This window comes from Qipengyuania sp. JC766 (assembly GCF_040717445.1).
Lineage (GTDB): Bacteria > Pseudomonadota > Alphaproteobacteria > Sphingomonadales > Sphingomonadaceae > JC766.
Window position 1 is genome coordinate 445,112 of sequence record NZ_JBFEFL010000001.1, and the last position, 56,777, is coordinate 501,888.

Sequence of the window (56,777 nt, forward strand, 5' to 3'; positions counted from 1 at the left end):
CTCGACAATCGCGGCAGCGCCAATCGGGGCGTCGCTTTCGAGCAGCCTCTCTATCACGCGATGGGCGGGGTCGAGGTGCGCGACCAGAAGCTGGGCGCGGAATACCTGAAGACGCTCGACTTCGTCGATCCGGACAAGATCGCGCTCTATGGCTGGTCCTATGGCGGGTACATGACCCTGAAGCAGTTGCAGGCCGATCCGGGCCTGTATGCGGCCGGCGTCTCCGGCGCACCGGTGACCAAGTGGGAGCTTTACGACACGCACTATACCGAGCGTTTCATGGGCAATCCGAACGTGGTCCCCGAAGCCTACGAGGCGGCGAGCGCCATCCCGGAAGCGACGAAGATCGCCGATCCGCTGCTGCTGATCCACGGCATGGCGGACGACAACGTGGTGTTCGAGAATTCGAGCGAGCTGATTTCCGTCCTGCAGGAAGGCAACGTGCCGTTCGAGATGATGCTGTATCCTGGCTACACCCACCGGGTGAGCGGCGAGAACATCAGCCCGCATCTGTGGAACACGATCTTCCGCTTCCTAGAAAGCCACGGGGTGACCCCGCCGGAATAAGGCCATGGGCGGGCGGACATCCGGACAGGGCAAAATCGGCTTTGCCGCCGTGTGGGCCATCGCGGTGGGCGGCATGGTCGGCGGTGGGATCTTCTCGACGCTTGGCGTGGTGATTTCCCACGCCGGCAAGTGGGCGGCCGTCAGCTTCGTCATCGGCGGCCTCATCGCCTATGCCACGGGACACAGCCTCGCCGCGCTGACGGTGGACAAGGACGAGCCGGGCGGGATCTACAGCTTTTTGCGCGATACCGGTCGGAAACGGATCGCCCGGACATCGGCCTGGGTGCTGCTGACAGGCTACGTCCTGACCTCCGCCGTCTACGCCTTCACCTTCGGCGCCTATGTCGGAAACGTGCTCGGCGGACCGGCATGGCTTCCGCCCGCCATGGCGAGCGGCGCGATCTTGGCGATGACGGTATTGAACTTGCGCGGCGCGGGGCAGGCGACAGGGGTCGAGATCGGCATCGTGGTCGTGAAACTGCTGATACTCGCCGGGCTCGCCGGGCTCGGCCTCTCGCAGTTCGAAGCCGCGAAGCTGGAAATTTCCGCGCAGCCGGGCCTGCTCGGCATCGTGATCGGCGCGGCGAGCGTCTTCATGGCCTATGAGGGCTTCGAACTGCTAGCCTACGATTACGAGGAGATGGAGGACCGCAAGGCCCTGATGGGGCGGATCATGCCCTGGGCGATCGGCAGCGCCGCGCTGATCTACGTGCTGGTGGCCTTGGCCGTGCCGATGCTGACGGGCACCAAGACGGTCATCGAGGATGGCGAGATCGCGCTGGCCAATGCCGGCCAGGCAGCGCTGGGCACCCCCGGGCTGATCGCGGTGACGCTGGCCGCGGCCCTGTCCACCGTTTCGGCGATCAACGCCACGCTGTTTTCCTCCGCGCGGCTGGCAAAGGAAGTGGCGCAGGACGGGGACCTGCCGGACCGGTTCGCGGCCAGCAATTCGCAGGGCGCGCCGTCAGCGGCGGTCCTGCTGATCGCGGTGCCAGCACTGGTGCTGGCGGTCATCGGCGGGCTGTCGGGCCTCGTCAGTGCGGCCAGCCTCGTCTTCCTGACGGTGTTCGGCGTCCTCAACCTCCTCGCTTGGCGCGAGGGTGTCGGCAAGCGGTGGATTACGCTGCCCGGCGCGCTCGGATCGTTCGCCGCCCTTGGCGTGCTGGCACTGGACCTCGCCGGACTGGTCTAGGCCTTCGCCTTCGAATGCACGCTTGCGGGCATGGCTGCAGTCGCTATCTCGGCCCGCGAAGACGAACAGGAGCGAATGAATGGGCTATCGGGTAGCCGTTGTCGGCGCGACGGGGAATGTCGGGCGCGAAATGATGCAGATCCTGGCGGAGCGCGAGTTCCCCTGCGACGAGGTGGCAGCCGTCGCCAGCAGCCGCTCGCAGGGCGTCGAAGTCGAATTCGGCGACACCGGGCGAATGCTGAAGTGCAAGAACATCGAGCATTTCGACTGGTCCGGCTGGGACATCGCGCTTTTCGCCGCGGGAAGCGGCCCGGCGAAGGAATACGCGCCCAAGGCGGCCGCGGCCGGCTGCGTGGTGATCGACAACAGCTCGCTCTACCGAATGGAGCCTGACGTGCCGCTGATCGTGCCGGAAGTGAACCCGGACGCGATCGACGGATACACCCAGCGCAACATCATCGCCAATCCCAACTGCTCGACCGCGCAGCTGGTCGTCGCGCTCAAGCCGCTGCACGATGCGGCGAAGATCAAGCGCGTCGTCGTCAGCACCTACCAGTCCGTTTCGGGCGCGGGGAAGGCGGGGATGGACGAACTGTTCAACCAGAGCCGCGCGATCTTCGTCGGCGACCCGGTGGAGCCGGTCGCTTTCACCAAGCAGATCGCCTTCAACGTCATCCCGCATATCGACGTGTTCCTGGACGACGGATCGACCAAGGAAGAATGGAAGATGGTGGTCGAGACCAAGAAGATCCTCGACCCCAAGATCAAGCTCAACGCGACCTGCGTGCGCGTGCCGGTGTTCGTCGGCCATTCCGAGGCGGTGAATATCGAGTTCGAGAACGAGATTTCCGCCGATCACGCGCTCGATATCCTGCGCGAGGCGCCCGGCTGCATGGTCGTCGACAAGCGCGAGGACGGCGGATACGTCACGCCGGTGGAAAGCGCCGGGGACGGTGCCACCTATATCAGCCGCGTGCGCGAGGACCCGACGGTCGAGAACGGGCTGACGCTCTGGTGCGTGTCCGACAACCTGCGTAAGGGAGCGGCGCTGAACGCGGTGCAGATCGCCGAACTGCTCGGCCGCCGGCACCTGAAGAAAGGCTGACACGAGGTCACTGATCATGCGCGCCATTGCCCTTGCCATCACCGCGTCGCTCCTCATGCTGGGGGCATGCGACAATGCGGCCGAGCAGCAGGATGCCGATGACCTGCCTGGCACGCCCAAGATGGCGACCGATGCGCCCGGGTCGATCCGCCTGACGGGGCCGGAAATCACGGTCATGGGCCCGATGGGTGCGACGCTGGGCAACAATGCCCCGCGCGATCAGGTCGAAGCGGAACTGGCGAAGAGCCTCGGCCCCGTGGCAGAACGCGGACGCAACGAGGAATGCGGCGCGGGGCCTGTCGAATCGAGCCGGTTCGATGGCGGCCTGACGATCAACTTCCAGGACGGCCGGATGGCCGGATGGGTGCTCGAGCAAGGCGATGCGGACATCGCCACAAAGGACGGCGGCATCACCGTTGGCAGCAGCTTCGCCGAACTCGACGCGGCCTACACCGTCGAACTGGTGGACAGCACGCTGGGTGACGAATTCACGACCGGCGAGGGCATCAACGGCTTCCTGACGGGCGAGGGCGATGCCCGGACGGTCGAGAGCCTGTATGCGGGCACGACCTGCTTCTTCCGGTGAAGACCGAACGTTTCACCAGTTTCGACGGTACCGAACTCGCCCTGCATCGCACGGGCGCGGGTGTCCCGTTCGTCCTGCTCCACGGCCTGTTTTCCAGTGCGCAGATGAACTGGATAAAGTGGGGCCATGCGGAGCGGATTGCCGGGGCCGGATACGAAGTGCTGATGCCCGACTTCCGCGTGCATGGGGAAAGCGAGGCACCGCACGATCCGGACAGATATCCGCGCAACGTGCTGGTGCGCGACGTGGTCGCGCTGGTCGAGCATCTGGGTCTGGAAAGCTACGTGCTGGGCGGGTTCTCGCTGGGTGCGCGCACCTCGCTCCATGCCGTGGGGCAGGGGCTGCTGACCCCGGACCGGCTGGTGATCGGCGGAATGGGTACGGCGGGGCTTGGCGAATGGTCCGACCGCTCCGCCTTCTTCCTGCGCGTCATCGACGAATTCGAGGCCATACCGCGCGGCGATCCGGCCTATTTCTCCATGCAGTTCCTGAAGTCGCAAGGCGTGGACCGCGTCGCCGCGCGCCTGCTGCTGCAGAGCCTGCCCGACATGGACCTGGCCGATCTGGCCAACGTCACCATGCCGACGTTGGTCGTGTGCGGGGACGAGGACCGCGACAACGGATCCGCGGAAGAGCTGGCGAAGCTCCTTCCCGATGCGCGATACGTCGCGGTTCCGGGCACGCACATGTCCAGCGTCACCAAACCCGATCTGGGGCGGGCGATCGCGGACTGGCTCGGCGATCGCGCTTGATTATCGCCGCGTCGCGGTTCAAATCTGTTTTCAGTTGAAACCCGATACCATCCATAGGATTTTCCGCATGAAACTTCTTCGCACTTCGCTCGCCGCGCTGGCCATTTCGCTTGCCACGCCCGCGATCGCACAGGACGGCATGGCGACTGCGGAGGCCACAGCCGACTTCCCGATGACCGCGCAGGGTGCCGCCGACTGGGTCGCGATGGTCGAGCGAGAAATGTTCGATTACTCGATCCGCGCGAGCCGGGTGTACTGGGTCAACAGCACCTACCTTACGCACGATACCGACGCGATGGCGGCGGAAGTCGGCGCGGAAGGAACCGAGATGTCGGTCAACTTCGCGCTGGAGGCGGCAAAATACGCGCAGGTTCCCGGGCTCGACCCGGAAGTCGCCCGCAAGCTCGACATCCTTCGCAACGGCATCGTCCTGCCGGCGCCGACCACGGACGGCGCGGCGACGGAGCTGAACGAGATCGCGACCAGCCTCAACAGCCAGTACGGCAAGGGCAAGGGCACGCTGAACGGCGAGGAGATCAACGGATCGGACATTGAGGCGGAGATGGGCAATCTCGACCACACGCCCGAGGAATATGCCGAGATGTGGGCCAGCTGGCACACCAATGTCGGCGCGCCGATGAAGGAAGACTACGCGCGGATGGTGGAGATCGCCAACGAGGGCGCGGCCGAACTCGGCTTCGACAATGTCGGCACCATGTGGCGCAGCGGATACGACATGCCGCCGGAGGAATTCACCGCCGATCTCGAACGCATGTGGCAGGAGGTGAAGCCGCTCTACATCGCGCTGCACACCTATGTGCGCGGCAAGCTGAACGAGAAGTACGGGGACGCGATCCAGCCCGCGACAGGCCCGATCCGCGCCGACCTGCTGGGCAATATGTGGGCGCAGGAATGGGGCAATATCTACCCGCTCGTCGCGCCCGAGGGATCGGGTGACCTCGGCTACGACCTGACCGACCTGATCGTGGAGAAGGGATACAGCGAAACCGACATGGTGCGCGTGGGCGAGCAGTTCTTCAGCTCGCTCGGCTTCGAGCCGCTGCCCGAGACGTTCTACGAGCGCAGCCAGTTCGTGAAGCCCGCCGACCGCGAAGTGGTCTGCCACGCCAGCGCGTGGGATATCGACAACAAGGACGATATCCGGATCAAGATGTGCATCAAGAAAAATGCCGACGACTTCATCACGATCCACCACGAACTGGGCCACAACTACTACCAGCGCGCCTACAAGGAGCAGGATCCGCTGCACCTGAACGGCGCGAATGACGGCTTCCACGAAGCGATCGGCGACATGATCGCGCTGTCCATCACGCCCGAATACCTCGTCCAGATCGACATGCTGGATCGTGCGGACGTGCCGGGCGCGGACAAGGATATCGGCCTGCTGCTGCGGCAGGCGATGGACAAGATCGCCTTCCTCCCCTTCGGCCTGCTGGTCGACAAGTGGCGCTGGGGCGTGTTCGACGGCTCGATCTCGCCCGCCCAGTACAACACGGCGTGGCACGAGCTGAAGCGCGAGTACCAGGGCATCACCCCGCCGGTCGACCGGCCGGCCGATGCCTTCGACCCGGGCGCGAAGTACCACATCCCGGGCAACACGCCCTACACGCGTTACTTCCTCGCTCGCATCCTGCAGTTCCAGTTCTACAAGGCGGCCTGCGACCAGGCCGGCTGGGAAGGGCCGCTGCACCGCTGTTCCTTCTACGGCAACGAGGAAGTGGGCGAGAACCTCAACGCCATGCTCGAAATGGGCGCCAGCAAACCCTGGCCCGATGCGCTGGAAGCCTTTACCGGCACGCGCGAGATGAGCGGGCAGGCGCTGGTCGAGTATTTCGCACCACTGAAGGCGTGGCTCGACGAGCAGAACGCGGGCATGGAAAGCGGCTGGTAGGCGGCGATATTCCCAAGCCGCGCCGTCTGGTGCTAGGGCAGGGCGCATGATCGCGAAGCTCGTTCCCCTGGTCGTGCCGGCCCTGCTGGCGGCCGCCTGCGCGCCTGTCGGCGAAAGCGCCTCCGTGAGAGGAGAGCGGGGCCCGGGTGGCGCGCTGTTCGTGGCGAACAAGTTCGGCAACTCCCTGTCGAAGGTGGACCTCGCGAGCGGGGAGGAGACGCTGCGCGTCGAGAGCTGCGCGAACCCCCACGAGCTGGCGACGTCTCCGGACGACCGGCACGTGGCGCTTGCCTGCTATGGCGGTACGAGCGTCGATATCTTCCGCACGTCCGACCTCGAACGGATCGGGAGCATCGACCTCGGCGAGAACGCCCGCCCGCACGGTATCGTCTGGCACGCCAATGGCGACCTGTTCGCCACCGCCGAAGGCCAACGACGCGTCTATCGGATCGCGCGGCCACTGGACCCGGATGCGGAAGTCTTTGCCTTCGCCACCGGCAAGGAAGGGACCCACATGCTGGTGGTCTCGCCCGATGCGCGGCAGGCGTGGACGACCGACCTGGGATCGCGGACGGTAACGGCGGTGGACCTGGTCACGCGACGTGCCCCGCGTTCGGTCGAAGTGGGCGAGGAGCCCGAAGGCATCGCGCTTTCGCCCGACGGCAAGACGCTCTGGGTCTCGGCCCGCGGATCGGACAAGGCTTTCGCGCTGGACCCGCAGACGCTCGAAATCCGCAGCGAGATCGCGACGGGCGATTTTCCGCTGCGCATCGCAGTCCGGCCGCAGGGCGATTACGCCGTAACGGCGGACCTGCAGGACGGTGCGCTGACGGTCATCGACACGGCGAGCGCGCGGGCGGTGAGGAGCATTCCGGTATCGGGTCGGGAGGAAGCGGAGACTCGCTTCCAAGTCACCATATTGTGGTCCCCCGACGGCGACCGGATCTATGTCGCCGAAACCGGCACCGACACTATCGCGGAAGTGGACTTCGCCAGCGGGCGGGTCCTGCGCCGCCTGGCGGTGGGCGACGGCGGGGACGGATTGGCCATCATCGAATGACGAAGACACGCAACCAACTCCCCGTGGTCGGCTGGCGCGAGCTGATCCATCTGCCCGAGCTCGGCCTGCACGAGGTTCCGGGCAAGATCGATACCGGCGCGCGCACGTCCTCGCTGCACGCGGACGTGCTCGAGGAATTCGAGCGCGACGGGCAGCGATATGTGCGCTTCTCGGTCGATTTCCGGGAGCAGAAGGTCCGACAGATCTGCGAGGCCGTGCATGTCGACGTGCGCGGGATCACCAGCTCCAATGGCGAGAAGCAGATGCGCTATGTCATCAAGACCCCGATGCGCATCGGCGATGTCGAGTTCCGCGCCGAGATCAGCCTCGCGGACCGGTCCGACATGAAGTTCCCGATGCTGATCGGCCGTTCCTCGCTGCGGCGCAGGTTCGTCGTCGATTCCGGCTATTCGTGGCTGCAGACACCAGAGATAAAGACCGCCAGGGGTCACAAACCGTAAGGATCGCACATGAAAATCGCCATGCTTGCCCGGAATGCGAAGCTGTATTCGCACCGGCGCCTGAAAGAGGCGGCCGAGGAGCGCGGGCACACGCTCGACATCCTCAACACCACCCGTTGCACGGTGAATATCGCCAGCCATCGTCCCACCCTGACCTACCAGGGTGAGACGCTGACCGGGTATGACGCGGTGATCCCGCGCATCGGTGCCTCGGTCACCAATTACGGCCTCGCCGTGCTGCGCCAGTTCGAGATGAGCGGCGTGTGGCCGCTGAACGAGAGCGTCGCCATCGGGCGCAGCCGGGACAAGCTGCGGTCGATGCAGATCCTCGCCAAGCACGGGCTCGGCCTGCCGCTGACCGCCTACGCCAACGATCCCAACCAGGCGGAGGAGATCATCAAGGCGGTCAAGGGTCCGCCGGTGGTCATCAAGCTGCTGGAAGGGACGCAGGGCATCGGCGTCGTCCTTGCCGAGACCATGAGCAGCGCGAAGTCGGTTATCGAGGCGTTCCGCGGCGCGAACGTCAACATCCTGGTGCAGGAGTTCATCAAGGAAGCGGGCGGCACGGATATCCGTGCGCTGGTCATCGGCGGTAAGGTCGTGGCGGCGATGAAGCGCACCGGCGCGCCGGACGATTTCCGCAGCAACCTCCACCGCGGCGGCAGTGCGCAGCTGATCAAGATCACGCCGGAAGAGCGCAGCACGGCGGTGCGCGCGGCCAAGCGAATGGGCCTGAACGTGTGCGGCGTGGACATGCTGCGCAGCAATCACGGGCCGGTGATCATGGAAGTGAACTCTTCCCCCGGACTCGAAGGCATCGAGGCCGCGACCGAGAAGGACATCGCCGGTCAGATCATCGACTTCATCGCAACAAACGCCCGCGCCGGCCGGACCAAGACCAAGGGCGCGGGGTAGGCTTCGCGCCTTACCGGAACGGCGGTTCGTTGAAGGCGCGCAGCTTGCGCGAGTGCAGGCGCGGGCCTTCCTCGCGCAGGCGGCGGCAGGTGGCGAGGCCGATCTGCATGTGCGCGGCGATCGCTTCCTCGTAGAACTTGTTCGCCTGCCCCGGCAGCTTGATCTCGCCATGCAGCGGCTTGTCGCTGACGCATAGCAGCGTGCCGTAGGGGACGCGGAAGCGGTACCCTTGCGCGGCGATGGTCGCGCTTTCCATGTCGATGCCGACCGCGCGGCTGAGCGAGAGGCGCCGTGCCGACTGGGTGTAACGCAGTTCCCAGTTGCGATCGTCCGTGGTCACCACCGTGCCGGTGCGCATGCGTTTCTTCAGGTCGTTGCCGTGTTCGCCGCTGACTTCCTCCGCTGCGGCGGCGAGCGCCTGCTGCACTTCGGCGATGGCGGGCAGCGGGATTTCGGGCGGCAGCACCGGGTCGAGGACGTGGTCGTCGCGCAGATAGGCGTGGGCGAGCACGTAGTCGCCGATCTTCTGGCTCGGCCGCAGACCGCCGCAGTGGCCGATCATCAGCCATGCTTCGGGCCGCAGCACGGCGAGGTGGTCGCAGATGGTCTTCGCGTTGCTGGGACCGACGCCGATATTGACCAGCGTGATGCCGCCGCGCCCTTCGCCGACGAGGTGGTAGGCAGGCATCTGGTGGCGGCGCCAGGCGGTGTCGGAGAGCTGGTCCTGCGCGCTGTCGGTGCGTTCGGAAATGTGCAGGCCCCCTGCGCCGGCCAGTGCGGTGTAGCCGTTGCGCCCCAGCTGCTTTCCGGCCCAGCTCACGAATTCATCGACATAGCGATGATAGTTGGTGAACAGGATGAAGCGCTGGAAATCTTCCGGGCGGGTGCCGGTGTAGTGGGCGAGCCGGGCGAGGCTGAAATCGGTGCGCAGCGCGTCGAACAGCGAGAGCGGGATCGGATCGTCCGGATTGTCCAGCTCGATCCCGTCCGCCAGCTCGTCGCCGATATCGGCCAGCTCGGTGCTGGGGAAATGGCGGGCGATCTGGTTGGGATCGACGCCGACCAGTTCCTTGCCCGCGTCGCCGTCCAGCACGTAGGGGAAGGGTATCTCCTGCGTGGACGTGCCGACCTCGACCTCGACCTCGTAATTGCCGGCGATCAGCTGGAGCTGTTCGGCGAGGTATTCCCGGAACAGGGCGGGGCGGGTTACGGTGGTGGTGTAGAGGCCCGCCGCGTTCAGCCGGCCGAAGGCGCGGCTGCGGTCTTCCGGCTGGTCCCCGCCGCGAAAGCGCAGGCGGATCTCGGGATAGGCGTAGGACCCGTCCGTCCGGCGTTCGGGCGGGGGCAGGGTACGGTCGCGGCCGAAGGCCATGACATCGTCGCGCAAGCGTTCGATCGATGCGTCGTAAAGCGTTTCGAGCTTGTCGAGGAGGGTGGGTATTTCGTCCATGGCGCGCTCTTATCCTGTCATCGGCCGGGAATGGAACCCGGATATGCAAAAGGGGCGCGATCCCTGCCGGACCGCGCCCCTTTCGTTGTCATGTGCGAAAGGCGATCAGTCGTCCGACCGGTTGTCCGGGTCGGTCGCTTCGATCAGCGATTCCGTTTCGGTCTGGCCTTCCGGATTGCTGACGCCGTCTTCCATCAGCTCGGCGGGGATTTCGCCCGGCTCGAGGTTCGGGTCGATGCGGTTCGCTTCGGCGGCTTCCTCGATTTCCTTCTGTTCGTCTTCGAACAGCTGGGCGAGGACGTCGATACCCTGCGACTGCAGCTCGGCTTCGTCTTCGGAACGCGCGACGTTGGCCTTGACGGTCACGTGCACCTCGGGGTGCAGCGCCACGGTCACTTCGTGCATGCCGATCGTCTTGATGGGGCTGCCCATCACGATCTGCTTCTTGTCGATCTCGTGACCCTTGTCCGCGAGGCCGTTCACGATGTCGCGAACGTTGACCGAGCCGTAGAGCTGGCCGGCGTTGGAGGACGCGCGGATCAGGACGATTTCCGTCCCGTCCACCTTGCCACCCGACTTCTCGGCTTCGCTGCGGCGTTCGGCGTTTTCCTTCTCGAGCCGCTCGCGGTTGGCTTCGAAGACCTTCTTGTTGGCTTCGTTGGCGCGCAGGGCCTTCTTCTGCGGGAGCAGGAAGTTGCGGGCGTAGCCGTCCTTCACGGTGACGACGTCACCGATCGAGCCGAGATTGCCGATCCGTTCGAGGAGAATGATATCCATGTAACTTCTCCCTTACTTCACGATGTAGGGCAGCAGGCCGATCTGACGCGCGCGCTTGATCGCCTTGGCGAGTTCGCGCTGCTTCTTGGCCGAAACTGCGGTGATGCGGGACGGGACGATCTTGCCGCGTTCGGACATGAAGCCCTGCAGCAGACGCGTGTCCTTGTAATCGATGACGGGCGCGTTCTTGCCGGAGAACGGGCAGGTCTTGCGGCGGCGGAAAAACGGGCGGGCCATCAGTCTCGGTCCTCACGGTCGCGGCGCTTCTTGGAGTCGCGCTCGTTCTTGCGCATCATCACGCTGGGGCCTTCCTCGTGTTCGTCCACGCGGATGGTCATGTAGCGGATGACGTCTTCGTTGATGCGCGTCTGGCGCTCGAGTTCGGCGACCACGGAGCCCGGGCCTTCGATGTTGAGCAGCACGAAATGCGCCTTGCGGTTGCGGTCGATCTTGTAGGCGAGCGACTTGAGGCCCCAGGTCTCCGTCTTGGTGACCTTGCCTTCGTTCGCTTCCACGATTTCGGTGGCTTGCGCGGCCAGCGCGTCGACTTGCGACTGGCTGAGATCCTGGCGCGCAAGGAACACATGCTCGTAAAGAGCCATTCCATGTCCTTTCAGTTGGTGCCGATCGCTGGCTGATCCGTCCGGATGACGGGGCCCCTCCGGCTTTCTTGGTTTCCCCACCACAGGCCGTCGCCCATGGCAGGGAAGCGGCGCACATAGCGGGATCGCCGGCGAATGCAAGGCATTGTGCAGACCGCGGTTGACACGGACCGGGGTGTTTTGCGCTTTCGCATAAGGCCAGTTTCACCCTGTTTCACAATGGCTTGCGAGGCATTTCGTGTCTCGATGTGTCGCTTTCCGCGCGCGTTTCTCCGGTGCGGAGCTCGCAAGACGAATGAGGGCAGGGCGGCAGCCCCGCTGCCGATGCAGCACGCGGCACCGCTCGAGCAAACGATTCGAAATACGCGATCCATCGCGCCACCAAAGCACGTCTGGTGCATTGTAGGACAGCCTTGCCTACGTGCCGGTTGCGCGTCCGCGCGCAGGCGGGCAAGCACGCGCCGATCGCAACAGGAGGATACGCGACATGCCCGGTGGACTGACAGCCCTGCTCGACGATGTGGCGGCCATCGCGCGGGTCGCCGCCGCAGGCGTGGACGATATCGGGGTGGCGGCCAGCCGCGCCGGGACCAAGACCGCAGGGGTCGTGATCGACGATGCCGCCGTCACCCCGAGCTACGTCACCGGCCTTTCCCCGGCGCGCGAATTGCCGATCATCTGGTCGATCACCAAAGGCAGCCTCAAGAACAAGCTGATCTTCCTGCTGCCGGGCGCGGTGCTGCTGAGCGAGTTCCTGCCGGTCGCGGTGGTCTTCATCCTGATGCTGGGCGGCCTCTACCTCTCCTACGAAGGGGCGGAGAAGGTCATGGAAAAGCTGGGCGGGGAAAAGCACGGCAAGACCGTGGACGACCCGATCGAGGACCCGGCCAAGTTCGAGAAGGAGCGGATTTCGGGCGCGATCCGCACCGACCTGATCCTGTCGGCGGAAATCATGGCGATCACGCTGAACGAGGTCACGGCCGAAACCTTCTGGATCCGGGCCGGCGTGCTGGCGGTGGTCGGCGTGCTCGTGACGGTGTTCGTCTATGGCGCGGTCGCGCTGATCGTGAAGATGGACGATGTCGGTCTCGCGCTGTCGAAGCGCGAATCCTCGTTCTCCCAGACGGTGGGACGCGGACTGGTCAACGGGATGCCGCATTTGCTGACGGTGCTGTCCGTGGTCGGCACGGTGGCCATGCTGTGGGTCGGCGGCGGCATTTTGCTGCACGGGACGCACGAACTCGGCTTCCACGCGCTCTACGATGCCAGCCACGGGCTGGAAATGGCGGTCCAGAACACCACCGGCTCGCTCGGCGGGTTCCTCGGCTGGGCGACCTATGCGGCGGTATCCGCCGTGGTCGGGCTGGTCGTGGGCGCCGTGATCGTGTTCGTGCTGCACAAGGTGCTGAAGGTCGGTCACGGCGCCGAGGCGCACTGACGCTCCGCAGGCTTCGGCGCGCGACCCGGACTAGAGTCTTTCCAGCAGGTCCCGCGCGAACTTCGTCAGCGTGTCGTCGCGCGCGCCCATCACCACGATGCGGTCGCCGGGCCGGGCCAGATTGACCAGCCGGTCCGCCACGGCGTTGCGCGCCGGGATATATTCGGCCGAGCCGCCCGCATGCTCGATCAGCCGTACGATACGCTCGCTGCCCTCGCTCCGGTCGGTCGTGCCGCCGTAATAGACAGGGTCGCACAGCAACACCGTGTCCGCATCGCCCAGTTCGCGGGCGAAGGTTTCCGCCAGCTCGGCGCCCATCTGGCGCAAGGGGCCGTATCCGTGCGGCTGGAAGAAGGCGAGGACGCGGCCTTCGTGCGCTTTCAGCGTGCGCAGCGTGGCGGCGCATTTCTCTGGATTGTGGCCGAAATCGTCGATCACCGTGATGCCGCTGGCGCTGATGCCGGTGATGTCGAACCGGCGGGCAAGGCCGGTAAAGCCGGCCAGCGCGTCCACTGCCGCGCCGACCGGTACCCCGGCCGCCGCCGCGCCCGCGATGGCGGCGAGCGCGTTCGACAGGTTGTGCCGCCCGGGCATCGCGAGGCGCAGCGGATGTTCGGACCCTTCGTGCCGGTCGATCACCAGCGCGGCCTGTTTCGTCGGACCTTCGGCGATGCTGCCCGGCACGATGCCGATCTGGGCGAGCTCCTGCTCGATGCCGAAAGTGATCGCCTCGTTCGCGCGCGGCAGCAGGTGCAGCGCCTCCGCATCGTCGGCATTGATCGCGGCGATCCGACTGCGGCCCAGGAAATCGCCGAACAGCTGGCGCAGTTCCTCCATGCTCTTGTGGTCGAGGCTGACATTGAGCAGCACGCCGACCGCCGGGCGATAGAGCGCGATCGATCCGTCGCTTTCGTCCACTTCGCTGACATAGATGCTGCGGCCGCCCACGATGCTGCTGGCGAAGGGGCGGTCCTCGGTAACGAAGTTCTTCATCACCGCGCCGTTCATCACCGTCGGCTCGCGCCCTGCCGCGTGCATGATCCAGCCCAGCATGCCGGTCACGGTGGACTTGCCGCTGGTGCCCGCGATGCCGATGCCGGCGCCGCTGGTGTTGAACAGGATCGAATTGAGCTCGGCGCGGCTGAGCGTCAGGCAGCCCAGTTCCTTCGCGCGGACGACTTCGGGGATCGTGTCCTCCACCGCGGCGGAGGCGACCAGAATCTGGTCCGCGCCGGTCATCCCGCTGCCGTCCTGCGGGTGCAGTTCGAAGCCCTGCCGTTCCAGCGCGGCGAATTTTTCCGGCGTCAGCCCCTGGTCGAACCCGCGGTCCGATCCGGCGACCTGCGCCCCGCGCGCTTTCAGGATCTGGGCCAGCGGCAACATGCCGGACCCGCCTATGCCGCAGAAAAAGAACGGACGGGCGAGCAGCTCTTCGTAGGAAGGGATATCGGTCTTAGGGCCTTGCGTCATGGCGAGCGGCGGTATGCAGTTGTGCGCCGCGCCGCAAGGCCGCTAGGAGTTTCGACCATGACGAGAATCGCCCTGTGCGCCCCGGGCAAGCGCATAACCCGAGAGCGCGCCGATGCGGTGCTCGACCTCTATGCCGGCACCGATGTCGAACTGGTCTTCCACAAGCAGTGCTTTGCCCGGCGCGGCCATTTCGCGGGGGAGGACGCCGACCGGCTGGCCGCGTTCCTGGAATGCGCGAACGATCCCGATTTCGACGCGGTCTGGTTCGCCAGCGGCGGATACGGCGCGAACCGGATCGTCGGCGACGCGATGCCCCGGCTGGGCGAGGCCGCGCGGGCCAAGCGGTATTGCGGCTATTCCGATACCGGCTTCCTGCTGGCGGCGCTCTATCGCGAAGGCATCGGCACGGTCGCGCACGGCCCCATGGCGACGGACATCCGCCGCGACGGGGGCGATGCCGCGGTGCGCCGCTCGGTCGACTGGCTGTGCGGCGGGAGCGAGGGCGTGGAGGAGACGGTCGGCGAGGGCCCCGTGGTCGCGTTCAACCTGATGACGCTCGCCATGCTGTGCGGGACGCAGTTCATGCCCGACCTCACCGGCCACGTGGTGATGGTGGAGGAAGTGGCGGAGCACCTCTACGCCGTAGACCGGCTGTTCTTCCACGTGACGCAGCACCTGCGCGGTATCGCGGGACTGCGGCTGGGGCGCATCAACGACGTGCCGGAAAACGACCGTCCCTTCGGCTTCAGCGAGGAACAGATCGCGCGACACTGGTGCACCAAAGCCGGGATTCCCTATCTCGGTTTCGCCGATATCGGGCACGATGCCGCCAACAAGGTCGTGCCGTTCGGGGTTGCGGGCGGACGCGCGACAGCATAGCCCGCCCGGCCACAGGAGATTGATCGATGCGAGCATTCGTTTTCCCCGGGCAGGGGAGCCAGAAGGTCGGCATGGGCGCCGAGCTAGCCGACAATAGCGCCATCGCGCGCGCCACTTTCGAGGAAGTGGACGACGCGCTGAGCCAGAACCTTTCCACCATCATGCGCGACGGACCGGAAGGCGAACTGACGCTGACGGAAAACGCGCAGCCCGCGATCATGGCCAATGCCATCGCCACGCTGCGGGTGCTGGAAAGCGAGTTCGGCGTATCGCTGACGGACGCGGGCGACTGCGTGGCCGGGCACAGCCTTGGCGAATACACGGCGCTGTGCGCGGTGGGCGCGTTCTCGCTGGCCGAGACGGCGCTGCTGCTGAAGCTGCGCGGGCAGGCGATGCAGGAAGCGGTGCCGGTGGGCGAGGGCGCGATGTGCGCGCTGCTGGGCGCGGACCTCGAGAAGGCAGAAGAGCTCGCCCGGGCCGCGGCCGAAGGGCAGGTGTGCGAGATCGCCAATGACAACGATCCCTCGCAGGTCGTCCTGTCCGGCCACGCCGCCGCGATCGAGCGCGCGGTCGCGCTGGTGAAGGATCACGGCATCAAGCGCGGCATCCCGCTGCCGGTGTCCGCGCCGTTCCACTGTTCGCTGATGCAGCCCGCCGCCGACCGCATGGCAGAGGCGCTGTCCGACACGCCTCCGCAGGAGCTGGCACTGCCGCTCTATGCCAATGTCACCGCCGCCGCGACCGACGATCCGCGCGAGGAACAGGACCTGCTGGTGCAGCAGGTGACCGGCCGGGTGCGCTGGCGCGAGAGCGTGCTGGCGATGCGGGCCGCAGGCGTCGAACATTTCGTGGAACTGGGCGGCAAGGTGCTCGGCCCGATGATCGGCCGGATCGACAAGGACGCGCAGGCGACGAGCGCGATCACGATGGAAGACCTTGAAGCGCTCGCGAAGGAGATCGGATGATGTTCAGCCTCGAAGGAAAGACCGCGCTGGTAACTGGCGCAAGCGGCGGCATCGGGTCCGCCATCGCCTACGCGCTGGCCCGCCAGGGCGCGCGGCTGGCGCTGTCCGGCTCCAACGGGGAGAAGCTGCGCGTCTTTCGCGAGCAGCTGCAGGACGAGGTCGGCGGCAACCACGTGGAAATCACCTGCAACCTCTCGGACAGCCAGCAGGTCGAGGAACTGGTACCCGCGACGATCGACACGCTGGGCGGCATGGACATCCTCGTCAACAATGCCGGCATCACGCGCGACAACCTCGCCATGCGGATGAAGGACGAGGAATGGGACGATGTAATCCGCATCAATCTGGAAGCGTCGTTCCGCCTGATGCGCGCCGCGGCCCGGCCGATGATGAAGGCCAAGGGCGGCCGGATCATCTCGATCACCAGCGTGGTCGGAACCACCGGCAATCCCGGCCAGATGAACTACGTCGCGGCCAAGGCGGGCCTTGCCGGCATGTCCAAGAGCCTGGCGCAGGAACTGGCGAGCCGCAACATCACGGTGAACTGCGTCGCCCCCGGCTTCATCCGCACCGCGATGACGGAGGCGCTGACGGACGACCAGAGGGCCGGCATCAATTCGCGCATTCCCGCAGGGCGCATGGGCGAGGGCGGCGATATCGGCGCCGCGGTCGCCTATCTCGCGTCGGACGAGGCGGGCTACGTCACGGGCCAGACACTGCATGTTAATGGCGGGATGGCGATGGTCTGAGGATGCTCAGACCTTTCCTTGCCACCTTCGCCGCGCTGGCGGCCATTGCCTTCCATGCCCCTGCCATGGCGCAGGACGGGCTGACCGATGCGGAAGTTTCCGGTGCGATCGAACAGCTCGGCCTCGAAGGCGAGCGGACGCAGGTCGGCGGGGTGAGCCAGTGGAAGGCCACGGTCACCTCGACCGAGGGCCAGCCTTACGAGTTCTACATCCAGCCGAACCTGTGCGACGCGGCGACGGAGCGGTGCAAGGTGTTCTACCTCTACGCCAATTTCGCGCCCGGCAGCACGGTGGACGATGCGCTGGTCCGCCGCGCCATCGCCTATAACGAGCGCAACCTGTTCGGCCGGGTATTCGTCAGGGACGACGTGATCGGCATCGACTACACCGTCGCGGTCGACGGCAATGCGGATGCCGACTATTTCCGCCGGCGGCTGGCGGACTTCCCGACGATCATGGCCAATTTCATCACCATGATGCGCACCGGCGCGGCGGCCCCTGCGGCCCGATAGCGCCGCTTATCCCCAAGGAATCGGACCGGCCCGCACTGCGCACTTGTCGCAAGGGCCATGCGCGTTAAGGGTATTCGGGCTGTTTTCCTGCGTTTGCGGGCGATTCCGGCCATCCGGGCCCTGCCTCGCTGTACGCCCAAGGGGGATTAGATGAAGGCCACTATCGAACGCGCGACCCTGCTGCGCTGTCTCTCCCACGTCCAGTCCGTGGTGGAACGGCGCAACACGATCCCGATCCTTTCCAACGTCCTGATCGAAGCCGATACCGATGGCTCGCTCAAGGTCACCGCGACCGACCTCGACCTGCAGGTGGTGGAGCGGATGGATGCGGCAAAGGTGGAAGATGCAGGCGCAATCACCGTGTCCGCCCACCTCCTGTTCGACATCGCGCGCAAGCTGCCCGAAGGCAGCCAGGTCAGCCTGGAAACCGCCGAGAACCGGATGGACATCAAGGCGGGCCGGGCGCGCTTCAAGCTGCCGACCCTGCCGCGCGACGATTTCCCGGTGATCGTGGAAGGCGACCTGCCGACCAGTTTCGAACTGCCGGCCAAGACGCTGGCCGAACTGATCGACCGGACCCGCTTCGCGATCAGCACGGAAGAAACGCGTTACTACCTGAACGGCATCTTCTTCCACGTCGCCGACGATGACGGCCCGGTCCTGAAGGCCGCCGCGACCGACGGCCACCGGCTGGCGCGCTATACGCTGGCGCAGCCCGAAGGCGCCGAAGGCATGCCCGACGTGATCGTGCCGCGAAAGGCCGTCGCCGAACTGCGCAAGCTCTTGGAAGAATCGATGGACAAGCAGGTCCGCATCGACCTGTCCGCGAGCAAGGTGAAATTCTCCGTCGGCGGGGAGGGCGGCGTGGTCCTCACCAGCAAGCTGATCGACGGGACATTCCCCGACTACAGCCGCGTGATCCCGACCGGCAACGACAAGCTGCTCAAGATCGACCCGCACAGCTTCCACGAAGGCGTCGACCGCGTGGCGACCATCGCCACGGAGAAGACCCGCGCGGTGAAGATGGGGCTGGACAAGGATCGTGTGACGCTGTCCGTCACGAGCCCCGACAACGGCACCGCGACCGAGGAAATCAGCGCCGAATACGGTTCCGAAGGGTTCGAGATCGGCTTCAACGCCAATTACCTGAAGGATATCCTCGGCCAGATCGACAGCGACACGGTGGAATTGCACCTTGCCGATCCGGGCGCGCCGACGCTGATCCGCAAGGACGAAAAGAGCCCGGCGCTCTACGTCCTGATGCCGATGCGCGTCTGACCGGTACCCGCATGCGACTGTCACGTCCGGCGATTGCCGCGGGGCTTCTCGCCTGCGTGCTGCCGCTCGCGGCGCAGGGGCAGGACGATCGGGACGAAGCGGGCGAGGGCGCGTGGTCCATCGCGACGAATGGCAGCCTGTCCGACACGCTCGACTGTTTCGAGCGCGAAGGCCGGACGCTGGTCTCCGCCCATCGCGGCGGGCCGACGCCCGGCCTGCCGGAAAACTCGATCGAGGCGATGGATGCCCTGTTGCACGAAGCCCCGGCGATCATGGAAATCGATGTCGCGGGCAGCAGGGACGGCGTCCTGTTCCTGATGCATGACGACACGCTGGACCGCACCACGACCGGTACGGGCGAAGCGGCCGCGCTGGACTGGCCTGCGCTTTCGGCCCTGCGCTTGCGCGACGCGTCAGGCTGGGTCACGCCCTACGGCATCCCGACGCTGCAGGCCGCTCTCGCCTGGGCGAAGGGTCGGACCGTCCTGCAGATCGATTTCAAGCGCTCCGCCAGCTACGAGGATACGATTGCCGCGATCCGCGAGGCCGGGATGACGCAGGACGTGGTTCTGATCGCCTATTCGGTCGGCTCGGCCGTGCGCCTGCACCAGCTTGCGCCGGACATGACGATCTCGCTGTCCATGGAAGAAGCGGGCGCGCTCGACGAAGCCGTGACGGCCGGCATCCCGGCGGACAGGCTGGTCGCCTTCACCGGCACCCGCACCGTCCGGCCCGACCTTTATGCCGCGCTGGACGCAGCCGATGTGGAAGTGATCTTCGGCACGCTGGGCGGGTCGCGGTCGCTGGACCGGCAATTCGAACGCGACGGCAGCGATGCGCGCTATGCCGAACTGGGCGTATCGGGCGTGGACATCATCGCCACGGACCGCCCGCGCGAAGCGGCCCGCGCGCTTCGCGAGGCCGGCCGGATGGCAGGCACCGGTGTCTGCGGCGTCGGGCGCGAGGCTGGCTAGGCTCAGCCGCGCGCGCCGATCATGGCGGCAATATCGACGAATTTCTCCCGTGGCGCGCCGGCGCGCGCGGCGGCGGCTTCGGCTTCCTCGATCTTCTTCCAGTCCTGGAACGTCACGATGTCGAGCCCGCGTTCGGCGGCCAGCGCATCGAAGCCCTTGCGGCCGTCCTTGCGCCCGCCGGGGCCGATATCCTCGGCGATCTTCTCGACAAGCGCATAGCCGTCCGGCCGGTTGGTGCCGATCGTCCCCGAAGGGCCGCGCCGCGCCCAGCCCACGCAATAGAGGCCGGGAAGGATGCGCCCGGATTCGTTGGCGAAGCGTCCCTGTCGTTCGTCGAACGGGACGCCGGGAATGGGCGAGGTGCGATAGCCGATACAGCTGACCACAAGGTCGGCCGGTACCACGTAGGTCTCGCCCGTACCCACGGCGCGTCCCTTCTCGATCCGGGTCCGTTCGACCTCGACCGCGGCCACCTGTCCGTCGCCGCGAAAGGCCTTGGGGCTGGCGTACATGTCGAAGTCTATCGTCACCGATTTCGCGGCGCGTTCGCTTTCGGGGATGGCGGCGAATGTCCGCAACAGGGCGACCGACTTGCGCAGCCCCGGCTCGAGGATCGCGTCCGCTTCCGGTTCGGGCAGATCGTCCGGGTCGACATGCGGACTCGCCCGCTCCAGCTCGGCGAGTTCTCCCAGTTCTTTGGGCGTCATCATGATCTGGTGCGGGCCCCGGCGTCCCAAAATGGTGATCGTCTCGAGCCCGCTGGTCCGCAGCGCGTCGAGAGCGTGTGCGACGATGTCCGCGCCGGCGAACTCGCCTTCGGTCTTGGCCAGGATGCGCGCGATGTCGAGCGCGACATTGCCCATGCCGATGACGACCGCGTGCTTGCCGGTAAGGTCCGGCGCGAGGTCGGCGAAGCGCGGGTGCCCGTTGTACCACCCGACGAACGCCGCGCTGCCGAAGACGTTGGCGAGATCCTCTCCGGGCAGGCCCAGCGTGCGGTCCTGCGGTGCGCCGGTGGCAAGCACCACGGCATCGTAGAGCGACTGCAGTTCCGCGATCGAAATGTCCTCGCCCACGGTCACATTGCCCACGAAACGGACGTTCTCGGTCAGCGCGGTCTTCTCGTACCGCAGCGCCACTTTCTTGATCGACTGGTGATCGGGTGCGACCCCGGTGCGGATGAGGCCGTAGGGCACGGGCAGCGTGTCGAACACGTCGACCCGTACCTCGTCACCCCATTCCTTCTGCGCGGCTTCCGCCGTGTAATAGCCTGCCGGCCCCGAACCGATGATCGCGATGTGCCGCATCAGGCAGCCTCGGCCATGTCCTCCGCCGGCATGTCGTCGAGGAAGCGGCGGATCGCGGCGACGCATTCGTCCGCATGGCTGAGCAGGAACAGGTGCCCGCCGCCCTCCAGCATCAGCAATTCGCTGTCGGGCAGGAGCGCGTTGATCATCCGGCCGTTCACCGCCGGGACGATCTGGTCGTCATCGCCCATCATCACCAGTGTCGGCTTCTTCAGGAACGGCAGGAACGGTGCGCTGGTCCAGCCGACCATGGCGAGCAGCTGGTAGAAATAGCCACGCCGTGTGGGCGGGGTGAGGCGGGCGATATGGCCCGACTTGCCCGATTGCTGCGCCATCGCGCCGCCGTAGAGGGTCTGGAAGTGCTTCTCCATGAAGGCGGCGTCCACGTAGCGGCGCGGATCGGCCATCTTGGTCAACGCTGCCGGATTGCCCGGCACCATCAACATGCCCATGCTGGTGGCCGCCAGGATCAGCTTGCGCGTGCGGTTGCCGTGCTGGAGCGCGAAGTGCTGCGCCATCGCGCCGCCCCAGCTGACCCCCATGACGTCCACCTGCTCCACGCCGAGATGGTCCAGCAGCTGACTGGCGGTCCAGGCCATGGTGATCGCGTTGTAGGGAACGGTCGGCTCCGGCGATCCGCCGACGCCGGGCATGTCGAACATGATGAAGCCGCGGTCGTCGAGCGCGGTGGCGAGCGGGGCGACGGCCTCGATATTCGCGCCGATACCGTTGAAGAACAGGATCGGCGGATGGTCGGAGGGCTCGTCGAGCCGCCAGCGGGCGACCCGCAATTTGCGGCCCCCGACATTTTCCATCGAAATCAGCGCGCTATCCATCGGATTGACATCCATCGGTTCGGTCAAAAGCAATTCCTAGTTTCGAGCGGCAAGCGCTCAGCGTTCCTCGACAACGTACAGGCCCGGGGCCGGGTCCAGCGGTGCGAATTTCTTTCCCTTGCCGAGCTTCTTCGGCGCCTCGGTCTTGCCGCCGGAGCGGTCCTGCAGCCATTGTGTCCAGTAAGGCCACCAGCTCCCGGCGACTTCGTGCGTGCCCTGCAGCCACTCGTCCGCCGTGGCGGGGAGGGGGCCGTCCTCCTTCTGGACGTAGTACTTGGCCTTGGGATTGCCCGGCGGGTTCAGGATCGCCTGCATGTGGCCCGACTGGCTGAGGACGTAAGTCACCTCGCCCTTCCCGAACAGCTGGGTCGAGCGATAGGTCGCCTTCCACGGCGTGATGTGGTCGGTGACCCCGCCCAGGATGAAGACGTCGCTGTCCACTTTCGACAGGTCGATCTTGTGGTCGACCATCTCGACCTCGCCCTTCTTCGTGAAGGCAAGCGTTTCGAACAGGGTCAGGAAGTCGCCCATGAGGCTGCCGGACAGGTTGGTCGCGTCCGCGTTCCAGAACAGCACGTCGAACGCCGGCGGGTCCTCTCCCAGCAGGTAGTTGTTGATGACGTAGTTCCAGATGAGGTCGTTAGGCCGCAGCCAGGCGAAGCCGCGCGCCAGGTCGGTGCCCGCGATCACCCCGGCCTTCGCCGCGCGGCGCTTGGCGATCTCGATCCCGTGTTCGCTGACGAGCGATCCGGCCTCGATATCGGTCTGCTTGGGATGCAGCACGCACACCATCAGCGTCAGCGCGCCGAGCAGGTCGTCGCCGTCGGCTGCCATCTTGCTGGCCAGCATGGCCGCCGTCTGGCCGCCCGAACAACCGGCGGACACGTTGACCTTCTTCGCGCCGGTAATCTTCGCGACCGCTTCCATCGCCTCGCGGCAGGATGCGACGTAATCGGCCATGTCCCACACGCCCTGGCTCTTGTCCGGGTTGCGCCAGGATATGACGAAGGTCTGGATGCCGTTGTCGACCTGCCACTTCACCACCGACTTCTCCGGCGAGAGGTCGTTGATGTACATCTTGTTGATCTGCGGCGGGATGGTCAGCTGCGGTATCTCGTACACCTCGTCCGTGGTCGGGGCGTACTGGATCAGTTCCATCATGTCGGTCCGCAGGACGACGGAACCCTTCGACGTGGCGATGTTCTCGCCCAGCTTGAACGGCCGCTTGTCCACCTGGCTGACCATGAAGTCGTTCTTGGTGATGTCGTCGTAGGCGTTCTTGAGCCCCTTGATGAGGCTCAGCCCGCCGCTGTCGATGGCCCGCTTCTGCGCGGTCGGATTGCCGGCCAGCGTATTGGTCGGCGCAAGGCTGTCGATGATGATGTTGGAAATGAAATTGGCCCGGTCGCGCTCGATCTCGTCCAGTTCGAGGTCCGCGATCCAGTTGCTCATCCCCTTCTGGACGGCGAGGTAGTACTGCACGCCGGCGCGATAGAACGGGTTGTACTGCCAGGCCGGGTCCATGAAGCGCTTGTCGCGCGGATCGGGCGCGAGGTCGGACTTGCCGGTCATGATCTTGATCATGTCCTGGCCGATAGCCTGCTGGTGCTTGATGAGCCGCTGCGGATCCGAAGCGGTTTCGCGCAGCAGCAGCGCGACCGCACCGACAAAATCTTCCCGGGCGATACCGATGAGAGGGCCGAGCGCGGTGGTCGACTGCGCGGCCTCGTCCTCCAGATGGATGCCGTCTGCCATGTCCTCTCCTGTCGGCTATTGCCTTGTTCTTTCCGGCATAGATGCCTGCGGTCCGGACGATTGGCAAGACGGGCGGAATATTGTCGCGAATCGGGCCGGAATTAACCGGTTTTCAAAACCATCAACTGCATGGTCGGCGCATGGCGGGCCTCCCAACAGAGCAGCGCGTGCACGATCGTGCGCACCGTACGCATTCGCCTGCCCGCGCCAGCCTGCGCGTCGTGGAGGAGGAGCAGGCACCGCCCGAACCGGAACGCAGGGCCCCTGTGAACCGGCGCGGACCGAACCGCGTGGTCGAGACCAAGGACGTCAAGACGATCGTGCCGCGCGACTGGTGGCGGATCGGGATCGTCTATGCGCTGGTCCTGCTCGTCTGCGGTATATCCACCTTCAGCATCCCACCGATCGAATCCTTCGGTTCGGGTATCCTCGCCATCTGGATTTCCGGAGCGGGCTGGTGGGTCGCGCGCGCCAAGGACGGCGTGGTCGGATACCGGCCGCTCGACGTGCTTATCGCATGGAGCGTCATTCTCGCGCCGATGGTCTGCCTCGGCCTTTCCATGGGTCTGTGGGTTTCGCTCGACGGGCTGGACTGGCGCTGGGCCGTCGCGGGAATCGTGTGCACCAACGCGATCGGGGCCAGCCTGCTGACGGGCCGCGTGCCCCAGCAGTTCGCGGCGTGGTTCGCCGGCTGGGTTCCGCTCGCCCTCATCGAAGGCTCGACCATTTCGATCGCCGCGCTGGTGCTCGGCGGCATCTGCGCGCTCGCCGCCGCCCGGCACCAGATCGCCATCGTGCGTGCGCTGCTGGAAGACGACCAGAAGCTGAAGCGGGTGCGCAATCGCGCACTCCACATCCTGACCGATTACGAGGATACAGGCCTCGGCTGGTTCTGGGAAACCGACCGGCGCGGGCAGATCACCTACCTATCGCCGCAGATCATCCGGATCCTCGATCGGGAGCGCGAGGAGATCATGAATCGCCCGTTCCTCGAACTGTTCGATCTCGCCAACGAACGCGAGGACGGGGAACGAACGCTCAGCTTCCACCTTTCCGCGCGCTCCTCGTTCCAGGAGATCGGGGTGCGCGCCGCGGTCGGCAGCGAGGAACGCTGGTGGTCCGTCAGCGGCCGTCCTGCCTATGACGAGTTCGGCAATTACCAGGGATTCCGCGGTTCGGGCACCGACCTGACCGAGAAGCGCCGCAGCGAGAAACAGGCGACGCGCTTGGCCCGTTTCGATTCCCTCACGGGTCTCGCCAACCGCCATCAGATGTCGCAGCTGCTGGGCAAGTTGCTCGCCGCGCCGATGGAGCGGCAGCGCGAATGCAGCGTCATGCTGCTCGACCTAGACCGGTTCAAGCACGTCAACGATACGCTCGGCCATCCGTCGGGCGACGAACTGCTCAAGCAGGTTGCGCAGCGGCTCCAGCGCACGCTGGGCGATCTGGGGGAAGTCGGCCGGCTGGGTGGTGACGAATTCAAGATCCTGATCCCGGGCCGCATGGAGCGCGCCGAGCTCGCCCATGTCGCGAACGAGATCATCCACGCCCTCTCGCAGCCCTATACGATCAGCGGTCACCGGGCGAGCATCGGCACTTCGGTCGGGATCGCGATCGCACCCGACGATGGCAAGACGAGCGAGGACCTGATCCGCAACGCCGACCTCGCGCTCTACGCGGCAAAGGACGGTGGGCGCGGGCGGTACCATTTCTATTCCAGCGAGCTGCATTCGGCCGCCGAAGAGCGCACGAAGCTGGAACAGGACCTGCGCGACGCGATCGCCAAGGGCGAGCTCGACCTGTTCTACCAGCCTTTCGTCGATGCGAAGACGGAGACGATCTCCGGCTTCGAGGCGCTGCTTCGCTGGAACCACCCGAAGGACGGCTGGATGTCGCCCGCCAAGTTCATCCCGGTTGCGGAAGATACCGGGCTGATCATGCAGATCGGCGAGTGGGCCATTCGCAAGGCGTGCGACGATCTGGCGCGCTGGCCAGCCTCCATCCGGTGTGCGGTCAACGTTTCGCCGGTGCAGTTCGCCAATCCGCAGCTGCCGTCGGTCATCACCAACGCGATCGCCTCGTCCCAGATCGATCCCTCGCGTCTCGAACTGGAAATCACCGAAAGCGTATTCCTGTCGGACGACATCAATACCGACGCCATGTTCTCGGCGCTCAAGCGCATCGGCGTGCGGCTGGCGCTGGACGATTTCGGGACGGGCTACTCCTCGCTCGGCTATCTGAAGAAGGCGCCATTCGACAAGATCAAGATCGACCAGAGCTTCGTGCGCGGGGCCACGCAAGCGGGCAGCCGCAACGGCGCGATCATCACGTCGATCACCGGGCTCGCGAACTCGCTCGGCATGGATACCACGGCCGAAGGTGTGGAGACGATGGACGAACTGGTCCTCGTGCGCGACCTCGGCTGCAGCCACGTTCAGGGCTATCTCTATTCGAAGGCGATCGACGGGGAAACCGCGTCGGCCATGCTCGAGGACGGTCTGCGCCTCAATCCGGTCGGGCCGCGCGCGGCGCGCGAACATCGCCAGAAGACCCTGCGCCAGACCATGCTGGAGCATGAAGGCCAGTTCTACTCCGCCCGGATCCGCAACCTTTCGCGCGGGGGCGCCATGGTGGAAGGTCTCTGGAACGTGCCGGTGGGTACGCGATTCAGGATCGCGCTCGACGCGGAGAAGATCGTCGGCGCCACGGCGATGTGGAGCGACGAGAACCGCATGGGGCTGCGTTTTCACGAGCGGATCGATACCAGCCTCCTGGCGCCGGGCGGATGACCGCGATGGTGCGCAATTCGACACTCGCGGACTTCCATCAAGTAATGGCGATGACGCTTGGGGCGGACGTCTGCGCGCAGTTCAAAGGATGGATCCCGCGCTCTGCTTCGCACGATGTCCTTTCACTCTTGGCCAAAGAAAAACACCGTCCCTCTGCCAGCGAAGCTCAATATATTAACGAACGGTCGTTAGCTGGCGTAACAATCGATAGTCTGGGGTTGTCGTAACTTGGGTGCCAACAGCATCTTGTCGAAATTTTCGCGTCAGGACGTGGGTGGCTCCGCGTCCGACGATGCTGCGTCGTGCCCGGTCGTCCCGATTGCGGATCACCAGCGGATCGAGTTGCTCGACAGCCTTGAAAGTCTCGACATCGGCTGGTTCTGGGCCACCGATACGGAAGGCCGGCTGACCTACCTCACCGCAAGCGCCGCGGCCTCGCTCGGCGTCGAGCGGAGCGCCATTATCGGGCGCAAGCTCACCGAAGTGGTCGTCGCGGACCGGTCGGAGGACGACGAGGGCCGCGAGCGGCCGCTCGCATTCCAGCTCGGTGCGCGCAACGCCTTTGTCGACGTGCCGGTGAAGCCGGTCGACGGCAGCACGGGCGTGCCGACCTGGTGGGAGATTTCCGGCAAGCCGTGCTTCGACGCGGAAAACGAGTTCGTCGGCTATCGCGGCCGCGCGCGCGACGTTAGCCATTCGCGCCAGCACTCGATCGACGCATCGCGGCTGGCGAAGTTCGATACGCTGACGGGGCTGGCCAACCGGCACCGCATGGAAAGCCAGCTTCGCAAGACGCTGAAGGCCTATCAGGCGTCCAAGCGCAGTTGCGCGTTGCTGATGCTCGATCTCGACCGGTTCAAGCAGGTCAACGATACGCTTGGCCATCCTGCGGGCGACGAACTCCTCAAGCAGGTCGCGCAGCGCCTCGTGAAGATCGTCGGGAAGCATGCGGAGATCGGCCGCCTGGGCGGGGACGAATTCCAGATCATCCTGCCGGACGTGGACGACCGCGGCCGTTTGGGCGACCTCGGCAAGCGCCTGATCCAGATGATCTCGCAGCCATACTCGATCGACGGCAGCCGCGCGATCATCGGGACGTCGGTGGGCATCGCCATCGCGCCCTATGACGGGATCGACGCGGAAGAGCTGGTCAGCAGCGCCGACCTCGCGCTCTACGCCGCGAAGGGCAACGGGCGTGGGCAGTATCGCTTCTTCTCCAGCGACCTCAAGGACGGTGCCCGGCAGCGCAAGCAGATCGAGGAAGACCTGCGCGATGCGCTCGCCAAGGACGAGCTGCGCCTGCACTACCAGCCGCTGATCAAGGCCGGATCGGACGAGGCCGCCTGTTTCGAAGCGCTGATGCGCTGGGAACACGCGGAAGACGGTTTCATCAGTCCCGGCCAGTTCATCCCGATCGCCGAAGAGACCAGCATCATCACCGATCTGGGCGAGTGGGCCCTGATGCGCGCCTGCCGCGATTGTGCCGAATGGCCGGGCGACATCAAGGTCGCGGTCAACGTGTCCGCGGTCCAGTTCAGCGACGAGAACTTCCTCGGCGTGGTGGAACGCGCGCTCGCCTCCAGCGGACTCGACCCGCAGCGGCTCGAGCTCGAGATCACCGAGAGTGTGTTCATGGGCGATCCGCACGCGACCAGCCGGATGTTCAAGCAGTTGAAGCGCCTCGGCGTGCGACTTGCGCTGGACGATTTCGGGACGGGCTATTCCTCTCTCGGCTACCTGCGCAACGCGCCCTTCGACAAGATCAAGATCGACCAGAGCTTCGTGCGCGGGGCGACGGAGCCGGACAACAACAACGCCGCGATCATCACCGCCATCGTCAGCCTGGCGGACGCGCTGGGCATGGACACGGTCGCGGAAGGCGTTGAATCGGAAGACGAGCTCGCCCTGGTGACGGAGCGCGGCGCGACCCTCATCCAAGGCTTCATCTATTCCGGAGCGCTGGCACAGGACGTGCTGCTCGGGCGGTTCGAGGACGGCACCATCCAGTTCGAGAAGAAGGGCCCGGCCAAGCACCGCTCCGAGCGGCGCACCGTGTTCCGACGCGTCGGCCTGATCCACGAGGACCATCGCTACGAGGTCATGCTGCGCAACCTGTCGCGCACCGGGGCGATGATCGAGGGCTTGCTGGACGTGCCGATCGGCACCGATCTCGTGCTGGACCTGGGGGCGGGGCAGCTCGCAGTCGCCAAGGTACGCCGCTCGCACGAGGCGGTGCAGGGCATCGAGTTCGAAGTGCCGCTCATCAGCGACGGGGCCGACGGCCTGTGCACCCGCCACCGGGTCAGCCCCTACGCGCTGGCCGCCGCCGGGATGCCGCTCGCCGCGCTTCCGCCGGGTAACTACCCGCTGCTGCGCGACGCCCCGGTGTCCGAAGGCGGATCGCGCCCGTCCTTCCTCCAAGTCGATCTCACGCAGCGCTTCAACTGACCCGTCGATCGCTGCTGACAAGGCGGCAGAGCGCCGCTATCTGCGGCGGCGATGACCGACCTTTCCAAGATCCGCAATTTTTCAATAATCGCCCACATCGACCATGGGAAGTCCACTCTGGCGGATCGGTTGATCCAGCTTTGCGGGGGGTTGACCGAGCGGGAGATGCGCGAGCAAGTCCTTGATAACATGGACATCGAGAAGGAACGCGGGATCACCATCAAGGCGCAGACCGTGCGCCTCGACTACACCGCGTCCGATGGCGAGACCTACGAGCTCAACCTCATGGACACGCCCGGCCATGTCGACTTCGCCTACGAGGTCAGCCGTTCCCTCGCCGCGTGCGAGGGCGCGCTGCTGGTGGTGGACGCGGCGCAGGGGGTCGAGGCGCAGACGCTCGCCAACGTCTACCAGTCGGTCGAGCACGACCACGAGATCGTCCCCGTCATCAACAAGATCGACCTGCCCGCCGCCGAGCCCGAAAAGGTCAAGCTCGAGATCGAGGAGATCATCGGCCTGCCCGCGGACGACGCGGTCCTCACCAGCGCCAAGTCCGGCATCGGGGTGGAGGACGTGCTCGAGGCGATCGTCCAGCGCATCCCGCCACCCACCGGCGACCGCGCCGCGCCGCTGAAGGCCAGCCTGGTCGACAGTTGGTACGACCCGTATCTGGGCGTCGTCATCCTGGTCCGCGTCATCGACGGCTGGATCAAGAAGGGGCTGGAAGTGCGCTTCATGCAGGGCGGCACGCAGCACCTGGTCGACCGGGTCGGCTGCTTCACCCCCAAGCGCACCGACCTGGCGGAGCTGGGCCCGGGCGAGATCGGCTTCATCACCGCGCAGATCAAGGAGGTGGAGCAGGCCCGCGTCGGCGACACCATCACCACGGTCAAGGCGGGCGCGGACAAGGCGCTGCCCGGCTACAAGGAAGTGCAGCCGGTGGTGTTCTGCGGCCTGTTCCCGGTGGACGCGGCCGAGTTCGAGAAGCTGCGCGAATCCATCGGCAAGCTGCGCCTCAACGATGCCAGCTTCAGTTACGAGATGGAAAGCTCCGCCGCGCTGGGCTTCGGCTTTCGCGCCGGGTTCCTCGGCCTCCTGCACCTGGAAATCATCCAGGAACGCCTCAGCCGCGAATACGACCTTGATCTCATCACCACCGCGCCCAGCGTCGTCTACCGCGTGCACCTCGGCCATACGAAGAACGAGGATGCCAAGACGATCGAGATCCACAACCCGGCCGACTGGCCGGACGTCAACCGGATCGAGATGGTGGAGGAACCCTGGATCAAGGCCACCATCTACACGCCCGACGAATATCTCGGCGCGATCCTGAAGCTGTGCCAGGACCGGCGCGGCATCCAGACGAACCTGACCTATGTCGGCGGCCGCGCGCAGGTGAGCTACGAACTGCCGCTGAACGAGGTCGTGTTTGACTTCTACGACCGGCTGAAGAGCATCAGCCGCGGCTATGCCAGCTTCGATTACGAGCAGATCGGCCTGCGCGAAGGCGACCTCGTGAAGATGAACATCCTCGTCAACAACGAGCCGGTGGATGCGTTGTCATTGATCGTCCACCGCGGCGTGGCGGAGGAACGCGGCCGCGGCATGTGCGAGCGCCTGAAAGACCTGATCCCGCGCCACCTGTTCAAGATCCCCATCCAGGCCGCGATCGGCGGCAAGATCATCGCCCGCGAAACCATCGCCGCGCTGCGCAAGGACGTGACCGCCAAATGCTACGGCGGCGACATCACTCGGAAGAAGAAGCTGTTGGAAAAGCAGAAGAAGGGCAAGGCCCGGATGCGCGAGTACGGGAACGTGAGCATCCCGCAGGAGGCGTTCATCGCCGCGCTGCGGATGGGGGAGGAGTGAGAGCGACTTTGCGCCTTCATTTCGGCCATTTCAATCCTTCGTTGACGCGCTCGTTAGCGGACAACTGTTCGGACTTCACGCGGCGGCATGGCGGCCAAGGCTCTCGATAATCTGGCACTCGCCGATTTTGTCCGCCTCGCAGGACCGTAACATCTCTCCCAATTCGTCGCGCAGTGCCGTGAGATCGACGATCTTGCGCTCGACTTCGGCCAATTGCTGTTGGACCAACCGGTCGACGTCCTGGCACGGCTTTTCATTGTGATCGGATAGGGCGAGCAATTCGCGGACCTGTGCCATGGTGAACCCGAGCTCGCGTGCGCGACGCACGAATGTCAGCGTCACCAGATGATCGTCGGCGTAATCGCGGTAGTTGCTGTCGGTTCGGTCGGCTGCTGGCAGAATACCCTCGCGCTCGTAATACCGAATAGTCTCCGCCTTCGTGCCGGTCGCCTTTGCCAGTTCTCCGATACGCATCGCTTGACCTTGTAGCTGCTACAAGGTGCATATGCCCCTGCGACTCGAACGTTGCAAGGAGCGCGGCATGGGCAAATCCTGCTGCCAGACACCCGAACCGGACCAAAATGCGCACAACAACCCGCGCTGGCGCTCGATCCTGTGGATCGCGCTGATTGCCAACGCGGCGATGTTCGTCGTCGAGATCGTCGCGGGCGTGGCCGCCGATTCGCGCGCGCTCCAGGCCGACGCGCTCGATTTCTTCGGCGACGCTGCCAATTACGCCATCAGTCTGGGCGTGGCTGGCTTGGCGCTGGCGTGGCGGGCGAAGGCCGCCCTGTTCAAGGCCGCGACGATGCTGGCCTTCGGACTGTGGGTGATCGGCTATGCACTCTATGGCCTCGTCGCCGGATCGAACCCGGAACCGCAGACGATGGGCGTGATCGGCGCGCTGGCGCTAGCCGTGAACGTCATCGTGGCGCTCATGCTGTTCCGTTACCGCGAAGGTGATGCGAACATGCGCTCGGTCTGGATCTGCTCGCGCAATGACGCGATCGGAAACATCGCTGTGCTTGGCGCAGCGCTCAGCGTGTTCGGCACCGGACAGGCCTGGCCCGACCTGCTGGTCGCCAGCATCATGGCTGGCCTCGCCCTGTGGGGCGCCGCCGAAGTTTTCGTTCAGGCCCGCCGCGAACTCGCGCACGGGTAAGCCTCCGAATTCGTTTCAGAGAAAGACCAATCGTGACCAATACCACGCGCTTTGCGCTGCTTCTCGGGGCCACTTCCGCCTTCACTTTTGCCGTACCCGCGACCGCCCAAAACACAGCACCAGACGAGGATAATCACGCCTACGGCGACGAAGGCGGAGAGACCCAGGTCATCATCGTCCAAGGCACGCGCTCGGGTCGCAGGGTGCAGGACGAGCCAATCCGGGTCGAGGTGATCGCAGGCGAGGAGATCGAGGAGAAGGCGATCATGCGGCCGGGCAATATTGCCATGCTGGTCAACGAAACCGGCGGCGTGCGCGTGCAGGTCACGTCGCCTGCCTTGGGTGCCGCCAATATCCGTATACAGGGGCTGGAAGGCCGATATACCCAACTGCTTGCCGACAACCTCCCGCTCTATGGCGGGCAGGCAGCATCGCTGGGCCTGCTGCAGATCCCACCGACCGATCTCGGACAGGTGGAGGTGATCAAGGGCTCGGCCTCGGCGCTCTACGGTGCCTCCGCACTTGGCGGTGTGATCAACCTCATCTCCAAACGACCCGGCGACGAGTTCGAAGCCGAAGTCCTGGGCAACGCCACCACCCGCAACGGGCAGGACCTGACCGCCTATACCGCCGGGCCGCTAAGTTTGAATTCGGGCCTCTCGCTAACTGCGGGTGCTCACCGCCAGAGTGGGCAGGACCTCGATGGCGACGGCTGGCTCGACATGGCCGCCTACGATCGTCTTACAGCGCGCCCGCGCTTCCAGTGGGATGGCGATAACGGGTCATCGGTCTACCTGACCATCGGCGCGATGACCGAAGACCGCGTGGGAGGCACGCTGCCCAGAAGGACGGTGCCTGACGGCACGGCGTTTCCGCAGACGCAGGAAACCGAACGCCTCGATGCAGGTCTGGTCGCGCAGACACCTCTGTCGGACCTCGCCACGCTCAACCTGCGCGCATCGGCCATGCGTCAGGGTCATCTCCACCGCTACGGCGGGGTGGTGGAGGATGACCGTCACACCAGCCTGTTCGGCGAAGCCTCAGTTTCGGGCGGCAGCAGCGCAACCTCGTGGGTCGGGGGCATCGCCTTCCAGTCCGATGGCTTCCGGTCCGAGGCATTCCCGGCCTTCGATTACACCTACGATGTTCCCGGGGTCTTCGCGCAGCTCGAACAGGAAGCAACGCTCGACCTGACGCTGGCTGCGAGCGCGCGCGTCGATTTCCATGACGAATTCGGCACGCAGTTCAGCCCGCGCATTTCCGCGCTCTACCGTCGGGGCAACTGGACCATTCGTGGTTCATACGGCGGAGGATTCTTCGCGCCGACCCCGTTCGTCGACGAGATCGAGGCAGCAGGCCTCTCCCGCCTCGAGCCGCTAGGGGAACTCGAAGCGGAAACTGCGCGAACCGCATCGCTCGATGTTGGTTATGCCGACGGGCCGTGGGAAGCCAATGTGACGCTGTTCGGTGCGGATATCGACAATGCCACACGCCTTCGCGAGATCGCGACCGACAGGGTCGAACTTGTCAATATCGACGGCACGACCCGGGTTCGCGGGACCGAACTTTTGCTCCGCTTCAAGCAGGACGGCTTCACGGTGACAGGCAGCTACGTCTTTGTCGATGCGAGCGAACCCGAACCATTGGGCATTGGCCGCCGCGAAGTCCCGCTGACGCCCAAACACACGGCCGGTCTTGTCGGCATGTGGGAGGAGCATGGCAAGGGCCGCATCGGGATCGAAGCCTATTACACGGGCTCACAGGCGCTCGACGACAATCCCTACCGCACCCGCTCGCGGCCCTACCTGCACCTAGGCATCCTCGGCGAGATCACGCTCGGCAAGGCCAGCCTGTTCGCGAATGCCGAGAACCTGCTCGACGTGCGCCAGACGAAATACGATCCGCTGCTACTTCCCCAGCGGGCGGCGAGCGGACAGTGGACGGTCGATGCATGGGCGCCGCTTGAAGGATTCATCCTAAATGGCGGCATCCGGCTGCGGTTCGGCGGTCACTGAGGTAAGCAACAGGCGCTCGCCAACCAAGATTTAGGGCAGCGGTAGTGTATCGCCATGGTAGGAGCAGACTGACCCCTAACGGCCCAAAAGTCGACGATCGGCTCCACCCCCTCACTCCAGATCCCGCCAGTGGTCCTCGTCCTCGTTGAAGTGCTCCAGTTCTTCTTCCACCTCGTGGAGGCTTTCCAGTTCGCCGATGGGGCGGAATTCCTCGTTGCGCGATAGCATGAAAGCGGGGTCGGTGCGGTGTTCGGCGGGGCCGTCCTCCTCGGCGCGCTTGCGGCGGGCTATCTCGACCAGCTGGGCCTGCATCGGCTCGATCTCGGCTAGCGACATGTCCACCGGGTCGAAATGCTCCACCATCGCGGCGTTCATGTCGTCCTTCTCCGCGCGGGTGAGGGCCTGCGTGGTGTAAGAGATTCCTTGTTGTCCTATCGCTACGCTACTTGAGGACGAGCCCGAACCCCCGTGCAGCCGGTCGGCGTCGGAGCGGAAATAGCTGGCGGACAGGCGCTGGCCGCGCTCGTCCTTCGCGTTCATCCTGAGGCAGAACATCAGCAGCCGGTCGTTGCGGATGCGGCGGAAGCCCTTGAGCTTACCGCCGACGAACACCGGGCGGAGCTGGCCGTCGATCGCGCGTTCGTAGGCGATGTCCTTCAATTGCTGCACGCCCAGGTCCAGCGCGGCCTCCCACGCCCGGCGGAAGCTCTCCGCGCCCGGGCGGCGGCGCAGGTAATATGCGCCTTCGGGGCTCATGTTGACGAAGCGGGCGGCGCGGCTGACGCTGCCGGTATCGGCCAGCGCGCCGATGAAGGCCTTCTGCCGGGCGGGTGTCCAGCCGTCGTGGCGATACTTGACGGGCACGTTGTCGAAGGCGGGCAGGTCATCGCGGCTGACGGGCGTGCGGATTTCGGTCGGGTCCTTGCGGCGGGTCATGGGGCGGCTCCTTGGTGACTGGGGTGGCGGATTGCCGGGGCAGGCAAACCAGCCAGCGTGGAGCACAGGACGCGCAGTGTAGGACAGGATTTTCTGCGGGTGGGGTGTTCGGGACGCTGTCAGGCAGCGCCGCCGGTCCTCGGCCGTCCGCGCCGTCGCCGCCACCACAGGCGGTAGCCGGAAAAGCACAGATAGGCGGTGACGAGGCCCGCCAGCGTCACCAGTATCCGTCCGACAAGGCCGAAGGCGTGGCCCGAATGCAGGGCGTATTGCCACACGAAGAAGGTATCGCCGGCGCTCTCCCCCGCATCGTGGCGCCGGGCGGCGATCTCGCCCGTTTCCATGTCGACATAGGTCCACAGCCGCCCCTGGTTGTCGACATCGCGCCCGTCGAACGTCCGCACGGCATAGAGCCCGACTTCGGGATGGAGGCGGACGCTATGGAGGGAGCTGCGATCCCCGGTGACCTGCGCGATGGCGGCTTCCAGCGTGACCGGATCGGCGGGCGGATCGCGCTCCGCCATGTCGTAATGCAGCCGCTCCCCCACCGGCGTGACGGTTTCCACCACCTCGCGGCTCTCCATCGGGAAGGACAGCGTCACGCCCGTCAGGGCCAGCACCGCGGTCACGGGCCAGGCCCACATCGCGCTCGCCCGGTGCCGGTCCCATAGCCGTCGCAGCGATCCCGCATGGCCGCCGACCCGCCATGCGCTCAGCCATTTCCCGAGCCGCGGAAAGGCGAGCGGGAGCGAGAGGAAATGGTCGAGCAGCCAGGCGAGCGAAAGGAGACCGACGAAGATCACCCCGATTTCGCCCACGAGGAGGTCGGTGTGCAGGCCGTAGATCAGGTCGGGGAGGTAATGCCGGTGGAGGCTGAGCCGGCCGCTCTCGCGCCACCCCGCGAACTCCCCCGTGCCGGGATCGACAAATGCCTGCACCGGCCGGGCCGACCCATCCTGCAGCGTCTGACGGCCGAGTAGCCAGTGCGTGCGATCCGGCGATTGCGAGACGAGGATATTGCCCGGCTCGAACCCGGGCAGGGCGGCTTGGGCGCTGGCGACGACTGCGTCGATGGAGGTAGGCGGCCCGTCGGTCAGTTCCGCGACGCGAAGGTCGGGGTTCAGCACCCCGTCCAGCTCGTCGTACCAGGCAATCGCGCTGCCCGTCAGGGCGAGCAGCAGCAGCCACGCCCCGCCGAGGATTCCGAACCAGCGGTGCCAGAACCGGAAGGCGGGGCGCGCGCGCATCAGAAGCGGAACGAGGCGCCGAGGCGGATATTGCGGCCCGGTTCGTTCACGCCCGAAACGATCTCGTAATCAGGGATCGCGGTGTAGTCGCCCACGCTGGCATGGGCGATGTAGGTGGCATCGAACAGGTTGTAGACCGCCGCCAGCAGTTCGAACCTGTCGGTGCCGAGCGGCTGCCACCGGGCGAACAGATCGACCGTGGTATAGCCGGGCTTGTCGATGAACTGGGTTTCGGAGACGTAGCCGAGCTCGACATCGCGGAAGAGCACCTCGAGGTCATCGACCCGCTCGAAAGACGTGACGCTCGCCTCGAAGGAGAGTGCGCGCGTCGGATCGAATTTCGCGCTGACGTTCCACTGGTCGCCCAGCGTATTGCCCAGCGCCAGATGTTCGTAGCCGTTGATCGGCCGATCGTTCAGTTCGGGATCGTAATGGTTGTAGAAGCCGCTGATCCCGAACGCTCCGAAATCGTATCCGGCACGCAGTTCGAAGCCCTCGGAACGGAATTCGCCGACGTTCTCGTAATAGACCCCGTCCTGCGGCGCGGGGCCGCGATAGAGCTGGTCGAGCACGACATCCTCGATCTCCATCCGGTAATAGGCAGCGGATGCGAACAGGCCATCGCGATCGAAGGCAAGGCCTGCCTCGAAATTTCCGACCGTTTCGGGGCGCAGGCCAGACTGGAGGATCAGGCTTCCGGGCCGGTGCTCCAGTGTGAACGCATCGCCGATTTCCTTGCCCCGGAACGCTTCGGCATAGCCGATATTCGCGATCAGTCCGGGGACGATCTCGTAGTCGGCACCGATATTGAAAGACACGCCGTCGCTGCTTGTCCCTCCGCCGTAGGTCACGAGGTCGAGCTCGTAATAGTCGTAACGCACGCCGAAGCTGAGCAGCAGCGGATCGAACACCTGCCACCGGTCCTGCGCGTAAAGCCCCACGAGTTCGCCCTGTTCGCTGAAGCTGCCGATCGCCGGATCCCAGGCCCATGGCTGCCACATGGCGGGATCTGCCAGATAGGCGCTGGTGACGTGATCGTTGCGGTATTCGACGCCGGTCGTGAGGGCATGGCTTCCGGCTTCGATATTCATCCGAAGATCGCCGCCCCAGTTCTCGATCTCGGCGCCGTAAAGTCCCCAGCGGTCGAACCGGTCGAGCTGGAACTCGGCCTTCGACCAGTAGCCGGTAAATTCGAAACCGACCGGGCCGCCGTTGGCGAACCGGTAATTGGCGATCGCCGTTCGGCGCTGCGCTTCACCCGGAAAGAGAGGGTCGCCTTCCAGAACCGGCCAGTTGGGCCGTGCGCCGAATTCGCCTTTCTCGTCGCGTTGCTCGTAGCTCAGCGAGAATGCGTGGCCGATGCCGACATCGCCGCCGATCTTCGCGAAGGCGACGTTCTGCTCCGCGCCGCTTCCGGGTACTTCGTTCCCGTCGCCGTCGTCGTAGGGGTCTCTGTCCTGGTGCACGTATGACGCGATGATGCCGACGCCGCCGGCGATCCGTCCGAACGCCGTGCCGGACAGCTTGTAGCCGTCGTTGGAAAACCATCCGCCGCGCACGATGCCGCCGACATTGCGACCGGGTTCGAGGAGATCGACGGCATCTCGGGTCCGGAATCGGATTGCGCCACCGATGGTGCCGAAGCCCGAAGTGGCTTCGCCTGCGCCGGTCTGGACGTCGACGCTCTCGAGCAGCTCGGGCTCCACCGACACCCGGCCCACATGATGGAACAGGGTGCCCTGAACCTGCGCGCCGTCGATCGAGATGTTGAGCTGCGCGTCTTCGAGGCCGCGCACGTAGATTTTCTCTGCAATGCCGATCGCCCCGCCGACCGAAACGGAGGGGGTCTTGCGGAAGAGATCCTTGAGATCGTTTGCCTGGGTGATTTCGATATCCTCTCGATCGATCAGCGAGTCGGTCAGTTTACCGACCACGACGATGGCTTCGTCCGAGACGCCTGCTTCGTCGTCATCGATGACCAGTACATCCGAACCGGCCGGTTCGATGGTCTGCGCGGACGCTATCGAGGGCCAGATTATTGCGGAAGCGGCCAGGATGTTCGCCTTGGTGTAGATCATTTATTTCCCTTGTTGCATTGCGTCGGCGGCAGTTTCGATCACTCGGAATGGCGCACTCGTTTCAAACGAGGTGGGCTGCTAATGAGAGTAATTCGCAAATGCAATGGTAATGGCCGTTTTTTCCAATTTCCACGTCTACTGAGTGTCGGGACACCTCGGTTTCAGGCATCAACCGTTATAGGGGTTGGGCGAATTCTGCGGCTTCGGTCATGCCCAACCAGACCATGTCCGCCGAGGTTTTCGCTATCGAAACGGGGAATACCCTATATACCGACTTCGGCTAACCCACCTGCATTTATATTGCGAGGCATTCGCATTGACTCCCTGAGGGTGCAGCTCTAGCCGACCTGCAAACGATTCGCAGGAAGGGATTTATGAGGGTTCTCCACACGGCCGGTGCAGCCGGTTTCGCCATGCTCGCTACGCCGCTCGCCGCGCAGGACACGGGCGATCCTGCGCCGCCTGCGGAGGAACGGGCAGCGCAATCCGAAGGTGAGGACGAGGGCGACATGATCATTGTCACCGGGCGTGCGCAGAAGCTGTACCGGGTGGAGGAGGTCTCGGTCGGCAAGCTCGACACGCCGCCGCTCGAATCCAGCTTGGTGGTGACCACCATCACGGAAGAGCTGATCGAGGACCAGGGCGCGCGCGATGCGCAGGACCTCTATCGCAACATCTCGGGCGTCAGCTTCTTCAGCTATGCCGGGGTGACCGCGCGCGGCTTCCGGCAGGAGGAGAATTTCTACGACGGCCTGCGCGGCGATCCCTATGCGGGCTTTTCCGTGCCGCAGCTGTTCAATGTGGAACGGGTCGAATTCCTCAAGGGGCCGAGCGGCATGCTCTACGGCCCCGGCGCGCCGGGCGGCCTGTTCAACTACGTGACCAAAAAGCCCGACCTGGAGGAGTTCTCCGGCCAGGTGAAGGCTATCGGCGGGACCGAGGACCGCTTCGGCGGATCAGCCGAGGTCAACGCGCCGCTCGGCCGCGGGTTCGGGGTGCGCGGGGGCCTGTTCTACGAGGACCGCGGCACCTTCCGCTTCAACTCCGCCTCGCGCACGCTGATCGCGGATACCGGCCTCGCGATGGACGGAGGGCCCGTGCGCGTGGACGTGCAGGGCACCCGCTACGACCAGGAACTTGACGCCAACCGCCTGCGCGGCGTGCCGGTGGACGACGAGGGCGAGTTTCTCACCTCGCGCCGCTGGAACCACAACGAGCCGGGCGACTTCCTGAACCTCGTTTCCGACGTTTTCCAGGTGCGGCTGGAGGCGCAGCCGGTCGAAGGCCTGAGCCTCGATGCCACCGCGCGCTACAACGATGCGCAGGAGGTGCAGAACTACCACGAACCGCGCGGCCTGTTCGATTCCGACGGCGACGGCACGATCGACGCCACCATCCGCGAGTTCCGCGACCAGCTTCGCACGCAGGAAAGCTGGTCCTTCGGCGGCAACCTCGTCTGGGCCGCCGGGATTTCGGGCGATGTCCGCAACCGCCTGCTGGTCGGTGCGGACCATTTCGAGGGCGACACCTACTTCCGCGGCCGGTCCCTGCGCGGCCGCACGGTCGACACGCCCGGCCTGCCGAACCCGCTCAGCCTGTTCGACCCGGTCTACGGCCAGTCCGACCCGGCGACTTACGACCAGGGACCTTACACAGTCACCCTGACCGACAGCGAGCGGACCGGCATCTACGTGCTGGACGAACTGACCATCGGCCGCCTGATCCTCGTCGGCGGCATCCGGCGCGACGATTTCTACGACAATTCCGACGGCACCGTGTTCGAGGACAGCCAGACCACCTATCGCGGCGGGGTTGTCTACCGCGTCACGGACGAGATTTCCGCCTTCGGCCAGTACGCCACCAGCTTCGAACCGCAGAGCGCGGCGTCCCAGAACCCGCTCGCCGGCGGACCGTTCGCGCCGACCACGGGCGACATCTACGAAGCGGGGATCAAGACCGCGCTGTTCAACGGGCAGATCCAGTCCACCCTGTCCGCCTACCGGATCACACGGTCGAACATCCTGCAGACCGACCCGCGCGGCGATACCGGAAACGACGGCGTGGACGACCTGCTTTCCATCGGGGAGATCACCAGCAAGGGGATAGAGTTCGACATCGCGGCGGACGTCACGCCCGACTGGGTGGTGACGGCCGCTTACGGCTACAACGACACGCGGATCACGCAGGACAATGCCGGCGGAGGCTTTTCCAACAATGTCGGGGACCGCTTCGCCAACGCGCCCGAGCATCAGCTCGGCTTCTGGACGCGCTACCAGTTCCCCGCGATCGGCCTCGCGGCGGCGCTGGGCGGGGACTACGTTTCGGAACGCGTCAGCATCAGCGGCCAGCCGGTCAATCCCTACATGGTGTTCGATGCCTCGCTGATCTACGAGACCGGGCCGTTCCGCGCCCTGCTGCGGGTCGATAACCTGTTCGACGAGACCTATGCGGCCTCAGGCTTCATCGACCGGACCGGCCACTTCCCCGGCGCGCCGCGCTCCGCGTTCCTCGAAGTGGGTTACGAATTCTGATGGAAATGGCGCGGGCCATGGACGGCGGCACGCAAGTCCGTGCGAAGCCCGCGCCCAAGGCCGCGCGCACCTGGTGGAAAGTGCACCAGTGGGTCGGGCTGAAGATCAGCCTGTTCATGACCTTCATCCTGTTCACCGGCACGCTGGCCGTGATGAGCGCGGAGATCGACTGGCTGCTCCAGCCGAGCCTGCGGGTCGCGCCTTCGACCGTGGAAGGCCCGGTCGCCTGGGCCAGGATTGCCGAAAACGCGATCGAATACCCGGGCGTCGCGAAAGCCTCCTCGATCGAGGCGCCGACCGCCTCCGCCTTTGCCGCCAAGGTCACGGTCGAGGACGCCGAGGGCGAACTGTTCTTCCTCCACGCCCATCCGACAACCGGCGAAATCCAGGGCACCGGCCCGTGGGTCGGCGCGCGGCGGGTACTGCGCAACATGCACCGGCACCTGAACCTGCCGGTCTGGATCGGGGTACCGATCGTCACCTCGCTTGCCTTCCTGCTGCTGGTGACGCTGGTCTCTTCCTTCGTCGTCTACAAGAAATGGTGGCGCGGTTTTGCCAAGCCGCTGCGCACGCGCGATGCGCGGACCTGGTGGGGCGATTTCCACCGGTTGGCGGGCGTCTGGTCGCTGTGGTTCGTTGCCTTGATCAGCCTGACGAGCGTCTGGTATTTCGTGGAAAGCCTGGGCGGCGACGCGCCGCGCCAGCCGAGCGTGGAACTGGAGGGCCCGACCGGTACGACCCTTGCGCCCGCCGACCTCGCCGCGGCGTTCGAGGCGGCACTGGCCGCCAATCCGGACCTGCGGGTACAGGGCGCTCTTCTGCCCACGGCCGACGACCCGCTGCTCCAGCTTCACGGCGATTACGAGGCGGTGCTGGTGCGACCCCGCTCGAACGCGGTCTGGGTCGATAGCCGTACGGCGGAAGTTTTGCTGACGACGGACGGGCGCGATCTGGGCCTGCACCAGCGGATCGGGGAAATGGCCGATCCGCTGCATTTCGGCTATTTCGGCGGATACTGGACCAAGGTGCCGTGGTTCCTGTTCGGGCTCGCGCTGACCGGGCTCGCTGTTTCCGGCGCGGCGATCTACTCGCTCAGGATCGCGCGGGAGCGCGGCTCCGCCGTGCAGCTGTCACGCGCGTTTTCCGGAATGTGGCAGGGCATGGGCCATTGGCGCTGGCTGTCGGTCGGCCTGCTCGTGGTGGCGAGCGTGTTCCTGGTTTTCCTCTTCACCGGTATCCCCTGACCAGCGAAATGAAAAACCCCCCGCTCCGGTGGAGCGAGGGGCTTCTTCTTTCGGTTAGTCGAATGCCGGACCGACAGGTCCGACGGTTCGATTATTCCGGGTACATCAGCGAAACGGTGGCATTGCCGCCCGTTTCGGAGACGGTGAATGCGGCCGGGCCGAATTTCGGAGCGCCACCGGTCTGCGCGGTGCCGCTGAGGCCCCAAGCTTCGGTCGGGCCGGCTTCGCCAAGCTCGACATTGCCGTCGGCGTTCTGGTCGTGGATCACCGCAGCGGCGTACTGGCCGGGGGCCACGCCTTCGAAGGTCGCGGTCACGGTCGCACCGGACGCGTCGACCTTCTGAGTATAGGTACCTTCGGCGCCGGCAAAACCTTCTTCGTTCTGCAGCGCGACGAAGAGCTGGCCTTCGCCCGGCTCGACGCCGTTGATGGTCACGGTCACGCCGCCTTCGCCGGCCATGGCGGTATCGCCGGCCATCGGGTCGGTGGCCATCGCGTCATCGGTCATCGCCGTGTCGTCGGTGGTAGCCGTGTCGGTTTCGGCACCGCCGCAAGCGGCGAGCGCGAGAGCCGGAGCGGCAGCGGCCAAAAGCATGAACTTCTTCATTGGTAATCCCCTTATAGGAACAGGTTCGGTCACCATACCGCCATCCGTCTCAGTCGGTACGGCCGAACGGTATGAGGGAACAATGTGGCGAAGTCCGCGGTGTTCCGAAAAAACTGAAAATGCGATGAACCGAGGGTCAGGAGTTGCGGATTTCCGCCATTCTGCCAAACTTGGTGGCCGGGTCGCAAACTGGGGGATCGATCGATGATTCGTGCAATTGTGGCAACGTTTGCAATTCTTGCAGCGCTGGTTTCCGCCGCGTCCGCGAGCGCACAGACAGCGCCGGTCTTCCCGCGCGAAGATCTTTTCCAGGCCGGCAATACCGCGCACCAGAACGGGCAATACGCACTCGCTTCGCGCGAGTTCGAAGCGGCATGCCGGGCCGGGCACTATCCGGCCTGCTACAACTTCGCGTTGATGCACGACGCAGGCACCGCGACCGGTGCGAGCCAGGCGATGGCACGCGATCTCTATCGCCGGATCTGCGATGCCGGGTACAGCATGGGGTGCTACAATTACGGCGCCTATCTCGACCAGGGGAAGGGCGGGGCGCGCGATGCCGCGACCGCCTATCGCGTTTTCGCCGATCTGGCCGCCAAGGGGCACATGAAGGGCGCCTACAATGCCGGCCACATGGCGCTGAACGGCGACGGGACGGATGCCGACATCTTCACCGCGATCCGATTTTTCGAAATCGCCGCAGGCAAGGGCAGCGCCGAAGCGCAGACCGCGATGGGCGCGATCTACGAAGGCGGGTTCGGCCATTTCGTCGATATTCCCAAGGCGCTGGAATGGTACCGCAAGGCTGCGGCCCAGGGGGACGTTTTCGCCAGTTCGCGCGTCACCCTGATCGCGCAGGTCGCTTACGAGCGCGGGATCGATGCCGAGGAGAACGGCGATTATGCCGAGGCGGGCAAGGCGTTTGCCTTCAGTTGCGAGCGCGGGTTCCAGATGGGCTGTTACCAGTACGGCATCTACCAGTATTACGGGCGCGACGGTGTCCGGAAGGACGTGTTCGCGGCGTTCGACGCCTTCAATGGGTATTGCCGGTCCGATCCCGATTTCGGCTGCCCCTCGGTCATGAAGGTGGCGTGGGAAACCCGTGGGTCCAATTTCCGCGACATAGGGCCGCTGCGAACATGGCTGGAAGCGAAATGCCGCCGCGGCCGCGGGGTCCACTGCTACAACCTGTCCATGCTTTACGAGAACGGCGGCTTCGGAATGGCGAACCGGGCCAAGCGGCTGGAATATCTGAAAGCGGCGTGCGACTTGAACGTGAAGGAAGGATGCAGCGCGCACGAGCAGTTCACGGCGCCCGATTTCAGGACCCTGCAGATCACACAGGCGCCGACCTATTCGTCGCGCTATTCCATGACGAACGGCTCATACCGGTCGCCTTCCAGCAGCGGCAGCACGATGGCGAACTACAATGCGCGCCAGGCGGCACGCGATTTCTCGCAGCACCTTAATTCGATCCGCGCCATCGGATCGGCGACGGTCAGGACCTGTCCCGCCAGCAACCGTTATTGCTGACGGGATATCCGATCCCGAGTCTTGCCGAAGGTCAGGGGCGCGTCTGGCCCTGACCGTGAACGAGGTACTTGAAGCTGGTCAGCTGCTCGAGGCCGACAGGCCCGCGTGCATGCATCTTCCCGGTGGCGATACCGATTTCCGCACCCATGCCGAATTCGCCGCCATCGGCGAACTGGGTCGAGGCGTTGTGCATGACAATAGCGCTATCGATCGCGGTCATGAAGCGGCGTGCGGCTGCATCGTCCTCGGTCATGATCGCATCGGTGTGGTGCGAGCTGTGCTCGTCCACCCAGGCGATCGCTTCGTCGAGGCCCTCGACGATCTTCACGCTGGCGATGGGATCGAGATACTCGGTGTCCCAGTCCTCGTCCGTCGCCGGCTTGATCCGGTCGTCGATCGAAACGGCGGTCTCGTCGCCGCGCAGTTCGCAGTCGGAGCCCATGATTTCCGCAAGGCGCGGCACGAAATCGTCGGCCACGGCGCGGTCCACCACGATGCTTTCCGTCGCGCCGCATACGCCGGTGCGGCGTAGTTTCGCGTTGCGAATAACTTCGGCCGCCTTGTCGAGATCGGCGGCTTCGTGGACGTAACTGTGGCAGTTGCCGTCGAGGTGCAGCAGCGTGGGCACGCTCGCCTGGTCACGGACCAGTTCGACAAGGCCGCGTCCCCCGCGCGGGATGACGAGGTCGACGAATTCGTCGGCGGTCAGCAGCGCGGCGACCGCGGCACGGTCGGTCGTGCCGACGGTCTGCACCGCGTCTTCGGGCAGGCCGGCTTCGGCGAGGCCCTTGCGCATGCATTCGACGATCACGCGGGTGGAATGGCGGCTCTCGCTCCCGCCACGCAGGATCACGGCGTTGCCCGACTTGAGGCACAGCGCGCTCGCATCGGCACCGACATTGGGGCGCGATTCGTAGATCATGCCGACCACGCCGATGGGCACGGCGACGCGTTCGATCTTCAGCCCGTTGGGCCGGTCGAACTGCGCGAGTTGACGCCCGACGGGATCGGGCAGTTCGGCGATCTGTTCCAGCGCCGCGGCCATGCCTTCGACGCGGTCCTCGGTCAGGCGCAGGCGGTCGACGAAGCTGTCGGGCTTCTTGCCTTCGACGCCGGCGACGTCCTTCGCGTTCGCTTCCAGCAGCGAGTCGGTATTGTCGCGCAGCGCCTTCGCCGCAGCGCGCAGCGCCGCGTTCTTGGCGTCCGTGCTCGCAGCGAGCAGGCCGCGGGTGGCCTCGCGGGCCCTCCGGCCGAGCTGGTGGACGTGGATGGTGGGGTCTTCGCTCATGTCGTTCATTGATTTCCTCCGGCTTACCAGAATGACGGATGGCGGCGCGTCATGTTCCGCGCCCGCCCTTGTCCGTCGTGATCAGCGCAGTTCTTCCGCGCGGTGGAAGGCGGCTTCCAGCGTGGCCTTCATCAGGCGATCGAGGTCGCCACTCCCGTTGAGGGCGTCCAGCCCGGCGGCCGTGGTCCCGCCCTTGCTGGTGACCGAATTGCGCCAGTCTTCCAGCGACTTGTCCGCGCCGTCCAGCGCCTGCGCGATCGTGCCTTCCATGGTGGAGAGGACGAGCGTGCGCGCTTCGTCATGGCTGAAGCCGAGCCCTTCCGCAGCGGCGCAATAGGCGCGCGCGATCTCGAACACGTATCCCGGGCCCGATCCGGCGACGGCGGTGATCTTGTCGAGCGATTCCTCTTCGTCCACGACCAGCACGGTTCCGGCCCGCTCCATCATTTCGACCGCGTGGTCCTGCATCGCCTGCGACACGCCGGGCCCGGCGACGACGCCGCTGGTGCCCTTGCCGATGGAGGCGGGAAGGTTGGGCATCACGCGCACCACCGGTGCATCGCCCAGCGCCTTCGATATGCGCGCGACGGATGCGCCCGCCGCGATCGAGAGCGCATAGCCGCCATCGTTCAGGAGTTCGGCATAACGCGGCATTACGTCGTCGATCATCTGCGGCTTGATGGCGACGATGATCACGTCGAACGTGCCGTCCAGCTCATCCGCGTCGCGATGGAGGCTGACGCCTTCGGGCGCGGATTCGAGCATCGGATCGACGATGGCGAATTTTTCCGGTCCGGTTTTCCACTGGTTGAGGAGCGCGCCGCCCATGGCGCCGCAGCCGACTAGCAGGATCGAATTGAAAATAGTGGTCTCCCATGGAGTTACGGCAGACCTGCTCCCGCCGCACAGGGCAGGGCGTCTTGCCGGATGATCAGGAACGCCGGACCCTAGCAGAAATCGCCATTCCGGACCACCCGTTGTGCATCGCAGCGATAGTCCCTAGGTCCCGCGGCACTCCTTTCTCCGCCAAGCATGGATGACGATGCCCGAGCAGAAGAAACCCAAGCAGAAGACCCTCGTGGTCAAGATCGGCTCCACCCTCGTGGCGAACCGCCAGCGGCTGACCCCGCGGTTCGGATTCTTGCAGCAGCTGATGGACGACATCACCCGCCTGCGCGAAAGCGGCACCAATGTGATCCTGTGCAGTTCGGGCGCCGTCGCGCTGGGCCTGCGCACGGTGGGCGAGACGCCGGAGAGCGCCGGGGTGAGCGACAAGCAGGCCGCCGCCGCCTGCGGCATGCCACTGCTGCTCAATGCCTATCGCCAGATCGGTCACGAATTCGGGATCGATATCGCGCAGGTCCTGCTGACGCTGGGCGATTTCGAGCATCACCGGCGCTTCCTCAACACGCGCAACACCGTGTTCCGCCTGCTGGAAGCGGGCGTCATGCCGATCGTGAACGAGAACGACACGATCACGACCGAGGAAATCCGCGTGGGCGACAACGACCGCCTGGCCGCCAAGGTCGCGCAGATGGCCGACGCGGACGATTTCATCATCCTGACCGAGGTCGACGGCCTCTATGATCGCAACCCGGCCGAAGAAGGCGCGAAGCTGATCGAGGAAGTGGTCGACGTCGCGCCTTACATGGCTGCGACGCAGGGCAAGAGCACGCTGGGCACCGGCGGCATGACCACCAAGCTGATGGCGGCCAACATCGCGCAGGAAGCGGGCTGCACGACCTATATCTCGCATGGCGAGGTCGACCGGCCGCTGACCTGGGTGCTGGAAGGCAAGCAGCGCTGCAGCCGCTTCCCCGCGCACGACGTGCCCAGCACCGGCTGGGAACGCTGGATCGCCAACCGCCTGCAGGTGGCGGGCCGCATCACCGTGTCGGACGCGGTCGCGGACGAGATTGCCGAAGGGGACCGCCCCGTCCGGCGCGAGGACATCCTGTCGATGAACGGCGATTTCACGCGCGGCGACGTGCTGCATGTCTTCGACGAGGCCGAAACCGAACGCGCCCGCGGTCTCAGCGACTTCACGTCGGAGGAGTTGCGCGTCCTGACGGTCAACGCCGACCTCGATGCGGAGCAGTTGCTCGGCTACCGGACCAAGGGCGAGGTGATCCGCGCCAAGAACCTCGTCCCGCTGGAAGGGCGGCACCTGCGCTGGAACGTGAACGACGAGCTGGGCGGGGGCTGACAGCTCCCGCGTCTCTGCTCGCGCCACGTCCGGGGAATTTCCCGGGCGATCCGCCGGTGTTTCACTTGGCGTTCAGCGCGGGGAGTTCTATACGCGCGGCCATGCATACCAAATCCCTGCGCCGCGCCGCGGCTTTCTCCCTCCTTGCCGCCACCACCGCCCTCACGGCCTGCGGCGGCGGCTCCGGCAATGCCGGGGTGCGCGATACCGCCTATGTCGCGCGGGACGTGGAAACGCTCTACAGCTCGGCCAAGGACCGGCTCGATCGCGGGCAGTCGACGCTCGCCGCGGCGCTGTTCGACGAGGTCGAGCGCCAGCATCCCTATTCGCCCTGGGCCCGCCGTGCGCAGCTGATGAGCGCGTTCAGCTATTACAGCGCGCGCGATTACAACAAGGCGATCCAGAGCGCGCAGCGCTTCCTGTCGATCCACCCGGGCAACAAGGACGCGCCTTATGCCTACTACCTGATCGGCCTGTCCTATTACGAGCAGATCAGCGACGTGACGCGCGACCAGCGGATCACGGAACAGGCGCGGATCGCACTGACGGAAGTCACGCGCCGCTTCCCCAATTCGTCCTATGCCAACGACGCCCGGCTGAAGCTGGACCTCGTGGAGGATCACCTCGCGGGCAAGGAAATGGAGATCGGCCGGTATTACCAGCGCTCCGGCCGCTGGCTCGCCGCGCAGATCCGCTTCCAGAACGTGGTCGACGAATACCAGACCACCAGCCACGCGCCCGAAGCGCTCTATCGCCTGACGGAGAGCAGCCTTGCGCTGGGCATTCCGGCAGAAGCGAAGAAGTACGCCGCCGTGCTGGGCGCCAACTATCCGGGCAGCGAATGGTACGACAAGGCCTACGACCTGATCGGCGACAAGGCACCCGAACTGGCCAGCATCGGCGGCTGACGCCGCCGGCCGGTCTTGCATCGCAATTCGAAAGGGGCGGCCGATCTGGCTGCCCCTTTTTCGTGTGTCGGCAACCGGCATGTGTTGAAAATGGGACGTAGCCGGATTCACGGGCGTGACGCGGTCCAAGCCTTTGGATAAGAAGCATCCCGAAGCATGCTGACCCATCTCGCCATCCGCAACATCGTGCTGATCGAGGCGCTGGACCTGGAGTTCCGCCGCGGTCTCGGCGTGCTGACCGGCGAAACGGGTGCGGGCAAGTCCATCCTGCTCGACGCGCTGGGCCTCGTCCTGGGCAACCGGGCGGACAGCGGGCTGGTGCGCGCCGGCGAACCCAAGGCGAGCGTGACGGCCACCTTCGAATTCGCGAACCTGCCGCCCGCGATCGCCGAGGCGCTGGACGATGCCGATATCGAGATAGAACCGGGCGAACCGCTGATCGTGCGCCGCCAACTAAAAGCCGATGGCGGATCGAAGGCCTTCGTCAACGACCAGCCCGTGGGCGTCGCCTTGTTGCGCGAATTCGCCAACGCGCTGGTCGAACTGCATGGCCAGCACGACGATCGCGGCCTCGTCAATCCGCGCGGCCATCGCACCCTGCTGGACCGCTATGCCGGCGCCGACAGCGCCGCGGTATCGAAGGCGTGGCGCACATGGCAGGACGCGCGCGCCCGGCTGGAGGCGGCCGAAGCGGAAATCGAACAGGCGCGCGCCGACCAGGATCTGCTGCTGGCGCACCTTGCGGAACTGACTGCGCTGGAGCCGCAGGCGGGCGAGGAAGCGCGGCTGGATGCGACCCGGGCCGACATGCGCAAGGGAGAGCGGCTCGCGGGCGACCTGGAGGATTTGCGGCAGGTGTGGGACGGATCGGACTCGCCGCTTGCCGCCATGCGCGTCGCCGCGCGCAAGCTCGACCGCATCGGGGAAGAACATCCGCTGCTGGCCGAAGCGCTGGCCTCGCTCGACCGGGCGGTGATCGAGGCGGGCGAAGCGGAAGCGAAGCTGCAGGCAGCGGCCGAAGCGCTGGTGCACGACCCCGCCGCGCTGGACGCGGCGGAAAGCCGGCTGTTCGATTTGCGGGCACTGGCGCGCAAGCATGATTGCCAGGTCGACGACCTGCCCGAGACCATGCGCTCCATGCGCGCGAAGCTGGATGCGATCGAGGCCGGCGATGCCGAGATCGACGCGCTGGAGGAAGCTGCAAAGGAAGCGGCGGTCGCCTATCGCAACGCGGCGGAAAAGCTGCACGCGGACCGGCTGGCGGCGGCGGAACGGCTGGACGCGGCGGTCGCGCATGAGCTCGTGCCGCTGAAGCTCGATGCTGCGCGGTTCCGCACGCAGGTGGAACTGCTGGACGAGGACCGCTGGGGCGCCCACGGCATGGACGCGGTCGAATTCCTCATCGCCACCAACCCCGGGGCGGATTTCGCCCCGCTGGGCAAGATCGCGAGCGGCGGCGAACTCTCGCGCTTCATTCTCGCGCTCAAGGTCGCGCTGGCGGAGCAGGGCGGGGCGGCCACGGTGATCTTCGACGAGATCGACCGCGGCGTCGGCGGCGCAGTAGCAAGCGCCATCGGCGAACGGCTGGCCCGGCTGGCGAGCGACGGGCAATTGCTGGCCGTCACGCACAGCCCGCAAGTCGCCGCGCGCGGCGGCACGCACTACCTGATCGCCAAGTCGTCCGAGGGCACCGTGACGCGCACCAGCGTCGGCCTGCTCGACGCGGAAGGCCGGCAGGAAGAGATCGCCCGGATGCTGAGCGGCGCCGAAGTGACCCCCGAAGCGCGCGCGCAGGCGGACAGGCTGCTGGAGGGCGTGTGATCTGCCGTGCCGATCTTGTGTCGGAAATCCGAAACACCGATCCCCGCTTTGAGCCGATTGTTGAGCAATTTCTCAAGGAGTGGTCCAATGAGGCGGATGAAGGCGCCCTTCCGGAATATCTTCTTTTCGCGGAAATAAGTCGCGTGATCGCTGAAGACATCAGAACTGGAAACCGGGCACCGCTTCCAAAGATTTTTGCGATGATCGAACGCCTTCACATCGATGGCGATGATCATGTAAGGGAAGCCGCGACAGTCGGGCTTTTGGAAGACATCCAGACGCAGCTTCTTCTCAGCAACACCGGTTGGCACCTGGCCCATCCTTATTTGGGTTCCGAATCCAAGAGATGGTGGGACAAGCTGTTCCTTCTTTGGAATGCTGGTCAGTACGATGCGCTACATGAAGACTGAACTTTCAGAAGCCGAAGCCGCCAACGAACTGATGCGGCTGGCGAAGACGATCGCGCGGCACAACCGGCTCTACCATGCCGAGGACGCGCCGGAGATCACCGACCAGGAATACGACGCGCTGGTGCGGCGCAATGCGGAGCTTGAAGCGGCGTTTCCGCATCTGGTGCGCGCGGATTCCCCGTCGCAGGGGGTGGGGCACGAAGTGGCGGCCTCCCCGCTGTCCAAGGTGCGGCACGAAGTGCGCATGCTCAGCCTCGACAATGCGTTCGACGACAAGGAAGTGCGCGAATTCGTGGCGCGGGTCCGGCGGTTCCTGAACCTGTCCGAAGACGAGCCGGTCGCCTTCACGGCCGAGGACAAGATCGACGGCCTGTCCTGCTCGCTGCGATACGAGGGCGGGCGGCTGGTCCGCGCCGCGACTCGCGGGGACGGCTCCGTGGGCGAGGACGTGACGCCGAACGTAGCGCATATCGCCGACATTCCGCAGCAATTGCCGGACGGGGTTCCGGACGTCTTCGAGGTGCGCGGCGAGGTCTACATGGAGCGGGGCGCCTTTGCAGAACTGAACGCTGCGCAGGAAAAGGCGGGCGGCAAGCTGTTCGCCAATCCGCGCAATGCGGCTGCGGGGTCCCTGCGACAGAAGGATCCGTCCGTGACGGCGCGGCGTCCCTTGCGCTTCTGGGCGCATGGCTGGGGCGATGCCAGCGAGGTTCCGGGCGCGACGCAGCATGAGGTCATCGACGCGATCCGGTCCTGGGGTTTCCCGGTCTCGGCGGACTTCGTGCGGGTCGAGGATATCGAGGGGATGCTCGCCCATTATGCGAAGATCGCCGGGCAACGCTCTGATCTGCCCTATGAAATCGACGGCGTGGTCTACAAGGTAGACCGGCTCGACTGGCAGGCGCGGCTCGGCTTCGTTGCGAAAGCGCCGCGCTGGGCCATCGCGCGCAAGTTCCCGGCCGAACAGGCCGAGACCATGCTGGAAAGCATCGACATCCAGGTCGGCCGCACGGGCAAGCTGACGCCGGTCGGACGCCTCGCCCCGGTGATGGTCGGCGGGGTGACGGTCACGAATGTGACGCTCCACAATCGTGACGAGATCGAGCGGCTAGGCGTGCGCCCCGGCGACCGGGTCCAGGTCCAGCGGGCAGGGGACGTTATCCCGCAGGTCGTCGCCAACCTGACACCGGACGAGAAACGCGAACCCTTCGTGTTCCCTAATACCTGCCCCGAATGCGGCAGCGATGCCGTGAGCGAGGAAGGCGAGGTGGACGTGCGTTGCACCGGCGGGCTGATCTGCCCCGCGCAGCGGACCGAGCGGCTGAAGCATTTCGTGAGCCGCGGCGCACTCGATATCGACGGACTGGGCGAGAAGACCATCGACCAGTTCTTCGCCCTCGGCTGGCTGGAAAGCCCGGCGGACATCTTCCGGCTGCGCAAGCGCCGCGAGGACATCCTGGCGCTCGAGGGGTGGAAAGACAGATCTGTGGACAACCTGTTGGCATCTGTGGAAAACCGGCGCCGGCCCGACGCCGCGCGGCTGCTGTTCGGCCTTGGCATCCGCCATGTCGGTGCGGTCACCGCGCGCGACCTGATGAAGCATTTCCACGAGCTGCCCGCCTTGCGCGAAACCGCGGAGAAAGCGCGCGCCGGGGACGAGGACGCCGCGGGCGAACTGACTGCCATCGACGGCATCGGCGGCGCGGTGGTGGAAGCGCTGGGCGACTTCTTCCACGAGGAGCACAATTGTGAGGTCTGGGACGACATCCTCTCCGAAGTGAGCCCCCCGCGATACGAGGTGGAGACGCGCGACAGTCCGGTCGCGGGGAAGACCGTGGTTTTCACCGGCAAGCTGGAAACCATGAGCCGCGACGAGGCGAAGGCGCAGGCCGAACGGCTCGGGGCCAAGGCCAGCGGATCGGTCAGCGCGAAGACGGACCTGCTGGTCGCCGGGCCGGGCGCGGGCAGCAAGCTGAAGAAGGCGGAGGAACTGGGGATCGAAGTCGTGGACGAAGCGGGCTGGGCCGAACTCGTGAAGGCCGCCGGATGACCATCGCTCCCGATTTGGCGCGCAAAGCCAAGCTGCTGGGGCTGGCGCTGCTGATTGGTGTGCCGCTGATCGCGCTGGTCGCCGTCTACACGCAGCGTTTCATCGATGCGCGCCACCTTCCCGTACTGACCGTCCCCTTGGGCGAGCACGCCGAGGAAGTGGTCGAGGAAGTCGCCGACCGGCGCACGCCCCAGTTGCAGGCGCTCGACGATGCGCTGTTCGATGCGGGCAGCAGTCTCGATTCCCATCTGGGCATCGCGGTGGTGGATGTCGCCACCGGCAGGGCCGCCGATTTCAACGGCCGCGAACCCATGCCGCAGCAAAGCGTGAGCAAGATGTGGGTTGCCCTCGCCGCGCTCGACCTAGCCGATCGCGGGACGCTGAACCTGAACGAGGTCGCGACCGTCCGGCGGCAGGACCTGACCCTGTTCCACCAGCCGATTCGCGAGCAGGTCGTCTCGCAAGGCAGCTTCCGCGCGACCTATGGTGAGTTGATGCGGCTGGCGATCACGGGCAGCGACAATACCGCCAACGACATGCTGCTGAGACGCGTCGGCGGCCCGAAGGTGGTGCGGTCGATCCTCGCGCAAAAGGACATCGACGGCATCCGCTTCGGACCGGGCGAGCGGCTGATGCAGTCGGGCATCGCCGCCCTGAAATGGGACCCGAGCTTTTCCGTCGGACGCAGTTTCTACGACGCGCGCGACATGGTGCCTGCCGCCGCCCGGCGCGAGGCATTCGAACGCTATGTGGACGATCCGGTCGACGGCGCAACGGCGCTGGCCATCGCGCGCACGCTGGCACGACTGGCGAAAGGCGACCTGCTTTCTCCTGCCTCGACCGAGCGCCTCGTCGGCCTGATGCGGCAGGCGAAAAGCGGGCCCAACCGGCTGAAGGGCGGTGCGCCCTCCGGCTGGACGGTCGCGCACAAGACCGGCACCGGGCAGGAACTGGCCACGAGCGGACGCAAGGAACAGGCGGGATACAACGACATCGCCATCCTCACCGCGCCCGACGGACGCCGTTATGCCGTGGCCGTCCTGATCGGGCGAACCGACAAGCCCATCCCCGAGAGGATGGACATGATGCACCGCGTCGTGGCTGCCGTGGTCGCCTATCACGAGGCGATGGGCTGATAGCATGAAGGAACCGCAGTCCTATCTGGCTCTCGGCATCGTGCTGGGAACCACCTTCGGACTGCTGCTGGACAATTTCGTGCTCTGGATGTGCCTCGGCCTCGTCATCGGCGCCGCGCTGGACGAGAAGCGCCGGCGCGAAACCGACAAGGACGACGATGACGCGACCTAGTCGTTGGGCATCAGGTGGATTTCGCGCACGCAGGAGGTGTCCGGCTGCTGCAGCGCGAAGACGACCGCGTCGGCAATGTCCTGCGGCTGCAGCTTGGTCGGCTTCGCCTCGTCGAAGAAGGGCGTGTCCACCATGCCGGGCGAGATCACCGTGCAGCGGCCGCCCCATTCGCGCATTTCCTCCGCCAGGTTTCCGGCGAAGCCATGCACGAACCACTTGGTCGCGCTGTAGACCGATCCTTTCATGTGGTCGCGGCCGGCTTTCGATCCGGTGACGATGAACTGCCCCTTGGACTTCTTCAGTTCCGGGATGGCGGCATGCGCGGTGTAGAGCACGGCCATCACGTTGAGGTCGACCATGTCGCGCCACTCTTCCGGGTCGCCATCCCCGACGCCCGCCTTGCTGACGCCCTTGCCGGCATTGGCGAAAACTGCGTCGAGGCTGCCGAAATGCGATGCGGTCCTTGCGACGGAATCGGCTAGGAAATCGTGGTCCGTTGCATCCCCGGGAAGCGCGATCGCTGCCTCTCCGATCTCGTCCGCCAGCGCGTTCAGCTTGTCTTCCGACCGCGCGAGCAGCGCGACGTTCCAGCCCGCCTTCGCGGCGGCGCGTGCCGTTGCCTCGCCGATGCCCGTCGATGCGCCCGTGATGAGGAGCGTCTTTGCCATGATGCCTGTCCTTCGATTGAAATGGAGTGTTCGAAGGCACAATGGCCGGACCGCCCCGGCCGTTCCGTCACTCTATCAGCGGCGGTCCCGATGCCTCGTCCTGCCGGTCGAGGCGGGAAACCCATTTCATCACCCCGCCTTCGATCGGCGTCCACCAACCCGTCCGCACCCCGGCCTCGGCTAGCATGTCGCTCGTCCACTGGTTGCAGGTCCGGCCGAGCCAGTATCGCCCCGTCGCCGGGTAGTATCGGGAGGTGGGCGCATAATCCGCGCGCAGTTCCGCCCGCGGTCCTTCGCGCGGCGCGGGCACGGTCCGCCGGATCGCGCCGACAAGGCGCTCGTATTCGTCGAGGGTGATCACCATGCGCTTGCGCCAAGGCCGTTCGGGCGGGTTCGAATAGGGCGTGATGCGCAGCAAGGTATCGCCCCCCAGGAACGCGATCCGCCCCGCGGTCGCGGGGTCGAGATCGGACCATTCGGGCGTGTCGAGGAAGATGCTGCGCTCTCCCCAGCCGATATCGATATGCGTCACTTCACGCCCGTCGGGAAAATAGCCGCCGGCGAATGGGAAGTCGGCGGTCCAGTCGTGCACTTCATTGGTGATCGGCACGACGAGACCGGTGTGGAAACCGTTGGTCTCGACAAAGATGACGACGCCCGTATCGGGCTGGGTCCAGCCGGGATTGCGCGGAATGCTGCTCCCGATCCACGCTGCCAGCGGGTAGGCGAGGAGCAGGCCGACCAGCGCGAGCACGGCGCGCACGGCGAAACGGCGGCGGCGGCTCATCGGCGTTTGCGCAGCCAGAGGATCGACCAGTCGCCATGCGTCAGCCGCAAGGCGAGACGGAAGCCTGCGCGCCGGTATGCGGCGCGAACCTGCGCCTCCTGCGACACCAGCAGGCCCGACAGGACCACGTGGCCGCGTCCCGCGCAGGCGAGCGCGAAGTCGGGCGCGAGGTCGATCAGCGGCAGGGCGAGGATGTTGGCGATCACGAGGTCGAACGGCGCGCGCCGCCGGATCGCGGAATGGTCGGTGCCTTCCGCAGTGACGATGGCGAGTTCTCCCGCACCCGTGCCGAGCGGGACCGCGTTGCGGACGGCGTTGTAGCCGACGATATCCTCGCACACCGGATCGTTGTCGCTGGCGATGGCCGAAGCCGAGGGCCACAGATCCAGCGCGGCGAAGGCGAGAAGACCGGTCCCGCTCCCGATGTCGGCCAGGTTGCGGACGCGCACGCCGCGGCGCTTGATCTCGGTCAGCATCGCCAGGCAACCGGCGGTCGTTTCGTGATGGCCGGTGCCGAAGGCCTGGCTCGCCGGGATTTCGAAGTCCCGCACGCCCCGCTTTGCGAGCGGTGGATGGTCGGGCGTGTGGACATGAAAGGCGCCCGCCAGGACAGGCTGCACGCTCTGCTGGCTCAGCGTCACCCAGTCCTCGTCCGGGACTTTCTCTGCGACGAGTTCGGGCGGGCCCTCATCGAATAGCCCGCCGACGAGCCGCTTGTCCGCCGCGCGGGGCTTTTCCGCCAGCCATGCTTCGAGCACCCATTCGTCGGGCGTGTCGGGCGCGGCCTCGTGCGCGGACAGCGTGATCGCGGGCGGCCAGTCGAAGGCCAGTTCCTGGCGCGCAAGCGCACCCTCCACCTGCGCCTTCGAGGCGCGGGCAACGATTTTCCAGCTGGTCATGCTAGGCGAAATCTTCCGTTTGGAGGCGGGACGACGGATTTACCGGACATAGCTGGCCCCGTTGGCATCGATGGTCGTGCCGGTCATGCTTTCGGGCGCGTCGAGCGCGCACCAGACGGCAATGTCGGCGATTTCCTCCGGTTCCGCCACGCGGCCGAGCGGGATGTCGTGCAGCAGTTCGGGACCTCCGCGGCTGGCGAGGTAGTCTCCGGCCATCGCGGTGTCCGTGAAGCCCGGCGTGATCGCGAAGCTGAGGATGCCTTCGCTGGCATAGGCCCGCGCGATGGTCTTGTGCAGCGCCAGCATGCCGCCCTTCGCCGCGGCATAGTGCCAGTGGGCGGGGCTGTCCCCCCGGTGGCCGGCACGGCTGGCGATGTGGACAATCCGGCCGGGCACGCCGCGCCCCTGCCAGTGGCGTACCGCGAAGCGGC

The 56,777-nt window shown here is 65.8% G+C and carries 50 protein-coding genes (2 of these 50 running past the window's edge); 31 read left to right on the forward strand and 19 right to left on the reverse strand.

What is annotated here, in order from left to right; genetic code table 11:
- The 9 genes from AB1K63_RS02220 to rimK form a co-directional block, all read left to right on the forward strand.
- A protein-coding gene (locus tag AB1K63_RS02220) for a DPP IV N-terminal domain-containing protein (RefSeq protein WP_366958291.1) crosses the window boundary here: on the forward strand, positions 1 to 567 show its 3' end. 1,695 nt of this gene lie to the left of the window's left edge; 567 of the gene's 2,262 nt are visible here — the last part of the coding sequence; its start codon lies off the left edge, out of view; the stop codon is at positions 565 to 567.
- Positions 568 to 571: 4 nt separating this feature from the next.
- Positions 572 to 1,759, forward strand: coding sequence for an APC family permease (locus tag AB1K63_RS02225; RefSeq protein WP_366958292.1), 1,188 nt, complete (start codon positions 572 to 574; stop codon positions 1,757 to 1,759).
- Positions 1,760 to 1,838: 79 nt separating this feature from the next.
- Positions 1,839 to 2,864, forward strand: a complete 1,026-nt coding sequence (locus tag AB1K63_RS02230; protein WP_366958293.1) for an aspartate-semialdehyde dehydrogenase — start codon at positions 1,839 to 1,841, stop codon at positions 2,862 to 2,864.
- Between the two features lie 16 nt (positions 2,865 to 2,880).
- The gene (locus tag AB1K63_RS02235; protein ID WP_366958294.1) at positions 2,881 to 3,450 is read left to right on the forward strand and encodes a hypothetical protein; all 570 of its coding nucleotides are present in this window, start codon (positions 2,881 to 2,883) and stop codon (positions 3,448 to 3,450) included.
- Positions 3,447 to 4,202, forward strand: coding sequence for an alpha/beta fold hydrolase (locus AB1K63_RS02240; protein ID WP_366958296.1), 756 nt, complete (start codon positions 3,447 to 3,449; stop codon positions 4,200 to 4,202). The genes AB1K63_RS02235 and AB1K63_RS02240 overlap by 4 nt, the downstream gene beginning before the upstream one ends.
- A 67-nt stretch (positions 4,203 to 4,269) precedes the next feature.
- Entirely contained in the window at positions 4,270 to 6,114 is a 1,845-nt protein-coding gene (locus AB1K63_RS02245; protein WP_366958297.1) for a M2 family metallopeptidase, read from the forward strand.
- A gap of 46 nt (positions 6,115 to 6,160) precedes the next feature.
- Positions 6,161 to 7,174 (forward strand): YncE family protein, encoded by a 1,014-nt coding sequence (locus tag AB1K63_RS02250; protein WP_366958298.1) that lies wholly within the window; start codon positions 6,161 to 6,163, stop codon positions 7,172 to 7,174.
- A complete protein-coding gene (locus AB1K63_RS02255; RefSeq protein WP_366958299.1) occupies positions 7,171 to 7,635 on the forward strand; it encodes a RimK/LysX family protein in 465 nt (154 codons plus the stop codon). Before AB1K63_RS02250 ends, AB1K63_RS02255 begins: the two co-directional genes overlap by 4 nt.
- Positions 7,636 to 7,644: 9 nt before the next feature.
- Positions 7,645 to 8,550, forward strand: a complete 906-nt coding sequence (rimK, locus tag AB1K63_RS02260; protein WP_366958300.1) for a 30S ribosomal protein S6--L-glutamate ligase — start codon at positions 7,645 to 7,647, stop codon at positions 8,548 to 8,550.
- Positions 8,551 to 8,560: 10 nt separating this feature from the next.
- Here rimK and AB1K63_RS02265 read toward each other — a convergent pair whose 3' ends face one another.
- The 4 genes from AB1K63_RS02265 to rpsF form a co-directional block, all read right to left on the reverse strand.
- Positions 8,561 to 10,000, reverse strand: a complete 1,440-nt coding sequence (locus AB1K63_RS02265; protein ID WP_366958301.1) for an AMP nucleosidase — start codon at positions 9,998 to 10,000, stop codon at positions 8,561 to 8,563.
- Between the two features lie 105 nt (positions 10,001 to 10,105).
- The gene (gene rplI / locus AB1K63_RS02270) at positions 10,106 to 10,777 is read right to left on the reverse strand and encodes a 50S ribosomal protein L9 (protein ID WP_366958303.1); all 672 of its coding nucleotides are present in this window, start codon (positions 10,775 to 10,777) and stop codon (positions 10,106 to 10,108) included.
- Positions 10,778 to 10,789: 12 nt separating this feature from the next.
- A complete protein-coding gene (rpsR, locus tag AB1K63_RS02275; RefSeq protein ID WP_366958304.1) occupies positions 10,790 to 11,014 on the reverse strand; it encodes a 30S ribosomal protein S18 in 225 nt (74 codons plus the stop codon).
- Entirely contained in the window at positions 11,014 to 11,379 is a 366-nt protein-coding gene (gene rpsF, locus AB1K63_RS02280) for a 30S ribosomal protein S6 (RefSeq protein WP_366958305.1), read from the reverse strand. Before rpsF ends, rpsR begins: the two co-directional genes overlap by 1 nt.
- A gap of 487 nt (positions 11,380 to 11,866) precedes the next feature.
- On the opposite strand from rpsF, the gene AB1K63_RS02285 reads away from it, so the two are divergent.
- Positions 11,867 to 12,817, forward strand: a complete 951-nt coding sequence (locus AB1K63_RS02285; protein WP_366958306.1) for a DUF808 domain-containing protein — start codon at positions 11,867 to 11,869, stop codon at positions 12,815 to 12,817.
- 30 nt (positions 12,818 to 12,847) lie between these two features.
- Here the strand turns inward: AB1K63_RS02285 and AB1K63_RS02290 are convergent, their stop codons facing one another.
- Positions 12,848 to 14,287: a Mur ligase family protein gene (locus AB1K63_RS02290; RefSeq protein ID WP_366958307.1), complete on the reverse strand. Its 1,440-nt coding sequence runs from the start codon at positions 14,285 to 14,287 to the stop codon at positions 12,848 to 12,850.
- A 57-nt stretch (positions 14,288 to 14,344) separates the two neighbouring features.
- Here AB1K63_RS02290 and AB1K63_RS02295 point away from each other — a divergent pair, with 57 nt between their 5' ends.
- From AB1K63_RS02295 to AB1K63_RS02320, 6 genes are all read left to right on the forward strand, one after another.
- Complete coding sequence (locus AB1K63_RS02295; RefSeq protein ID WP_366958308.1) at positions 14,345 to 15,166, forward strand: LD-carboxypeptidase; 822 nt, start codon at positions 14,345 to 14,347, stop codon at positions 15,164 to 15,166.
- 26 nt (positions 15,167 to 15,192) lie between these two features.
- Positions 15,193 to 16,131 carry an ACP S-malonyltransferase gene (fabD, locus tag AB1K63_RS02300; protein ID WP_366958309.1) on the forward strand — a complete coding sequence of 313 codons (939 nt, stop codon included), beginning with the start codon at positions 15,193 to 15,195 and terminating at the stop codon, positions 16,129 to 16,131.
- Entirely contained in the window at positions 16,131 to 16,880 is a 750-nt protein-coding gene (gene fabG, locus AB1K63_RS02305; protein ID WP_366960629.1) for a 3-oxoacyl-[acyl-carrier-protein] reductase, read from the forward strand. Before fabD ends, fabG begins: the two co-directional genes overlap by 1 nt.
- Before the next feature lie 2 nt (positions 16,881 to 16,882).
- Positions 16,883 to 17,392 carry a YbjN domain-containing protein gene (locus tag AB1K63_RS02310; RefSeq protein ID WP_366958310.1) on the forward strand — a complete coding sequence of 170 codons (510 nt, stop codon included), beginning with the start codon at positions 16,883 to 16,885 and terminating at the stop codon, positions 17,390 to 17,392.
- 150 nt (positions 17,393 to 17,542) lie between these two features.
- Positions 17,543 to 18,670 carry a DNA polymerase III subunit beta gene (dnaN, locus tag AB1K63_RS02315; protein WP_366958311.1) on the forward strand — a complete coding sequence of 376 codons (1,128 nt, stop codon included), beginning with the start codon at positions 17,543 to 17,545 and terminating at the stop codon, positions 18,668 to 18,670.
- Between the two features lie 11 nt (positions 18,671 to 18,681).
- A complete protein-coding gene (locus tag AB1K63_RS02320) occupies positions 18,682 to 19,644 on the forward strand; it encodes a glycerophosphodiester phosphodiesterase family protein (protein WP_366958312.1) in 963 nt (320 codons plus the stop codon).
- 2 nt (positions 19,645 to 19,646) lie between these two features.
- Here AB1K63_RS02320 and AB1K63_RS02325 read toward each other — a convergent pair whose 3' ends face one another.
- From AB1K63_RS02325 to AB1K63_RS02335, 3 genes are read right to left on the reverse strand one after another with little or no spacing between them, the layout of a single operon-like run.
- Positions 19,647 to 20,951, reverse strand: a complete 1,305-nt coding sequence (locus AB1K63_RS02325) for an FAD-dependent oxidoreductase (protein WP_366958313.1) — start codon at positions 20,949 to 20,951, stop codon at positions 19,647 to 19,649.
- Positions 20,951 to 21,802: an alpha/beta fold hydrolase gene (locus tag AB1K63_RS02330; protein ID WP_366958314.1), complete on the reverse strand. Its 852-nt coding sequence runs from the start codon at positions 21,800 to 21,802 to the stop codon at positions 20,951 to 20,953. Before AB1K63_RS02330 ends, AB1K63_RS02325 begins: the two co-directional genes overlap by 1 nt.
- Positions 21,803 to 21,844: 42 nt before the next feature.
- Complete coding sequence (locus AB1K63_RS02335) at positions 21,845 to 23,542, reverse strand: alpha/beta fold hydrolase (protein WP_366958315.1); 1,698 nt, start codon at positions 23,540 to 23,542, stop codon at positions 21,845 to 21,847.
- Between the two features lie 140 nt (positions 23,543 to 23,682).
- On the opposite strand from AB1K63_RS02335, the gene AB1K63_RS02340 reads away from it, so the two are divergent.
- From AB1K63_RS02340 to lepA, 3 genes are all read left to right on the forward strand, one after another.
- On the forward strand, positions 23,683 to 26,331 hold the full coding sequence (locus AB1K63_RS02340; protein WP_366958316.1) for an EAL domain-containing protein: 2,649 nt from the start codon (positions 23,683 to 23,685) through the stop codon (positions 26,329 to 26,331).
- A gap of 246 nt (positions 26,332 to 26,577) precedes the next feature.
- On the forward strand, positions 26,578 to 28,779 hold the full coding sequence (locus tag AB1K63_RS02345; RefSeq protein ID WP_366958317.1) for an EAL domain-containing protein: 2,202 nt from the start codon (positions 26,578 to 26,580) through the stop codon (positions 28,777 to 28,779).
- Between the two features lie 51 nt (positions 28,780 to 28,830).
- Positions 28,831 to 30,648 (forward strand): translation elongation factor 4, encoded by a 1,818-nt coding sequence (gene lepA, locus AB1K63_RS02350; RefSeq protein WP_366958318.1) that lies wholly within the window; start codon positions 28,831 to 28,833, stop codon positions 30,646 to 30,648.
- A gap of 75 nt (positions 30,649 to 30,723) precedes the next feature.
- Here lepA and AB1K63_RS02355 read toward each other — a convergent pair whose 3' ends face one another.
- Positions 30,724 to 31,122, reverse strand: a complete 399-nt coding sequence (locus AB1K63_RS02355) for a helix-turn-helix domain-containing protein (protein ID WP_366958319.1) — start codon at positions 31,120 to 31,122, stop codon at positions 30,724 to 30,726.
- A gap of 67 nt (positions 31,123 to 31,189) precedes the next feature.
- Here AB1K63_RS02355 and AB1K63_RS02360 point away from each other — a divergent pair, with 67 nt between their 5' ends.
- Both AB1K63_RS02360 and AB1K63_RS02365 read left to right on the forward strand, forming a co-directional pair.
- Positions 31,190 to 31,810, forward strand: coding sequence for a cation diffusion facilitator family transporter (locus AB1K63_RS02360; protein WP_366958321.1), 621 nt, complete (start codon positions 31,190 to 31,192; stop codon positions 31,808 to 31,810).
- A 32-nt stretch (positions 31,811 to 31,842) separates the two neighbouring features.
- Positions 31,843 to 33,825 carry a TonB-dependent receptor gene (locus tag AB1K63_RS02365; protein ID WP_366958322.1) on the forward strand — a complete coding sequence of 661 codons (1,983 nt, stop codon included), beginning with the start codon at positions 31,843 to 31,845 and terminating at the stop codon, positions 33,823 to 33,825.
- Between the two features lie 111 nt (positions 33,826 to 33,936).
- Here the strand turns inward: AB1K63_RS02365 and AB1K63_RS02370 are convergent, their stop codons facing one another.
- The 3 genes from AB1K63_RS02370 to AB1K63_RS02380 all read right to left on the reverse strand — a co-directional run bounded on the left by AB1K63_RS02370 (position 33,937) and on the right by AB1K63_RS02380 (position 38,086).
- Positions 33,937 to 34,761: a hypothetical protein gene (locus tag AB1K63_RS02370; protein ID WP_366958323.1), complete on the reverse strand. Its 825-nt coding sequence runs from the start codon at positions 34,759 to 34,761 to the stop codon at positions 33,937 to 33,939.
- Between the two features lie 119 nt (positions 34,762 to 34,880).
- Positions 34,881 to 36,008: a PepSY-associated TM helix domain-containing protein gene (locus AB1K63_RS02375; RefSeq protein WP_366958324.1), complete on the reverse strand. Its 1,128-nt coding sequence runs from the start codon at positions 36,006 to 36,008 to the stop codon at positions 34,881 to 34,883.
- Complete coding sequence (locus AB1K63_RS02380) at positions 36,008 to 38,086, reverse strand: TonB-dependent receptor (RefSeq protein WP_366958325.1); 2,079 nt, start codon at positions 38,084 to 38,086, stop codon at positions 36,008 to 36,010. The genes AB1K63_RS02375 and AB1K63_RS02380 overlap by 1 nt, the downstream gene beginning before the upstream one ends.
- A gap of 374 nt (positions 38,087 to 38,460) precedes the next feature.
- Between AB1K63_RS02380 and AB1K63_RS02385 the strand changes: the two genes are divergently transcribed.
- Together AB1K63_RS02385 and AB1K63_RS02390 are read left to right on the forward strand one after the other, a co-directional pair.
- Positions 38,461 to 40,617 (forward strand): TonB-dependent siderophore receptor, encoded by a 2,157-nt coding sequence (locus AB1K63_RS02385; RefSeq protein WP_366958327.1) that lies wholly within the window; start codon positions 38,461 to 38,463, stop codon positions 40,615 to 40,617.
- Complete coding sequence (locus AB1K63_RS02390; RefSeq protein ID WP_366958328.1) at positions 40,617 to 41,861, forward strand: PepSY-associated TM helix domain-containing protein; 1,245 nt, start codon at positions 40,617 to 40,619, stop codon at positions 41,859 to 41,861. Before AB1K63_RS02385 ends, AB1K63_RS02390 begins: the two co-directional genes overlap by 1 nt.
- Before the next feature lie 91 nt (positions 41,862 to 41,952).
- Here the strand turns inward: AB1K63_RS02390 and AB1K63_RS02395 are convergent, their stop codons facing one another.
- Entirely contained in the window at positions 41,953 to 42,468 is a 516-nt protein-coding gene (locus tag AB1K63_RS02395) for a DUF2141 domain-containing protein (protein WP_366958329.1), read from the reverse strand.
- Between the two features lie 204 nt (positions 42,469 to 42,672).
- Between AB1K63_RS02395 and AB1K63_RS02400 the strand changes: the two genes are divergently transcribed.
- Positions 42,673 to 44,001 (forward strand): tetratricopeptide repeat protein, encoded by a 1,329-nt coding sequence (locus AB1K63_RS02400; RefSeq protein ID WP_366958330.1) that lies wholly within the window; start codon positions 42,673 to 42,675, stop codon positions 43,999 to 44,001.
- A 31-nt stretch (positions 44,002 to 44,032) separates the two neighbouring features.
- Here the strand turns inward: AB1K63_RS02400 and AB1K63_RS02405 are convergent, their stop codons facing one another.
- Together AB1K63_RS02405 and AB1K63_RS02410 are read right to left on the reverse strand one after the other, a co-directional pair.
- Positions 44,033 to 45,298 (reverse strand): glutamate-5-semialdehyde dehydrogenase, encoded by a 1,266-nt coding sequence (locus AB1K63_RS02405; protein ID WP_366958331.1) that lies wholly within the window; start codon positions 45,296 to 45,298, stop codon positions 44,033 to 44,035.
- Positions 45,299 to 45,370: 72 nt separating this feature from the next.
- Positions 45,371 to 46,117 (reverse strand): pyrroline-5-carboxylate reductase dimerization domain-containing protein, encoded by a 747-nt coding sequence (locus tag AB1K63_RS02410; RefSeq protein WP_366958332.1) that lies wholly within the window; start codon positions 46,115 to 46,117, stop codon positions 45,371 to 45,373.
- A 208-nt stretch (positions 46,118 to 46,325) separates the two neighbouring features.
- On the opposite strand from AB1K63_RS02410, the gene proB reads away from it, so the two are divergent.
- The 7 genes from proB to AB1K63_RS02445 all read left to right on the forward strand — a co-directional run bounded on the left by proB (position 46,326) and on the right by AB1K63_RS02445 (position 53,992).
- The gene (gene proB / locus AB1K63_RS02415) at positions 46,326 to 47,495 is read left to right on the forward strand and encodes a glutamate 5-kinase (protein ID WP_366958333.1); all 1,170 of its coding nucleotides are present in this window, start codon (positions 46,326 to 46,328) and stop codon (positions 47,493 to 47,495) included.
- A gap of 101 nt (positions 47,496 to 47,596) precedes the next feature.
- On the forward strand, positions 47,597 to 48,403 hold the full coding sequence (locus AB1K63_RS02420) for an outer membrane protein assembly factor BamD (protein ID WP_366958334.1): 807 nt from the start codon (positions 47,597 to 47,599) through the stop codon (positions 48,401 to 48,403).
- A 156-nt stretch (positions 48,404 to 48,559) separates the two neighbouring features.
- Positions 48,560 to 50,224, forward strand: a complete 1,665-nt coding sequence (recN, locus tag AB1K63_RS02425) for a DNA repair protein RecN (protein ID WP_366958335.1) — start codon at positions 48,560 to 48,562, stop codon at positions 50,222 to 50,224.
- Positions 50,221 to 50,634, forward strand: coding sequence for a hypothetical protein (locus tag AB1K63_RS02430; RefSeq protein ID WP_366958336.1), 414 nt, complete (start codon positions 50,221 to 50,223; stop codon positions 50,632 to 50,634). Before recN ends, AB1K63_RS02430 begins: the two co-directional genes overlap by 4 nt.
- Positions 50,624 to 52,684 (forward strand): NAD-dependent DNA ligase LigA, encoded by a 2,061-nt coding sequence (gene ligA / locus AB1K63_RS02435; protein WP_366958337.1) that lies wholly within the window; start codon positions 50,624 to 50,626, stop codon positions 52,682 to 52,684. Before AB1K63_RS02430 ends, ligA begins: the two co-directional genes overlap by 11 nt.
- On the forward strand, positions 52,681 to 53,820 hold the full coding sequence (locus tag AB1K63_RS02440) for a serine hydrolase (protein WP_366958338.1): 1,140 nt from the start codon (positions 52,681 to 52,683) through the stop codon (positions 53,818 to 53,820). The genes ligA and AB1K63_RS02440 overlap by 4 nt, the downstream gene beginning before the upstream one ends.
- Positions 53,821 to 53,824: 4 nt before the next feature.
- Positions 53,825 to 53,992, forward strand: coding sequence for a hypothetical protein (locus AB1K63_RS02445; protein WP_366958339.1), 168 nt, complete (start codon positions 53,825 to 53,827; stop codon positions 53,990 to 53,992).
- Here AB1K63_RS02445 and AB1K63_RS02450 read toward each other — a convergent pair.
- The 4 genes from AB1K63_RS02450 to AB1K63_RS02465 all read right to left on the reverse strand — a co-directional run.
- Positions 53,989 to 54,660, reverse strand: coding sequence for an SDR family oxidoreductase (locus AB1K63_RS02450; protein WP_366958340.1), 672 nt, complete (start codon positions 54,658 to 54,660; stop codon positions 53,989 to 53,991). The two genes, AB1K63_RS02445 and AB1K63_RS02450, sit on opposite strands and share 4 nt — an antisense overlap.
- A gap of 67 nt (positions 54,661 to 54,727) precedes the next feature.
- Positions 54,728 to 55,447: a DUF2459 domain-containing protein gene (locus AB1K63_RS02455; RefSeq protein ID WP_366958341.1), complete on the reverse strand. Its 720-nt coding sequence runs from the start codon at positions 55,445 to 55,447 to the stop codon at positions 54,728 to 54,730.
- A complete protein-coding gene (locus AB1K63_RS02460; RefSeq protein ID WP_366958342.1) occupies positions 55,444 to 56,346 on the reverse strand; it encodes a 50S ribosomal protein L11 methyltransferase in 903 nt (300 codons plus the stop codon). Before AB1K63_RS02460 ends, AB1K63_RS02455 begins: the two co-directional genes overlap by 4 nt.
- 39 nt (positions 56,347 to 56,385) lie before the next feature.
- A protein-coding gene (locus AB1K63_RS02465) for an SDR family oxidoreductase (RefSeq protein WP_366958343.1) crosses the window boundary here: on the reverse strand, positions 56,386 to 56,777 show its 3' portion. 319 nt of this gene lie beyond the right edge of the window; the window shows 392 of its 711 coding nt (coding positions 320-711); the start codon falls outside the window, past its right edge; it ends in the stop codon at positions 56,386 to 56,388.

Bases quoted from the DNA above. Each gene is read 5' to 3' on its own strand.
- AB1K63_RS02225 (WP_366958292.1), top strand. From the start codon at position 572: ATGGGCGGGCGGACATCCGGACAGGGCAAAATCGGCTTTGCCGCCGTG.
- AB1K63_RS02230 (WP_366958293.1), top strand. From the start codon at position 1,839: ATGGGCTATCGGGTAGCCGTTGTCGGCGCGACGGGGAATGTCGGGCGC.
- AB1K63_RS02235 (WP_366958294.1), top strand. From the start codon at position 2,881: ATGCGCGCCATTGCCCTTGCCATCACCGCGTCGCTCCTCATGCTGGGG.
- AB1K63_RS02245 (WP_366958297.1), top strand. From the start codon at position 4,270: ATGAAACTTCTTCGCACTTCGCTCGCCGCGCTGGCCATTTCGCTTGCC.
- AB1K63_RS02250 (WP_366958298.1), top strand. From the start codon at position 6,161: ATGATCGCGAAGCTCGTTCCCCTGGTCGTGCCGGCCCTGCTGGCGGCC.
- AB1K63_RS02255 (WP_366958299.1), top strand. From the start codon at position 7,171: ATGACGAAGACACGCAACCAACTCCCCGTGGTCGGCTGGCGCGAGCTG.
- rimK (WP_366958300.1), top strand. From the start codon at position 7,645: ATGAAAATCGCCATGCTTGCCCGGAATGCGAAGCTGTATTCGCACCGG.
- AB1K63_RS02265 (WP_366958301.1), bottom strand. From the start codon at position 10,000: ATGGACGAAATACCCACCCTCCTCGACAAGCTCGAAACGCTTTACGAC.
- rplI (WP_366958303.1), bottom strand. From the start codon at position 10,777: ATGGATATCATTCTCCTCGAACGGATCGGCAATCTCGGCTCGATCGGT.
- rpsR (WP_366958304.1), bottom strand. From the start codon at position 11,014: ATGGCCCGCCCGTTTTTCCGCCGCCGCAAGACCTGCCCGTTCTCCGGC.
- rpsF (WP_366958305.1), bottom strand. From the start codon at position 11,379: ATGGCTCTTTACGAGCATGTGTTCCTTGCGCGCCAGGATCTCAGCCAG.
- AB1K63_RS02285 (WP_366958306.1), top strand. From the start codon at position 11,867: ATGCCCGGTGGACTGACAGCCCTGCTCGACGATGTGGCGGCCATCGCG.
- AB1K63_RS02290 (WP_366958307.1), bottom strand. From the start codon at position 14,287: ATGACGCAAGGCCCTAAGACCGATATCCCTTCCTACGAAGAGCTGCTC.
- AB1K63_RS02295 (WP_366958308.1), top strand. From the start codon at position 14,345: ATGACGAGAATCGCCCTGTGCGCCCCGGGCAAGCGCATAACCCGAGAG.
- fabD (WP_366958309.1), top strand. From the start codon at position 15,193: ATGCGAGCATTCGTTTTCCCCGGGCAGGGGAGCCAGAAGGTCGGCATG.
- fabG (WP_366960629.1), top strand. From the start codon at position 16,131: ATGTTCAGCCTCGAAGGAAAGACCGCGCTGGTAACTGGCGCAAGCGGC.
- AB1K63_RS02310 (WP_366958310.1), top strand. From the start codon at position 16,883: ATGCTCAGACCTTTCCTTGCCACCTTCGCCGCGCTGGCGGCCATTGCC.
- dnaN (WP_366958311.1), top strand. From the start codon at position 17,543: ATGAAGGCCACTATCGAACGCGCGACCCTGCTGCGCTGTCTCTCCCAC.
- AB1K63_RS02320 (WP_366958312.1), top strand. From the start codon at position 18,682: ATGCGACTGTCACGTCCGGCGATTGCCGCGGGGCTTCTCGCCTGCGTG.
- AB1K63_RS02325 (WP_366958313.1), bottom strand. From the start codon at position 20,951: ATGCGGCACATCGCGATCATCGGTTCGGGGCCGGCAGGCTATTACACG.
- AB1K63_RS02330 (WP_366958314.1), bottom strand. From the start codon at position 21,802: ATGGATGTCAATCCGATGGATAGCGCGCTGATTTCGATGGAAAATGTC.
- AB1K63_RS02335 (WP_366958315.1), bottom strand. From the start codon at position 23,542: ATGGCAGACGGCATCCATCTGGAGGACGAGGCCGCGCAGTCGACCACC.
- AB1K63_RS02340 (WP_366958316.1), top strand. From the start codon at position 23,683: ATGGCGGGCCTCCCAACAGAGCAGCGCGTGCACGATCGTGCGCACCGT.
- lepA (WP_366958318.1), top strand. From the start codon at position 28,831: ATGACCGACCTTTCCAAGATCCGCAATTTTTCAATAATCGCCCACATC.
- AB1K63_RS02355 (WP_366958319.1), bottom strand. From the start codon at position 31,122: ATGCGTATCGGAGAACTGGCAAAGGCGACCGGCACGAAGGCGGAGACT.
- AB1K63_RS02360 (WP_366958321.1), top strand. From the start codon at position 31,190: ATGGGCAAATCCTGCTGCCAGACACCCGAACCGGACCAAAATGCGCAC.
- AB1K63_RS02370 (WP_366958323.1), bottom strand. From the start codon at position 34,761: ATGACCCGCCGCAAGGACCCGACCGAAATCCGCACGCCCGTCAGCCGC.
- AB1K63_RS02375 (WP_366958324.1), bottom strand. From the start codon at position 36,008: ATGCGCGCGCGCCCCGCCTTCCGGTTCTGGCACCGCTGGTTCGGAATC.
- AB1K63_RS02380 (WP_366958325.1), bottom strand. From the start codon at position 38,086: ATGATCTACACCAAGGCGAACATCCTGGCCGCTTCCGCAATAATCTGG.
- AB1K63_RS02385 (WP_366958327.1), top strand. From the start codon at position 38,461: ATGAGGGTTCTCCACACGGCCGGTGCAGCCGGTTTCGCCATGCTCGCT.
- AB1K63_RS02390 (WP_366958328.1), top strand. From the start codon at position 40,617: ATGGAAATGGCGCGGGCCATGGACGGCGGCACGCAAGTCCGTGCGAAG.
- AB1K63_RS02395 (WP_366958329.1), bottom strand. From the start codon at position 42,468: ATGAAGAAGTTCATGCTTTTGGCCGCTGCCGCTCCGGCTCTCGCGCTC.
- AB1K63_RS02400 (WP_366958330.1), top strand. From the start codon at position 42,673: ATGATTCGTGCAATTGTGGCAACGTTTGCAATTCTTGCAGCGCTGGTT.
- AB1K63_RS02405 (WP_366958331.1), bottom strand. From the start codon at position 45,298: ATGAACGACATGAGCGAAGACCCCACCATCCACGTCCACCAGCTCGGC.
- AB1K63_RS02410 (WP_366958332.1), bottom strand. From the start codon at position 46,117: ATGGGCGGCGCGCTCCTCAACCAGTGGAAAACCGGACCGGAAAAATTC.
- proB (WP_366958333.1), top strand. From the start codon at position 46,326: ATGACGATGCCCGAGCAGAAGAAACCCAAGCAGAAGACCCTCGTGGTC.
- AB1K63_RS02420 (WP_366958334.1), top strand. From the start codon at position 47,597: ATGCATACCAAATCCCTGCGCCGCGCCGCGGCTTTCTCCCTCCTTGCC.
- recN (WP_366958335.1), top strand. From the start codon at position 48,560: ATGCTGACCCATCTCGCCATCCGCAACATCGTGCTGATCGAGGCGCTG.
- ligA (WP_366958337.1), top strand. From the start codon at position 50,624: ATGAAGACTGAACTTTCAGAAGCCGAAGCCGCCAACGAACTGATGCGG.
- AB1K63_RS02440 (WP_366958338.1), top strand. From the start codon at position 52,681: ATGACCATCGCTCCCGATTTGGCGCGCAAAGCCAAGCTGCTGGGGCTG.
- AB1K63_RS02445 (WP_366958339.1), top strand. From the start codon at position 53,825: ATGAAGGAACCGCAGTCCTATCTGGCTCTCGGCATCGTGCTGGGAACC.
- AB1K63_RS02450 (WP_366958340.1), bottom strand. From the start codon at position 54,660: ATGGCAAAGACGCTCCTCATCACGGGCGCATCGACGGGCATCGGCGAG.
- AB1K63_RS02455 (WP_366958341.1), bottom strand. From the start codon at position 55,447: ATGAGCCGCCGCCGCCGTTTCGCCGTGCGCGCCGTGCTCGCGCTGGTC.
- AB1K63_RS02460 (WP_366958342.1), bottom strand. From the start codon at position 56,346: ATGACCAGCTGGAAAATCGTTGCCCGCGCCTCGAAGGCGCAGGTGGAG.